This is a genomic window from Acinetobacter sp. YH01022 (assembly GCF_013420235.1).
Lineage (GTDB): Bacteria > Pseudomonadota > Gammaproteobacteria > Pseudomonadales > Moraxellaceae > Acinetobacter.
Genome location: NZ_VOYP01000015.1, coordinates 1 through 57,671, shown reverse-complemented (window position 1 = coordinate 57,671; position 57,671 = coordinate 1). Strand labels below are relative to the sequence as shown.

Genomic DNA, 57,671 nt, shown 5'->3' with positions numbered 1-57,671 from the left:
GCATTACAATACTTTGTACCAAACACGGTTGAAGCCTTTACTTTAGCAAGTTCGCTGTGCGTGATTTTGTTTATCAGTATCTGGAGCATCATCATGGTGTGCTATATCCGTTACCGTAAACTGCGCCCAGAACTGCATGCCCAGTCAGCCTTTAAAATGCCGGGCGGGATATGGATGTCCTATGTGGTACTGGTGTTCTTATTCTTTACTTTGATTATTTTAAGTCTGGAAGCCGATACTTTGCGTGCCCTGATGATCAGTCCGATTTGGCTGCTTATTTTAGCCGTGACTTATCATCTCCTGTATAAACCGCGGATCCGTAAACGTCATCAGGACATGCTGGTGAAACGCAATCAGGAAATGTTGAACTAAGTTTCTCTCAGATATGGTTTTTGTCAGATGTAAAAAAGCCCTCGATTGAGGGCTTTTTTGATGCTTAGAAAATGGGTTTCACTACCACTAGAATTACCACGGCAAATAAAATCAGCGTTGGCATTTCATTAAAGAAGCGCCAGAACTTGTGTGATTTGTAATGTGCATTGCCAATCAGTTTTTTACGGTAATAACCACAAACAAAATGATAAATTACCAATAATCCGACCAATCCGACTTTCAGGTAAAACCACAGTGCGTCGTGGTAATGACGCGTTGCATCACCCCAATCGACCAGAAAGTGCGCGGTGATGAGTGTTGCAACCATTGAGGGCCACATGATGCCACGGTATAGCTTACGTTCCATGACTTCAAAACGCTGATGACTCACTGCATCATCACTCATGGCATGGTAAACGTATAGACGTGGCAGGTAGAACAATGCAGCAAACCAGCAAACCACAGCAATAATATGTAATGCTTTTACCCACAAGAAAGCATCAGAAGGAGCATCCATCCATTCACCCTTTTAAAGGGCAGTGTGGCAGAAGTTGATCATCCATGGCTGAATGATCAACACTTCTTAGCTTAGCCTTCCCATTTTTTGAAAACGAGACAAGCATTTACACCGCCAAAACCGAAACTGTTACTCATCACAGTATTCAATTTTGCGTCACGTTTTTCAAGTACGATATCAAACGGTTTTGCACCTTCATCCAGTTCAGTCACGTTGATGTTTGGCGCAATAAAGTCATTTTGCATCATCAAAACAGAGTAAATGGCTTCATGCACGCCCGCAGCACCCAGGCTGTGACCGGTCATAGACTTGGTTGAGCTGATAGGCGGTACTTGACCTTCACCAAATGCACGTTCCATGGCTTTCAGTTCAGTCACGTCACCAGCTGGAGTTGAAGTACCATGGGTATTCACATAGTCAATCTTGTCAACGCCATGCTGTTTCGCTTCTTCAAGGGCCATCAGAATGCAGCGTGTTGCGCCTTCACCGCTTGGAGCAACCATGTCTGCACCATCACTGTTTGCAGCATAGCCAACTACTTCAGCCAGGATATTTGCACCACGTGCTTGCGCATGTTCCAGTGATTCAAGCACCACAAAACCACCACCACCGGCAATCACGAAACCGTCACGGTCAGCCGAATATGGGCGAGACGCTGTTTCAGGCGTGTCATTGTATTTAGAGCAAAGTGCACCCATCGCATCAAACAGCAAGCTTTGAGACCAGTGATCTTCTTCACCACCACCAGCAAGCATTAAATCCTGTTTGCCGAGTTGAATCAGGTTATAGGCATAACCAATGGCATCTGCAGAAGTAGCACATGCGCTGGTAATGGTATGTGCCACACCTTGTAATTTGAATGCCACACCTACGTTTGCGGTAATGGTGTTGGTCATGTTGCGAGGAACAAAGAAAGGACCTACTTTACGCGCACCCTTGGTTTGCAGTAATTCGTTCATTTCAATGACAGATGCAGTTGAACCACCACCTGAACCACCGGTAATCCCATAACGTGGGTTGCCCGCCAAATCTTCAACGCTTAAACCTGCATGTTCTACCGCAGCAACTGCCGAGTTGTAGGCATACATGGCACAAACACCCATAAAGCGTTTCAATTTACGGTCAATATGGTCAAAATCTTGTTCAGCGGCTGCACTGACATGGCTCTTAAAGTTTAATTCTGCATAAGTCGGGTTAAAACGTGTTCCAGAAATCCCGTTTTGTAAAGAATGAGTGACATCTTCTAAAGAATTACCAATGCATGAGTTGATACCCATACCAGTGATTACAACACGCTTCATCTAAAGATCCCTTATATGGTGATATTTTTGAGTAAACGCAGCTGATTCAGGCAGAAAAGTAAAAACCTCAATCCAGCGCATTACTCATGTCTTTCGGTCGCATTCATGATAGCAGAAAGGGTTTTGAATTCTTATGGCAAATATTATGCCTATTTCGACAGTATGTATCTGTAATGTTTAGGCGGCATAATTAACTAAAAGATACACATTCGTGTTGAGATAAACTTAGACTACACCTAGTATTTATCAATAATTGTAAGAATAGAAGATGAGGGTAAAAGAATGGCAGATACCAATAATAAACATTCAGGTGGATTCCTCTCCAATGCTTTGGGAGTGGCTAAAAAGATCAGTGCAACAGGAATGAGTGCACTGAATTACGCGGCTGCCGAGCGTGCTGGCAAGGCTTCCGGGGCCTTGGCCAACGGTCATGTCATTGAGGGAAGTGCCCGTTCTCAAAGCGTATTTGAACCCAGAAAATATGATAATCCTCAACAAATGATGCGTGAGTATTTACCCAATGTCTCCAGACAATTACTGGGTCGCCAGTACAGCAAAGTGAATCGTGTGGCCAGTTTTGTTGTGCCGGACTTTTCAGACAAGGTTTCGGACTATTTTTTTGACCATTTAAATCAGTTCACTTCAAATCTCAGTTCTGTAGATACTGTACTGGATCAGGCTGGAGCAAAAGATTTACAGGAACTGACTCAGGATGTCGACCGTTCCAAACGGTTGAGCCAGGCTTTGGCTGAACAAAACAAATGGCTGGCTTCTATACAGGGGGCTGTTACCGGTGCCACAGGCGTAGTTGGTTCAGCGATTGACGTGCCTTTATCACTGCTCATGTCCTTGCGCATGATTTATCAGGTCGGGCGTGCCTATGGCTTTGAATTGAACAAAGATACCGAACAGGATATTGTCCAGTTTGTGTTTAAACAAATCGACTTGAGCCAGATTGCTGAAAAGCAGAGTGTATTGATGGCACTGAAAATCGTTTCTAATATGCTGCAAACCAATGACACTGCACAATTGCAAAACATGCTGGGTTCCAGCAATGACAGTGAGCCACTGAAAAAATGGCTGGTCAATGAAAATGGCGACATAAAATGGAACTGGTTAAATCATCTCCCAAACCTTTCATTGATCAGTAAATTAACGCCTGTTGCCGGAGCAGGTATAGGTGCAGCCTATAGCTGGAAACTGGTGGAAGATGTCAACCAGAAAGCCCAGCAAATATTTTCCCATGCCAGAAGCTATTTGCAGCAGCATCAGGGAGTGGAGTTGTCTCCTATTGCGGCTTATGAAAAATCCCTGGAGTTGTTGGCGCAGGCAGCGCCAAGATTGTTAAATCCCTTTACTAAAGACGAGCCAAATTCCGGCGAGCTTAAACTTGATCAGGACATTCCGGTGCAAGGGCATGGCACGATTGCCAAAGTAACTATTAAGAAGAAAGCAGATGATGCCATTGTTGATGATGAACGTAAAAGTGAGCGGGTAGAACAAGGATTAGAGTATTTGGCTGAACACATGGTTGAACCGCATGCTCAGGTTGAACCGCAAAAACCGGCTATCACGGTAGATGAACCGGAAATAGATGAATATATGCAGGCAGATGTTGAAGGAGCTGATGCAGGCACTGAGCAACTTGCTGCTTCGCAATCTGAACAAAATGAAGCCCCTAAGCTCGCCAAGAAAAAAGTTACAAAATAGAGTGCATAAAAGTCTGGAATTGCGTCTTTAAAAAAGCGTCTACTGACCAATATACAGGTAAGTGGTCAATATTTGACATGGTCTCGAATATTGACCATTTTTCTATCTTCGCTTACAATTGTGTGCCCTCAAAAAGTGGTATTTTTTTGAGGCTTTTTATTAACGGGAGAATTGCCAAATGGCAACAACAAATCAGTTGATCCGTAAGGGTCGTACGACTTTGATTGAAAAATCAAAAGTTCCTGCGTTGAAGGCTTGTCCACAACGTCGTGGTGTTTGTACACGTGTTTACACAACTACACCTAAAAAACCTAACTCAGCAATGCGTAAAGTTTGCCGTGTTCGCTTAACTTCTGGTTTTGAAGTATCAAGCTATATCGGTGGTGAAGGCCATAACCTACAAGAGCACAGTGTTGTGCTTATCCGTGGTGGTCGTGTTAAAGACTTACCAGGTGTACGTTACCATACCGTTCGTGGTTCTTTAGACTGCGCTGGTGTTAAAGATCGTAACCAGTCTCGTTCTAAATACGGTACTAAACGTCCTAAGAAATAATCTGTTTAGATTAGCTTTTTAAGAACGTAGAACCGCAATCCTTTATCGTCTCGCTTGTCTGATTTCTGCATTTAATTTTGTGAAATTCAAGCGACGTGTAGTAAGGCCAGCGAATGTACATGACACTTTGTACTCATGCTGGATAAACCTGAAGTGTCATATTTATAGGTGTATTAAAATGCCAAGACGTCGCGTAGTCGCTGCCCGTGAAATCCTTCCGGATCCTAAGTTCGGCAGCCAAACAATCGCTAAATTCATGAACCACGTAATGCAAGATGGTAAAAAATCTATTGCTGAAAGTATCGTTTACGGTGCTTTAGATCGCGTTCAAGAAAAATCTAAAGTAGACCCAGTTGAATTTTTCGAGACTACTCTTGAAAAAGTTCGCCCTATGGTCGAAGTAAAAGCACGCCGTGTTGGTGGTGCTACTTATCAAGTGCCTATGGAAGTACGCCCATCCCGTCGTACTGCCCTAGCTATGCGCTGGTTAGTAGACGCTGCTGCTAAGCGTTCTGAAAAAACAATGGCTTTACGTCTTGCTGGCGAGTTGCTTGATGCAGCTGAAGGTAAGGGTTCAGCGATTAAAAAACGTGAAGATGTGCACCGTATGGCTGAAGCCAACAAAGCCTTCTCTCACTACCGTTTCTAAGCGGATAAAACAGCCCCTATTCAGGAGGGTGGCAATTTTGGTTTTCACCATGTTGTCATCGAATCGCTTTAAGCTGCTTGGCAGCTTAAAGCGTCCTGTTTTAAACAACAAAATTTAGGAATGCAAGAAATCATGGCTCGTCAAACCCCAATTTCTCGTTATCGTAATATTGGTATTTCTGCGCACATCGATGCGGGTAAAACCACGACTTCAGAACGTATCTTGTTCTACACAGGTGTATCTCACAAACTAGGTGAAGTACACGACGGTGCAGCAACTATGGACTGGATGGAGCAAGAGCAGGAACGTGGTATTACCATTACTTCTGCTGCTACTACTTGTTTCTGGTCTGGTATGGGCAATCAGTTCGACCAACACCGTATCAACGTAATTGATACCCCGGGACACGTTGACTTCACAATTGAAGTTGAGCGTTCTATGCGTGTTCTTGACGGTGCATGTATGGTTTACTGTGCTGTAGGTGGTGTACAACCTCAGTCTGAAACTGTATGGCGTCAAGCGAACAAATACCAAGTTCCTCGTTTAGCATTCGTGAACAAGATGGACCGTACCGGTGCCAACTTCTTCCGTGTTGTTGAGCAAATGAAAACTCGTCTAGGTGCTCACCCTGTACCTGTTGTTATCCCAGTTGGTGCTGAAGATAACTTCCAAGGCGTAATCGACCTAATCGAAATGAAAGCAATCATTTGGGATGAAGCATCTCAAGGTATGCAATTCGAATATGGTGATATTCCTGCTGATCTACAAGCAACTGCTGAAGAATGGCGTACTAACATGGTTGAAGCTGCGGCTGAAGCTTCTGAAGAGTTGATGGACGAATATTTGAACAATGGCGACTTGTCGAAAGAACAAATCGTTGCTGGTCTTCGTGCTCAAACTCTGGCTTGTGAAATTCAACCAATGCTTTGTGGTTCTGCATTCAAAAACAAAGGTGTTCAACGTATGTTGGATGCTGTGATTGAATTCTTGCCATCACCGACTGAAGTTAAAGCAATCGAAGGTATTCTTGACGACAAAGCTGAAACTAAAGCTGTTCGTGAAGCATCTGACGAAGCTCCGTTCTCTGCGCTTGCGTTCAAAATCATGAACGACAAATTCGTAGGTAACTTAACTTTCGTACGTGTTTATTCTGGTGTGCTTAAACAAGGCGACCCAGTATATAACCCAGTGAAATCTAAACGTGAACGTATCGGCCGTATCGTGCAAATGCATGCGAACGAACGTCAAGACGTTGAAGAAATCCGCGCGGGTGATATCGCTGCATGTGTAGGTCTTAAAGACGTTACTACTGGTGATACACTTTGTGATGAGAAAAACATCATTACTCTAGAGCGTATGGAATTCCCTGAGCCAGTAATTTCTTTAGCTGTAGAGCCTAAGACTAAAGCTGACCAAGAGAAAATGTCTATCGCACTTGGTCGTTTGGCTAAAGAAGATCCATCGTTCCGTGTTCGCACTGACGAAGAATCAGGTCAAACAATCATCGCAGGTATGGGTGAACTTCACCTTGACATCCTTGTTGACCGTATGAAACGTGAATTTAACGTTGAAGCGAACATTGGTAAACCAATGGTTGCTTACCGCGAAACAATCAAAAAGACTGTTGAGCAAGAAGGTAAATTCGTACGTCAAACTGGTGGTAAAGGTAAATTCGGTCACGTATATGTTCGTTTAGAACCAATTGATGTTGACGAAACTGGTAAAGAATACGAATTCGCTGAAGAAGTTGTAGGTGGTGTAGTACCTAAAGAATTCTTCGGTGCGGTTGATAAAGGTATTCAAGAACGTATGAAGAATGGTGTCTTGGCTGGTTACCCAGTTGTGGGCATTAAAGCGACATTGTTCGACGGTTCTTACCACGATGTCGACTCTGACGAATTATCGTTCAAAATGGCGGGTTCTTATGCCTTCCGTGACGGTTTCATGAAAGCAGATCCTGTTCTTCTTGAACCAATCATGAAAGTTGAAGTAGAAACTCCAGAAGACTACATGGGCGATATCATGGGTGACTTAAACCGTCGTCGTGGTATGGTTCAGGGTATGGACGATTTACCTGGTGGTACTAAAGCAATCCGTGCTGAAGTTCCATTGGCTGAGATGTTTGGTTACGCGACTCAAATGCGTTCTATGTCTCAAGGTCGTGCGACTTACTCTATGGAATTTGCTAAATATGCTGAGACTCCACGTAACGTGGCTGAAGGCATCATTTCTAAGTTCCAGTCTGGCGGTAAAAAAGGTGACGACGAGTAATCTTTCGATTACTATAAGCCCAAACTAATTCATAGTTAAAAACCAAAATCACTTATGGAGCTAACCCTCCATAAGTATTTTAATAAGGAAGATCTCATGGCTAAGGCTAAGTTCGAACGTAACAAACCACACGTAAACGTGGGCACAATTGGTCACGTCGACCATGGTAAAACTACTTTAACTGCTGCAATTGCAACTATCTGTGCAAAAACTTACGGCGGTGAAGCGAAAGATTACGCAGCAATTGACTCTGCACCAGAAGAAAAAGCACGTGGTATTACCATTAATACTTCACACGTAGAATACGATTCTCCAACTCGTCACTACGCTCACGTAGACTGCCCAGGACACGCCGATTATGTTAAAAACATGATCACTGGTGCTGCTCAGATGGACGGTGCGATCCTTGTATGTGCTGCGACTGACGGTCCTATGCCACAAACTCGTGAACACATCCTTTTGTCTCGCCAAGTAGGTGTACCTTACATCCTTGTGTTCCTGAACAAATGTGACCTTGTAGACGACGAAGAGTTGCTTGAACTGGTTGAAATGGAAGTTCGTGAACTTCTTTCTACTTATGACTTCCCTGGTGATGACACTCCTGTTATCCGTGGTTCAGCTTTGGCTGCACTTAACGGTGACGCTGGTCAATACGGCGAGTCTTCAGTTCTTGCTCTTGTTGAAGCGCTTGACTCTTACATTCCAGAACCAGAACGTGCAATCGACAAAGCATTCTTGATGCCAATCGAAGACGTATTCTCAATTTCTGGTCGTGGTACGGTAGTAACTGGCCGTGTTGAATCAGGTATCGTGAAAGTAGGCGAAGAAGTTGAAATCGTAGGTATTAAAGACACAGTTAAAACAACTGTAACTGGCGTTGAAATGTTCCGTAAATTGCTTGACGAAGGTCGTGCAGGCGAGAACTGTGGTGTTCTTCTGCGTGGTACTAAACGTGAAGACGTTCAACGTGGTCAAGTACTTGCTAAACCAGGTACAATCAAGCCGCACACTAAATTCGATGCAGAAGTATACGTACTTTCTAAAGAAGAAGGTGGTCGTCACACTCCATTCCTTAACGGTTACCGTCCACAGTTCTATTTCCGTACAACTGACGTAACTGGCGCGATTTCTTTGAAAGAAGGCGTTGAAATGGTTATGCCTGGTGACAACGTAGAAATGTCAGTAGAATTGATTCACCCAATCGCAATGGACCCAGGTCTACGTTTTGCGATCCGTGAAGGTGGTCGTACAGTTGGTGCTGGTGTTGTTGCTAAAGTAACTGCATAAGTATTGATTGTGTAAAAAAAGCGTCCCTCTGGGACGCTTTTTTTATGGTTTTTATTTTATTAATTCGTTTTTTAAAATTTATCTTGTATAACCTTAGCTTATTTCTTGTATCGAAGAAGTGATTTGACGCATTGTTTTTTCCTGCGTCGAAAAAATAATTTTACTTATCATCAGTTTTTCTCTTGCGTCGGAACAAAGCAGTGCTGTATCCCTTGCGTCGAAAAAATAATTTCACTCATCATTATTTTTCCTCCTCATGTCCTAAACTGATATTTTCCTGACCCTATCTGCACTTATAGCAAGTTTTTAAACACGTAATATAACAATCAAGAAAAACAAAAGTGAATCTAGTTATATCGTTGCTAGATAGGAGTAAAGCATCATGAATGCAAAGGTTAATATGAGCAATCGTGCCGGTGCGAGTTTTCCTGTACGCCGTATGAACTTTGATTTTGAACACGTACCGGAATACTGGATGAATGGTTCAGCCGGGTTGACACACTTTATGACAGCGCTATCAGCGTTGTTTCCTGCAGGCGAAAAATTTTTTATCGACAGTGTTCGTGCCGTACGTCATCATCCTGCCTTAAAAGATAATGTAGAGTTACAAAAGGAAATCTCTGCCTTTATTGGCCAGGAAGCTATGCATACTCAGGAACATGTGGCTTTTAATGTATCAGCACAAAGATATGGGCATGATGTGGAGACCTTAGATCGCTATACTGATAAAGTGATTCAGACCACACGTAAATTGATGGCGAAAATAGCTAAACCTGTGGGTATTACTCAGGAAATGGTGGATTTGACTGCAACCACTGCACTTGAGCATTTTACTGCGACCATAGCATCGCAGCTTTTAAGCAATGCCTATATCCAGGAACTCATGACCGATGAAACCATGAAAACGATGTGGATGTGGCATGCAATTGAAGAAAATGAACATAAAGCAGTGGCATATGATGTATTCGAAGAAGTCTTTGGTAGGGGGGTGAAGTCATATGCTCTGCGCACTTCTTCATTGGTGATTGCAATGGCCACTTTATTTATCGTACAAAGTTATTTCCTTGCACGTCTTTTAAAACAGGATCAACAGTTTAACCTTGATTCACTGCAGGAGATTTATAGCTATGCCTATAGTCCATCTAAAGGCGTGATTACCGGTATGGGCAAGGAAATGTTGTTGTATTTCAAGCCAGGTTTCCATCCGAATGATGTCGATACCCATAGTTTACTGGAAAAATGGAAGGCTAAATTAGCCTTTTAAGCTGAAAAATGAGAGAGCGATAATGATCGCTCTTTTTTTTACTCGATTTTTATCACAAAGTTTTTATAATGCGAGGGTTAATTTTATATAAGATGAACGAAGATGATTCGTTTGATGCAAGCTGCGGATGTGTCGACTGTAGCAAAGATTGAAAGATTGGTCCAAAGCCATCCCTGGAGCGTTAAACAGTTTGAAGAAGCTGTCAGTAGTTATCAGAGCACAGTGATTGAACAAAATGGTCGGGTGGTTGGATTTTGTATTTTACAACCTGTGCTGGATGAAGCGAATTTGCTGTTGATGGCGATTGATCCATCTCAGCAGGGCAAAGGTCTAGGTTTTAAGCTACTGGATGCATCGCTTGCTATGCTGAAAAATAATCCCGTACAAATTTTTCTTGAGGTTCGCGAATCCAATATTGCAGCCATCAAACTGTATGAAAAAGCAGATTTTCATCAAATCGATTTACGTAAAAATTATTATCCAAATCCGGATGGATCAAAAGAGCATGCCATCATTATGGTGAAAGCATGCACAGATGATTTTGCAAGTTTGTTTAAATAGGAATGGTGACATTACTTGATGATGGGGTTGTTCCAGCCCGAAGGTAATGTCGTCATAAGGGAGTTGCCCAATTGCTGAATTTCTTCAGGGTTCAGCAAGCGGTTTAAGCGTCGCCATTGCCCATCAATCAACAGTTCCAAAGGTACATATTGCGATTTATAGTTCATTTTATCGGAATGCGGAACCCAATAGCCTAGATAGACATAAGGCAAACTTAAAGCTCTGACATGTTCAATCTGTTTGAGTACGGCAAAAACCCCTAGAGAACGGCGACTTTCATCAGGATCAAAGAAGGTATAGACCGCAGAAATTCCATCATCTAGCGGATCGCAGCTAGAAACAGCCAGCAGTTTGTCATCTTTCCAGAATTCGATAAAGAAACTGTCCGTACAGCTATGTACTAAAAATTTTTCGAATTGGTCCAGACTTGGTGGGAACATATCACCATCAGCATGACGTTCATTGATGTAGCGTTCATAGAGCTGATAATGAATGTTGGAAGCATCGGCTGTGCGGGTAATTTTGACCGTCAGATCCTGATTGCGTTTCCATGCCTTCTTTTGTGCATTGTTCATTTCAAATTCGGAAACAGGTACGCGGCAAGATAAACATTGACGGCAGAGATGGCATTCAGGACGATAGACAAAATCGCCACTACGACGAAACCCCAGACGTGAAAGTTCAGACAGGCTGACCACATCAATGCGATGGGCAGGATCTAAAAAGACCATCCGTGCCGATTTTTGTTCCAGATAACTACAGTTATGCGGTGGCGTAATGTAATACTGTAAATCATTGAGCAGGGACTTTGGGTGATACGAATTCATGGCAATCCCTCTTTTATTTTCATTCCATTAAACGCGCTTTTTGCGCTATTGTTTTACTTGAAAATACACCCTCTTGATATTTTTTCCAATCGATAGCGGACTGTTTTACAACATCTTGTAACGAATTAAGATATGCTTGCCGAGAAAGTGTACAGGCTCCCAAGCTGAGTAGATGATCATTGACCAATTGACAGTCAATCCAGGGCAAATTATTTTCCTGTCCAATCAGCATTAAAGTATAAAACGCCATTTTTGAGACATCGGTTTGCGTACTGAACATCGACTCACCAAAACAGCCGTGTCCAATGGTGACGCCATACAATCCACCAACGACTTTGCCTTCATCCCATACCTCAATACTATAGCCATAACCAGCTTCAAACAGCTGACAATATCCCTCAATAATGTCTTCCGAAATCCAGGTGTCATCAGCATAGCTGCGCGGCAGGGCACAAGAGCGTATGACCCGTTCAAAGGCCTGATTGACCGTGATTTGATAATCAAACTTTTTCATGTTGCGAATTAATGACTTACTCGGATGATAATCCTGCGGACGGATAATGCATCGTGGTTCCGGACTCCACCAGCAGATCGGTTCACCTTCAGAAAACCAGGGGAATAAGCCATGGGTGTAGGCTTCAAAAAGTGTAGAAGGGGAGAGGTCAGCACCGATGCAGATTAGACCCTTGCCATCGGGATCAGCCTCGATGGGGTCGGGGAAAATGAAGTCTGAGGGAGATAATGGATGCATGGGATTCAGCCTGAACGAGAAGAGTAACTGGCAATAAACATTTATGATTTTTATCATACAAAAAAAAACCGCCCAAAGAGGACGGTTTTTTTGAGTTGAATTGATTTATTTAAATCAGTCAGCCAAAGCATCTAGATATTTCTCGGCATCTAACGCAGCCATACAGCCTGAACCTGCTGAAGTAATCGCCTGGCGGTAAATACTGTCAGCAATGTCACCAGCAGCGAAGACACCCGCAACAGAAGTCGCAGTTGCATTACCTGCCGTACCACTTTGGACCTGGATATAACCGTCACGCAAGTTCAACTGACCTTCGAACATTGCGCTGTTTGGTTTGTGACCAATGGCGACGAACATCCCGGTCACTTCAACGTCTTGTGTTGAATCATCTTGGGTTGATTTTAAACGAACAGAAGTTACGCCAGATTTTGCATCGCCCAGAACTTCTTCGACCTGATGATTCCAGATAATACTGATTTTGCCTTCTTTTTCTTTAGCAAAAATATGATCTTGAAGGATTTTTTCAGAACGCAAGAAATCACGACGGTGAACCAGGGTCACATGCGAGGCAATATTAGAAAGATAAAGTGCTTCTTCTACAGCAGTGTTACCACCACCGACCACCATCACTTTCTGGTTTTTATAGAAGAAACCATCACAGGTTGCACATGCACTTACCCCTTGACCCATAAATGCAGCTTCAGACTCAAGACCTAAATACTGCGCTGTCGCACCAGTGGCAATGATGAGAGCATCACAGGTAAATTCTTCCATATCACCTTTCAGCACAAATGGGCGAACGCTTAAATCAACTTCATTGATATGGTCATAGACAATGTCGGTGCCAAAACGTTCTGCATGTGCCTGCATGCGTTCCATTAGCGCAGGACCGGTCAGACCTTCAGGATCACCCGGCCAGTTATCTACTTCAGTGGTTGTAGTGAGTTGTCCACCCAGTTGCAAGCCTGCAATCAGGGTAGGCTTCAAGTTTGCACGCGCTGCATAGACCGCTGCGCTATAGCCAGCAGGACCCGAACCTAAAATAATCAGTCTTGAGTGACGTGCGCTCATCCGCTGCATCCTTTTTTATTTAGAAATTTGTGGAATTATACGTGAAACTGTATAACAGTGGTGTGCGATTAAAGTCGATATTATTGATCATGCAAATCGATTTGAGCTATATAGAACAACAGTGCTGTGTTAGATACTCAATCTGGTATATTTCTAAGCAGCAGCCACTACATAATATTGCATCTTTTTTTGTGGAACAGGTGCATAATACGCGTTTATTGTGAAACTATTTTGTCTTAGTTTCTTACAAAAAACATGAATGAAAAATTGGTTACAGGACAGTATATGACTGCGGTGTCGAGTGTTTATGCACAGCGCTTAATAAAGACATTATTTTTAGTTTCATTTGGAATTTATTTATTCCTTGCAACAGTGACCTATACGCCTTTTGATCCGGGCTGGATGCACATTTCCAGTGATACCCAGCATGTATCGAATGCCAGCGGAGTTGCCGGGGCGTGGATTGCAGATTTACTGTTCGGTTTCTTAGGCTGGGCGAGTTTGCTCATTCCAATTTTTCTCTTCGTTGAGGCAATTCAGGTCTGGTGGCCGTATAGCTTTTTGAATAAACCTTTTCGCTATGCTGCACAGTTCTTTATTTTACTGGCGACAGCAAGTCTGTTGTATCTGTATTGGCAAGTGCCGGCTGATACGCTGGATAATTCGTCGGGCGGGATCATTGGGTATGAGTTGGGGCAAAGTCTTACCCAGATTTTAACCATTTATGGTGCAACGACTTTTCTGCTGCTGTTTTGGCTGGTTTTATTCACCTTTGCATTTGGGGTGAAGTGGAACAAAACCTGGGTTACGCTCAAGGCGACACCTGCTTATTTACAAGACTTATTTTATAAAAATGTGCCTGAAGCCGAATCTGCATTTGACCGGACAAATCCTGAAGTCAAAAAATCATTGGTAAATAACAAACAAAAAACAGCCACAGAAAAAGTAGCAGTAGTAGCCGAACATAAGGAAGTAGAATTGTCACCAGTCGTTCGTGATCCGGCTGCAGAGCGCCTGTTCGATGACATGGTTGAAAAAGAGCAGTCTGCGCAGCAACAACTGGTGGATGAGGAAGATGAGGCGGAATTTGAACAAATTTTAGAAAAAGCCCATCGTCTGGAACAGAATACACATCGTGTTGTGGCTACAGGTGAAGTGTGGCGTGCATTACATGCAGATGAAAATCAAAATCATAACCAAGATATTGATGCACTGTTAAAAGCGGCTGAAGAATCTGGACCCCATACACCACATGACCATTTTCAGGCATTTGTTGATGAGCAACCTGCAGCAACGACTCCGCAGACCTCGAAGCAAAATCTGGATTGGGATGATGACGAAATTTTTGATGAATTGCTTGCAGCTGTGCCGGGTGGAAAAACTGCAACAGATGTACATACGCCATTTAATTCTGTGAATCCAGAACCAGCAGTAGTCATCCCTGAAGAAAAAATGCTGACAGCATCTGCAAGTATCACGGTATCGCCATCACTGAATCATAGTACGCCTAAAAATAGCGCACTGGATGACGAGTTTGATGAACTGGATGATCTGCTGGTAGATAATTTACCGGTGGATCACTTGGAGCCAGCAGCGCCTGTAGCAGCACGTACTACGAGTAGTTATGCCCAATCTTCAGCCTTTGTGCGTGCAGAAATCAATACTCAATTGCAGCCGCAATCCACCATTTCTGAAGATGAAAAGGCGTTGATTGCTGCCAATAAAGATGCCTTCCGTGAAGTTTGGCAGGAAACGGCTGGAAAACCTGTCGACGAGCTTGAATTGGATGAAGATGATTTTGATCCGGATGCCCCTTTAACCGATGCCATGGGTCGTCCGATGTCTCGTTCCATGCAGGTGGCGCAAAAACGTCGTGATTTGCCGCCATTGCCAGGTCTGGAGCTGCTGGATAAGGTTGACCCTAACAAGAAGGTGAATTTCACTGCCGAGCAATTGGCACGATTATCCGAGTTACTTGAAATTAAACTGCAAGAGTTTAATGTGAAAGCCAAAGTGATAGAAGCACAGCCTGGCCCTGTAGTGACACGTTTTGAGCTGGATTTGGCACCGGGGGTAAAAGCCTCTAAAGTGACCAATATTTCACGTGACTTGGCGCGTTCAATGTCAATGGCATCGGTACGTGTAGTCGAGGTCATTCCGGGTAAACCTTATATCGGGATTGAAGTACCGAACAGTAGCCGTGAAATGGTTCGCTTGATTGAGCTGGTACAGATTCCCAAATTCAATGATTCTGATGGCATTCTTTCCATGGCTATGGGTAAAGATATTTCGGGTAATCCTGTGATTACCGAACTGGGTAAAGCTCCGCATATGCTGGTTGCCGGTACAACCGGTTCTGGTAAATCGGTTGCGGTGAACTCGATGATTCTATCGATGTTGCTGAAGTACACGCCTGATCAACTACGTCTGATCCTGATTGACCCAAAACAGCTGGAACTGGCCAACTATAATGATATTCCGCATTTGCTCACGCCAGTCGTGACCGACATGAAAGATGCGGTCAGCGCCTTGAACTGGTGTGTCAATGAAATGGAACGTCGCTATAAGCTGATGTCTTTCCTGAAAATTCGTAAGCTGAGCGACTATAACCGTAAGGTTGAAGAAGCGATTGCCAATGGTGAAGAACTGTTTGACCCGACCTGGAAAGCCAGCGAATCGGTTGTGGGCGAACGTGCACCGCGTCTGACTCCATTGCCATCTATTGTCATTGTGGCGGATGAATTCGCCGATATGATCATGCAGGTGGGTAAAAAAGCGGAAGAAATGATTACCCGTTTGGCGCAGAAATCGCGTGCGGCAGGAATTCACCTGTTACTTGCGACACAGCGTCCATCAGTGGATGTGATCACCGGTTTGATTAAAGCCAATATTCCAACCCGTGTAGCATTGCGTGTGAACTCGAAAATTGACTCGCGTACCATCCTGGATGCTGGTGGTGCAGAAGACTTGTTAGGTCATGGTGATATGTTGTTCCTTGGCCCAGGCAAGATTGAACCGGAACGTGTGCACGGTGCCTTTATTGCCGATGACGAAGTGAACCGTATCTGTGATGCATGGCGTGAACGTGGCGCACCAAACTATGTCGATGAAATCTTAACGCCATTTGATGAAGAGCCAAGTAGCCGTGGTTTTGAAGATGGCGGAGAAGGTGGTTCGGACCGTGATGCGCTTTATGATCAATGTGTATCTTTTGTGCTGGAAACCCGTAAGGCATCCACATCTTCGCTACAGCGCAAGTTTAGCCTGGGTTATAACCGTGCTGCACGTATCATTGACCAGATGGAAGAAAATGGCATTGTTAGCGGTATGGGTGCCAACGGTAAACGTGATATTTTAATTTAAGTGTAGATATCAATAAAAGGCCTGCAAATGCAGGCCTTTTTCTTGAGCACAATTGGACGATATCAGGTAAATTAAGTGAATATTCATGAAAAACAAAAGTATCATGCAGCTCGGGAAAGACTGAAATATTTCATTAAGGATACAGATAGAGCATGAATATTGTCATGGCGCTATTTCCATTGATCATTTTGATTGCAATGGGATATCTACTTAAACAGACACGTTTTGTCACAGATGAATTTTGGGGAAACTCTGAAAAGCTCAATTATTTTATCTTGTTTCCTAGCTTACTCTTTTTGAATTTATCTCATGTCGAGCTAGAGATGCTTACTGTGTCGAGCATGCTGGGAATCTTGATCCTGATAATTTTGCTGGCAGCTATGGCTCTTTTTGTGGCCAAAAAAATCTATAACATTCCAGTACAGCGTTTTGGCGTGTATATGCAAAGCCAGGTGCGCTTTAATACCTATATCGGCCTGTCGCTCATGGCATCTTTATTTGGACCGAAAGGCATGCAAATGTTTGCCATGCTGATCGCTGTCGCGATCCCTTTGGTGAATATTCTGTCGGTACTGGCATTATCCAGTTTGAGCTGGAACACACTTGGAAAAACAGTTATTTCGATTACAAGAAATCCATTAATTCTCGGCTGTATTGTTGGCGTGGGTTTCAATCTGCTGAATCTGCCCTTAATTGATGGCATAGGGCAACTTGTGAAATTACTTGCTGCAATGAGCTTGCCTTTGGGTTTGCTGTCAGTGGGGGCAGCATTGCAATTTGACCAGTTTAAAATCAATATCTATCGTTTATTGATGAATGTGTTTGGGCGTTTGCTCATCATGCCCATTTTGGCATTTGCAGTATGCCAGGCTTTTGATTTAAGTCATTTAGAACGCATGATTTTAGTGGTATTTTTTAGTTTGCCGACAGCTTCAGCTTCTTATATTCTGACCCGGGTATATCAGGGTGACCATCGATTAATGGCGGCTGTAATTAGTTTGCAGACAATCTGTTTTGCGGTGACTTTTCCCGCATTGATGTTATTGCTGCCTTAAAATAAAAGTTTAAAAGAAAATTATTTTGATAAAAAAGCCTGGCTGTTCTATGCAAACAGCCAGGCTTTTTTATATTTTACTTAAGCAAACTTAGCAAGCACTTCCAGAAAGCCTTCGCTTTGACGCGGGTACTGTGCAATCACATCATGAATGCGTTGACCTTCAGGATTGGTGGCGTTGACATCACGGCCATCGGCAACGAATTGAGTCAGTAAACGCTCATAATCATTTGGACGCATGTGCTTGAATGCATGATAAAGCACATGAAAATCAGCATTAACGCCTGCAGGAGGTAGCTGGGTTAAGTAGGCAAATACACGCTCATCTGACCATTCTTCATTGAACGTTGCTGGCTGAGATAATGCCATCGCAATCTCCTTGGTATACTGATTAAAATAAAAAAGGCAAAATATGAGGCTAGACAAAGCGGTTTTGCTCGACCCTGCCAACTTGAAGCACAGCTTCTCGTCTTGCGGCTGACTAAAGCAGTACCTAAATTGTTCAGGCACTTCGAAGCACAGCTTCTCGTCTTGCGCCTGAACAAAGCAGTGCTTTGTTCAGGCTCATATTTTGCCTTGATTCAATTTGCTTGACTAATCAAAAATCAGATTATCGCTCTTCAGGCAAATTGATATTCATTTCTAACATTTCAATATTGGCTTCAGAACGAACCGACATTTGAATGTGTTGTTCATCTACACCACGGACATAGCGGTTGACCACCTGCATGATTTCTTTCTTCATGAGGTCAATCTTTTCCTGACTTAAGCGTTTGCCTAGACCCTGTTCAGAGGCGACAATGACTTTTAAGCGATCTTTAGCAGTCTGTGCACTTGATGGTTTATCCTCACTACTAAAAAGTTTACTCCAGAATCCTGCCATTTCTTACGCTCCAAATAGTCTTGCTAACCAGCCTTTAGGTTTGACTTCAATATGACGGTAAGGACGTTCTTCACCCAAAAAGCGCGCTACAAGGTCATCATAAGCCTGACCTGCAGCTTCTTCAGTAAACAGAATAACCGGTTTACCTTCGTTAGATGCTTGCAGTACGCTCTTACATTCAGGAATCACACCTAGTGTAGGGACACGTAAGATATCTTTAGAAATATCGTCAATGGTTAACATTTCTTGTTTATCAGCACGTTCAGGGTTGAAACGTGTAATACAAAGATGCTTACGGATGCGACCTTCGTTCTGCTCTACCTTTTTGGTTTTGCTGTCCAGCATACCAATAATACGGTCAGAGTCACGTACAGAGGAAATTTCCGGGTTGGTCACAATGATCGCTTCATCTGCATGATACATGGCCATGATGGCACCACGTTCAATCCCTGCAGGCGAATCACAAATAATATAATCAAACTCTTGAGAAAGTTCATCCATAACGCGTGCAACACCTTCATCGGTCAAGGCATCTTTGTCACGGGTCTGTGATGCAGGCAAAATATATAAATTTTCAATATCTTTGTCACGAATAAGTGCTTGTTGAAGACGCGCTTCGTTATTCAATACATTCACAAAATCATAAACAACGCGACGTTCACAACCCATAATTAAATCAAGGTTACGTAAACCCACGTCAAAATCGATCACAACAGTTTTGTGACCACGAAGGGCTAAACCTGTTGCAAAAGATGCACTTGTAGTAGTTTTACCTACACCACCTTTGCCTGATGTTACGACAACAATTTTCGCCACCGAATCCACTCCTGTTATGGTTCAAACCCCTTTTTAAATATGGGGCTTTTGGTGTTTATTTATACATTAAAACTCGAGAACTTCAAAGACAAGTTCTTGATGATCATTCAAGTAAATATGGACAGATTTTTTCAGGACATGTTGTGGAATGTCATCTGCCACACAATATGTCCCTGCAATCGATACCAGTTCTGCTTCCAGTGAATGACAGAAAATACGCGCTGCACCATTCCCGCCTGCGCCGGCGATGACTCTACCACGTGCGCTACCATAAATATGTATATTTCCTGAAGCAATGACTTCAGAGCCGCTATTGATTCCTGCGTTAAGAATAATATCGCCATGATCCTGAACCAGGCATTGACCGGTGCGCAAAATTTCATCGTGATAAGAGGTCACATGGCTGATGACACGAGCTGGTTTGACTGGCTCTTCTTCAGCACTGTGGGTTGGGGCAGAGTCAACTTCAGGTTTGGCCTCAACCACTTGTTCTTTGGTCGCTTTAATACGCTGTAAAGGTTTGTTGTCTGCGGGCAGAATAGGAAACTGAATGGCCCGGGCTTCATCGGAAAGAATACCGTCAATCACGCCCATCGGCTGTAAGTCCAGACTGATCAATAGCTGAATCAGTGCAATCAGTTCCTGTTCTACCGTGCTGTCAATAATGACCAGCGTGCCATGAGAAGCAGTTTCTTGGAGCATTTGAGTCAATTGCTGGCGGATTGCATTGTGATCATTGGTGTCAAAAGTTAATCGGGTAAAATTAACCATTCTGCCTGTAATCCGTATATCAGCCATAATTATTCCTTAAGACTTCTGACTCATTAATTTTATGTCGAAGTGATGTTGTAAATAGAGCAAATGCTAGAACAAATTGCAGCTTTTCTCTAGCCACGTTTTCAATATTTTTAATTTCATGATCATTCTTTAACTTGATCATGCTGTTCCAGGATTTGTTGCCATTGTTTTACTTTTACCTGTTTGCGAATGGCTTCTAAACTCTCAAAAACAGCCGATTCCACCAGGTTTTCCACATAGGTATTATTTTCAAATTGTATTTGACTGATTTTATTCGAAATTTCTAAATATGCCAGATTTTTTTCATTTTTATGACCGTATGCAAAAGGTTCAATCAGCCCCAGCGTAATATTTTCTCCCAAACGTTGTCCAATGCTCTGGATTTGTTGCTCGATGCGTCCCCCCACAATCGGAATCAGGCGCAATAATTGGGTCAGTTCAGGGGTGTCTTCAATGGCACGATTGACAATGTCGCCGACATTTTCGGCAATCATGATTTTTTGTGCCTGCAGCTCTTTGCCTAAAGACTCTTGCAAAATATCCGCCAGGGCAGCAGCAAACATGTCACGGTGATGGGCAACCAGATCTTCAATCAGTTTTTTATGTGTGGTACTGGTCGAGAGTTCACGTTTTATGCCATCTAAGACCGTAAGTACAATACGGCTGGTGAGTTCTTCAAGCACCATGTGGTAATAGAATTTAGCCCGCCGATACCAAGCGTCCGGAATGACTTTATAACCATGCTGGTGCAGGTTGTAGCCGATGGCCCCGGCACGTAATAAACGTAAGAAACGCAGCTGCGGAATAATGGAGAGAATTTCGTACCAGTGAATAAAGGGAAAGAAAAACCAGCGCTTATGATGTTGCCCAATGACCGCAATTACCCAGCGGGCCAGCAGTTCAATGACCAGAAAACTGGTAAACCAGCTTTCGGTAATGATGACCCAGGGACGCAATGAGTTACGGTAAAAATGTAACAGTTCAGGAAGATGAATAAAGTCAAACAGCCAGCCGCCAAAATCACTCATCAGAATGGCATTGGCACTCAGGCAGAACAGGTTGATGATGATCAGAATCATCATAAAAATGTCATAGCCCAGTGCGACTTTCCATCCCCAAGTACCTTTTTTTACAAAAGAAAAGGTGGGGGATGTGATCTGGTCGTCTTGCTTCATTTTTTTCCTTGCGTGTACTTAAGCTTTCGCAGCCAATTCTTGCTGCATGCGTTCAATCAGTTGGTCTTTCTCAGTCCATAGCGCATGAACCCATTGCTGAAAACGTTCACGATATTCAGCATCATCTTCATAATTACCACCTAATACCCAGTCTGGAATATCGATTTTACGCAAATTCACCGCAATGCGATTGACCTCTCCTAGCCAGAAATCGCCATAACCTGGGACACCATCTGGATAAACAATAGTCATGTCGACCAGCGCATCAATTTTGTCACCTAAAATGTTGAGGGCCAAGGCTAAGCCACCCGCTTTAGGTTTGAGTAAATGTTTATAAGGTGATTGCTGCTGCGTATGCTTCTCTGGCGTAAAGCGCGTACCTTCCAAATAGTTCAATAAGGTAAAAGGTTGACTTAATAGCTGCTCGCAGGCTTTACGCGATTCTTCCATATCACGGGTTTTAAGTTCCGGATTTTTTGCAATCTGTTCCTTGCTATGGCGCTTCATCATCGGGAAGCCCAAAATTTTAAAGGCTTGCCCCACGAAAGGAATAAAGATCAGCTCCCACTTGGTAAAGAAACGGGTAAGTGGCATGCGGGTTAAACCAAAATATTGATTTACCGTAGTATCCACCCAGCTTTGATGGTTACAGGTCATCAGGTAACGGCCTTGCATACTGAGCTCTAAACCTTTCTCAATCGTGATATCCCACTTTAAGTTGGGCAATACATGGTCGATCAGCCAATTATTGACACTGAGCCAGCTGTTGGTAATTTGAATGTTGGTTTCGTCTATTTTACGTGATTTTTTAATGAGTTTGGTTAATCCCAAAGCGAGTACAGGTGGTCCATGAAAAAAAGTACTTCCAGTAATGACCGATCCGACAGTAAGCCCGCGAGATATTTTTTTTAATATCGGTTGCTTGGTATTTTGAGATGACATATAAAAAAAGGCCTTAAAAGAAAATCATCGAAGGTTTTTATTTAGTATTCAATATAATTGTAGAATTTAAAATAAAAAAGTCTATTCATACAAGTATGGAGAAATTGTGCTGAAGTTATTCTTGACACTCAGCTGAAATATTACAAAATGTAACTAATAAATGGGTTATTTACAAAAAATCAATGGTATGCCGATTTTTTTTAATTCATTATTCCACTATACGATAAAACACAAGAAGGAGGCATGCGATGCGTGCACTAGTCATTTCAGCAGCAGTAGCAGGGGCATTGGCACTATCAGGCTGTCAAACAACTGGCAACAACATTGGCGGTATGGAATACGATAAAACAGCAATTGGCGCAATAGTGGGTGCAGCTGCGGGTTATGGTCTTTCTAAAAGTAACGCAAATACAAGCGCTCAAAATAACCGTGCTGCAGCAATCGGTGCTGTATTAGGCGGTGCAACAGGTGTATATCTGGACAATAAAGAGAAAAAATTACGTCAACAAATGGCGGGTACTGGTGTAGATGTTACACGTAATCCGGATGGTTCTGTTGGCCTGATTATGCCGGGTAATATTACTTTTGATACCAACAAATCGAATATCAAACCGAACTTCTACGCAACTTTGAACAAAGTTGCACAAACACTGACTGAAGACAACAAGAGCGGTATTCTTGTAACAGGTTATACAGACAGCACGGGTAATGACTCGATTAACATTCCATTATCTCAAGCGCGTGCTCAATCAGTAGCTAACTATCTTGCCGGTCAGGGCGTGGCACGTACACGTATTAATGCACAAGGTCAAGGTTCAGCGAACCCAATCGCATCAAATGCGACTGCTGAAGGCCGTGAACAAAACCGTCGTGTAGAAATCAGCATTTACGCGGTTCAATAATTCTTCATTTAAGTTCATGATGAATTGAAAAGACCACCTTCGGGTGGTTTTTTTATGAATGTCAAATCTGTATTTTAGGTTATGCAAGTTGGGTGGAGATGACTATAATCGAGCTCCAATTAACACGAGGAAATCCTATGTCATCGGCAAGTCAACTGAATGACAAGCAACTTGAAGCTATGAAATACACTCAAGGGCCCTTGTTAGTACTTGCAGGGGCAGGTTCGGGTAAAACCTCGGTAATTACGCGAAAAGTCGCACATCTAGTCAAGAATTGCGGTATACCGGCACATCGGATCACGGCCATGACCTTTACCAACAAAGCAGCACGCGAAATGAAGGAGCGTGTCGGTAAATTATTGTCTCGTGAAGAAGCCAAAGGTCTGTCTGTTTCAACTTTCCATACCTTTGGTCTGAATTTGCTCCGATTGGAACTCAAACATACCCCATTAAAAAATAATTTTTCTATTCTGGATGCCGATGATTGTAAGCGTATCCTGATGGATTTAATGCACCGTGATAATTTATCCGGCGCGGAAAGTAAAGAACTCATTGCCAAGGCAATGAAGATGATTTCGGACTGGAAAAATGACCTGATTCCACCGGAACAAGCACATACCACCTGTGAAACCACTGAAGATGTCCAGTTTGCGCATTTATATCAGCTTTATGAACGCAACCTGCGTGCCTATAATGCGGTGGATTTTGATGACCTGATCGTGATGCCGACCCGTTTGTTGCAGGAAAATGCTGAAGTCCGGGATAAATGGCAAAATCGGGTGCGTTATCTGCTGGTGGATGAATATCAGGATACCAATACCGCACAGTATATTCTGGTGAAACTGCTGGTCGGTGTGATGGGACAATTTACTGCGGTAGGTGATGATGACCAGTCCATTTATGCCTGGCGTGGGGCAAAGCCTGAAAATATGGCTTTGTTGAAGGAAGATTTTCCGAATTTAAAAGTCATTAAATTAGAACAAAATTACCGTTCCACCAGCCGTATTTTGAAAGCGGCGAATACGGTGATTGGCAATAATCCGCATATTTTTGATAAAAAACTCTGGTCGGATAAAGGCCATGGTGAGGCGATTCGGGTCATTACCTGCCGTAATGATGATGATGAATCTGAACGCGTAGTGAAGGATCTGATCACCCATAAGCTGATGAATGGAAAAAACTGGAAGGATTATGCGATTTTGTATCGCGGTAATTTTCAGGCCCGTATTTTAGAAACACAGCTGCGTCAAATGCAGATTCCATACAAGCTTTCTGGCGGCCAGTCTTTCTTTGCTCGTGCAGAAATTAAAGACATCATGAGTTATTTGCGTCTGATTATTAACCCTGAAGATGACAGTGCATTTTTACGGATTATTAACACGCCGAAACGTGCCATTGGACCTGTAACCTTAGAAAAGTTAGGTCTATTTGCACAGGAGAATCATTTGTCATTGCTGGCAGCGGCAGGTGATCAGCGCCTGACTATGGTAATGCCGAAAAAAGCGACTACACAACTGGCTGAATTTTATGATTTTATTGGTAATTTTACCCGTAACCTGCTGGATGATGACGAGCCTGTGCCAATTATTCGCCAGATGATGCAGGAAGCAGGCTATATCGATTACATCAAGGAATCCGCAGCAACGCCAGCGCAGGAAAAAACCAAGCTGGATAATATTGAAGTGCTGTATAGCAGCATTCAGAGCCTGATTAACCGCGCTGAAGATGTTGATGACAAGAATATTGAAAGTGTGATTCGTAAAATGGTACTGCTGGATATGCTGGAGCAGCAGCAGGAAGAAGAAGATACCGATAAAGTGAATTTATTGACTTTGCATGCATCCAAAGGTCTTGAGTTTCCTTATGTGTATTTGATTGGGCTGGAAGAAGAAATTCTGCCGCATAAAAACTCGATCGCAGCCGAAACAGTGGAAGAAGAACGCCGTTTGATGTATGTGGGTATTACCCGTGCTCGTCAAGGTTTGACGATTACTTTGGCCGAGCAGCGTAAAGCGGGCGGGCAGATGAAACAGATGACCCCAAGCCGATTCCTGGATGAATTGCCGCAAGATGAACTGGAATGGCTAGGTCGCAAGAAAAAACTGGCAGGTAATATTGATCCAAAATTGCAAGCCCAGCATTATCTGGAAAATTTACGCGCGCTAATCAAACGTTAATTCACGATTTAAACCATGCAACATTTAAACTATGCAATTAGGAAAAAACAAATGAAAGTTCAAGTGAAAGTACTCGATACACGTTTAGGCAATGAGTGGCCTATGCCGACCTATGCGACTTCGGGTTCAGCAGGTTTGGACTTGCGAGCTTGTGTCGATGAAGCGACTGTCATTGAACCGGGTCAAACAGTATTGGTGAAAACCGGTTTGGCTATTTATATTGAAGATACAAATTTTGCTGGCTTAATTTTGCCCCGTTCAGGTCTGGGTCATAAACATGGGATTGTTTTAGGCAATCTGGTCGGCCTGATTGATTCGGATTATCAAGGCGAGTTGATGGTATCGGTTTGGAATCGTAGCCAAACAGCATTTACCTTGCAACCGGGTGAACGTTTAGCACAATATGTACTTGTTCCTGTTGTCCAGGCGCAGTTTGATATTGTGAATGAATTTGAAGCGACTGAACGCGGTGCAGGCGGTTTTGGCCATACGGGTAAAGGCTAAGTTTGATTTAGCATAAATATGACAAAACCTGATGCCAAACAATATTATTTGTTTGGCATCAGGTTTTTTTCTTTCTTTAATTTGAACAGGATTTTATTTAAAATAATTAGCTTTTTTATAAAAAAAGTACAAATAAACAATGAATTATATTATTAAAATGCAAAATAATTTTTAATGTATGGATCAGTTAAAAATATTTTTATTGTTTTTGTAAATAATTGTTTTAAATTAAAGTTATTTGAATACTTTTGTTTTCTAATTTCACAAATGATTTATTTTTCAATCAAATAAAGTATTTTTAAAACAAAATTGTAAGAAACTTTTACCGTTGCTTAATAACACGAAATGCTTTTAAATATTAATCTTCTTATTTCATCAGATGATGCACTGGTTGTGAATACTGAGCTAATCCAGCATGCCATGAAATTCTCATTTCATGGGTTATTCTAAAGTAGAAGATGTCATCATGAATTTTAAAAATAAAAAATTTCCTCTACAAATTTTTCGTGCCTATGATATTCGTGGAAAAATATCACTTTTGACGCCTGAAATTGTACAAGCGACTGCCTATGGATTGGTTGAGCAATATCACAAGGCTGGGCAAACACAGCTGGCTATCGGCTATGACGCACGTTTAACCAGTCCTCAATATGCAGAAATTATCAGACGGGTATGTGAAGAAAAAGGACTGCATGCCACAATCATTGGCTGTTGTTCGACACCCCTTTTATATTTTATTGCCCGTCAGTTTGGCGGTAATGGCATTATGATTACAGCCAGCCATAATCCAAAAACTGACAATGGAATTAAATGGATTATTCAGAGCGAACCACCCTGTCCAGACATGATTCAACAGGTCGGTCAGAGCGCGAGCGCAGCTTTTGATCTATTACATAATCTGGTAATTCAACCGGTTCAGCATGAAATTGTGGTGAAATACTGTCTTGAATATCAACAGGCACTCCTAAACGATATCCAGTTAAAGCGACCATTTAAGGTGGTGCTGGATGGCCTGAATGGTTCAGCTGGACGCTGTGCAGCCCTGGTGTTAAAAAAACTGGGCTGTGAGCTGACCGCTATCCGTTGTGAAGCCAATGGCCATTTTCCTGACCATGCACCCGATCCGTCACAAGAGAAAAATCTGGCAGAGTTAAAGCAGACCGTGCTTGAACAGCAGGCTGATATTGGTATTGCTCTGGATGGCGATGGCGACCGGGTCGTGTTGATTGATGAACATGGCACCACGATCTCCGCAGACCGGTTGTTGTCGCTATTTTCAGAAATGTGTCTGAAAACCCATCCTGGTCATGAAGTGGTTTTTGATGTCAAATGTTCCACCATGGTGGCGAATACTGTGCGTCATCTAGGCGGACAGGCCAAAATGATTCGTACCGGAAGCTCTTTTTTACGGACTTACATGTCGCAGTCCAAAGGCAGAGCTGTATTTGGTGGAGAATATGCAGGTCATTATGTGTTTAATGACGGGCGTGGTTTTGGCTATGATGATGGCTTGTATGCGGCATTACGGGTACTGGAATATCTTGGTCAGCAGGCGGATTTAACTCTATCCCAGGCCTTAAAGGCTTATCCGGAACGTTATTGCACTGAAGATACTTATATCAGTACGCATAACATAGAGCCCAAAGCAGTATTGCATGATGTCGAAATGCAAAGTCAGGATTTTGGTGCCCAGTTAAGTAAAATTGATGGGGTACGACTTGATTTTAAAGATGGATTTGGCATTATTCGGGCATCGAATACCGGGGAATATTTTACCGTGCGCTTTGATGCGGATAATCCTGTAAGATTAAACGATATTCGACATACATTTGTTTCCATGTTAAGTGACCGATATCCTCAAATCGCACAAGACATTTTAGATGCTCAATAAGGAGAGGTGAATGCCATATCAACATACCGGCCTCGACAAAGCACAAGTTTTGACTGAAGCTTTGCCGTACATTCAACGTTTTGCAGGTAAAACGCTGGTTGTGAAATATGGTGGCAATGCAATGACCGACCCAGAGCTGGAAAGCTCGTTCGCGCGTGACATTGTATTGTTGAAAACGGTCGGTCTGAATCCGATTGTGGTGCATGGTGGTGGTCCGCAAGTCGATTCATTTTTGAAACAGTTAGGCCGCGAATCTGACCGTATTGATGGCATGCGTGTCACTGACCCTGCAACCATGGAAGTGGTGGAAATGGTTTTAGGCGGTAGCGTGAACAAATCCATCGTGAATCTGATTAACCAGCATGGTGGTCGTGCCATTGGTTTGACTGGTAAAGATGGCAACCTGTTACGTGCCCAGAAGTTATTGATGGAAAAAACCGCTGAAGATGGCACGGTCAAGCATATTGATCTTGGTCTGGTGGGTGAAGTCGTTGGTGTGAAAACCGACGTTCTGGAAATGTTTACCCAAGGGGATTTCATTCCTGTGATTGCACCTCTGGGTGTCGATGAAGAAGGCAATACCTATAACATCAATGCCGATTTGGTGGCAGGTAAAGTCGCTGAAGCTTTAGGCGCAGAAAAACTTATTCTGTTGACCAATATCACCGGTGTGCTGGACGAAAATAAGAACTTGCTGACGGGTTTAACGACCCAGGAAGTGGACCGTTTAATAGAAACCGGTGTGATTTATGGCGGCATGATTCCAAAAGTGGGCTGTGCACTAGATGCAGTCAAAGGTGGTGTGGTCAGCGCACATATTGTTGATGGCCGTGTTCCACATGCCACTTTATTGGAAATTTTTACCGATCATGGGGTAGGAACTTTAATTACCAACCGTGCCAAGCATTAAACCGTGATTTTAAAAAGCCTCCTTGTGAGGCTTTTTTATGGCGTCTATTTTGACCCGCTCAATAGACTGATGATTGAAATCTCAATTTTGTCTTAATACATAAAATCGTGATGACTATCGTGAATTGAGATTTGCAACCCTCTGCCCAGTCATGCAAAATAGAAAAATCATGTATTTGCTGTTTGATCAAGATTATGTGCCAGTTACTCGGAATGAATTGTGCTACGCCAACGGATGTGACTTTCTCATTTCGTGGTTTTTCTCAGCGTGCTGGCATTACATCAGACCATTGTGATGGTTTTGGCATTGCTTTTTTTGAAGATAAAGCCTGCCGACTTTTTGTCGATAATCAATCCGCAGTTGAATCGCCGATTGCTGAACTGATCCGTAATTATCCCATTAAGTCGCGCAATGTGATTGCACATATCCGTAAAGCCACCCAGGGTAAAATCAATCTGGAAAATTCACATCCCTTTAGCCGTGAGCTTTGGGGACGGCAGTGGATTTTTGCCCATAATGGTGATTTACATGACTTTAATCCAACTTTATCGGGGCGTTTTACTCCGGTTGGCAATACCGACAGTGAGCGTGCATTCTGTTATTTGTTAGATCAACTGGTACTTAAGTTTGGTTACCATGAACCCAAACTCGATCAGGTGTTCGATTTATTGGCTGAAGTTTCTCCAAAAATAGCCGAACATGGCACCTTTAATTTCTGCCTGTCGAACGGTCAGGCACTCTTTACGTATGCGATTACCAAATTGCACTGGCTGGTACGTGAATATCCTTTTAAACCTGCACAATTGATTGATCTGGACGTTGAAGTTGATTTCAGTCAGGTTACGACTCCAGAAGATCGTGTCGCCGTCATTACCACAGAACCTTTAACCCAAAATGAAACCTGGAACGCTTTTGTACCAGGAGAGATGATTTTATTTCAGGATGGCCGACCGGTTCGGAAACAGCAGACTCATGTTGAGCGTTTAGAACGTGAACGCTTGAATCCGGCATTGAAACGAATCACTAAAGCCGATCAATATTGATTGCAATTTCAGATAAAACTTTAGTGTCAGATATTTATTAGATAAATATCTGACTTTATTATTTATAATCGGTTGAAATATTTTAAAATTTTATTGCCAGATTTTAATCTTACTGGCTTCGGGATATTTTTATATAATCGTACTATATTTATCTAATATAATTAAAAAATGACTTCTAAAAAATATAGTTTATAAAATAATGTTAACTCCTGAATAAAGCATTTTTTTAATGAAGCTGGTTAAAAAATACTTTATCCTTTTAGTAGGTATTCTATCATAATTAAATATATATCAATGGGTTATGTTTGTTTTATAAAAAAAACTAAAAGTCGACTGTTTTGGTGCATTTTTATTTGTTTAATATCAATATATTATGAATTTATGTGATTAATCGTTTATATCTGATAGGTGGTCGTAATGAAAATGAAATGGGTTCCAGAATATAATACTGGCATCGATGTGATTGACGATCAACATAAACGAATTCTGGATTACATCAATGAAATTGATGATATCGTTGAAAATACCGACCGTGCGCGTATTAAACAGATTCTTGAAAATATTATTGATTACACTCAGTCGCATTTTACTTTTGAAGAATCTTTGCAGGAAGAGGCGGGTTATAAATACCGCGTACCGCATAAACGTGTTCATGATTTATTCATTAAAAAGATTGAATCTTATCGTGATCGCTTTGAAATGGGACAGGCGATTGAAGGTGAATTGCATGAAGTACTGGCGAAATGGCTGATTAACCATATTCAGCACGATGATGCTGATTATGTTGGTGCTGTAAAACAAAACATGATGGGCATTATTAAAGAAAAAGAACAGAAAAAAGGTAAAAACTGGTTTGCTCGGTTTTTCTCATAAAAGATAAATGAGATAACTACAATTAAAAAAAGATAATAATCTTGCGCTGCAAATCATTAGGCATAATGGTTTGCTTTTTCTTTTTGATTTTCACTTATGAGAAAGGCAAAATAGCAAAAGACTTTTTTTAGGAACGCATCATGCAGGACAATGCTATGACACGATGGCTATCACCGCTGATGGCATTTTGTTTATCTTTTATCATCATTGCCACTTTAGCACCGATTGTAGGGATTCAGCTTGATCGCCAGCTTGATTTTTGGCTGTTATGGTTAGGTACCATGCTTATTTTGGCTTTACCGATCTGCTATTTAGAAATTGCCTTGGCAAAGCGTTCTAAAACCACAGCTTTAAATGCCTTGTCCAGCTTGACCCGTGATGCGGATGCCTCGCAAAAATGGCGTATCGTTGGCTGGCTGGCCGTGGTCTTTATTCCTTTCCTGGCAGGCGGCATATTGTCGAATGCGGGCCAATTGCTGGGGCATTTTGCCGCTAATGGAATTGCAGCTAATCTTTTATTTATTGCTCTTGCGATAGTTGCAGTTTTACTTTCATTTGCACCACGAAAAATTATTCTGCTTTTAACGGTGATTGGTGTTTTTGCTGCTTTAATTCTGTCCAATGTTATGGGAACCCCTTTACCAGCTTGGCATGTTACAGCGGTTGAATTTAGCGAGTGGGGCAGTGCTACCGTCTTGGCACTGGTAGCAAGTGGTTTAGGTATGGGCTTGTACTGGCAGAGTAGTCTGCCTGCGGTTCAGCAGCAAGATACTGCAAGTAAAACAGTATTGCCGATCTGGATTGCACAGTTACTTGCGGTAATTGCTTTTGGTTTCTTTGCTGCCAATGCTCAAATCCCGAGTTTGGCTTTTGTGGTTGCCGTGGTGACTACTGCGGCCTTGTTATTGCAAATGGCGCGTGAACAGCTGTTACACCGTCAGTTGAATATCGTGATTCAATGGTTGCTTATTTTAGCTGCCGTATTTGTCTGGGCAATTCCAGCCATCACTCCAGTTTTCAATAGCCTGCTGATGCTTTGGGGTTTAGCAATTTGCCTGATCTATGCCATTTTTGCCGGATGGATCATGAAAATTAGTCATCTGCGTAAAGCGATGAATTTCAGCAATGAGTTATTTTATAACCTGTGGCGTATTGCTGTTCGTGTGGTGTTACCTGTTTCGATTATTTTGGCCATAATCGCAATTATTGGGCAATTGTTCTGATGAGTGAGACACAACAGGTTTGGGTCGCCTATGCAGCACCCGAGCAACAGTTTCATATTGCGGTGCCCTTTCAGCAAGGGATGACCGCTTTAGAGGCGATTGAACAAAGTGGTATTCGGGTACAGGTTGATTTGGCGGAACCGCTTGCTCTGGGAATTTTTGGTGTGCGCCTGAAAGATCTACACCATATTTTACAAGCAGGTGACCGTGTCGAGATTTATCGACCGCTAACTATCAATCCGAAGGATATTCGACGCAAACGTGCAGCAGCCAACCCGGTTGGGCGATATTGTCGTGGAAATCGCTTTAAACAATTGAAGTGATAAGAAAAACCCCTCAATGAGGGGTTTATTTTTATTTTAAAGCGTCTATAGTGGTGGCGCAGTTAAAATCGCTTCTTTTGAACCTGGTAAGCCGGGTTGAGATTCTGGAATAGTTTCTAGACCTTCAATCTTTTGCACCGTACCGGTTTGATCGAAGTAAATTTTTAAATGTTGACCATGTGCTGCAGGAATCTTGGCTTTTTTAGCATAAGTTCCTGGGATGTAGTTGTAGATATAGTCCCAACGTAAAGGATTCATTGGATCTGTGACCGTTGGACTGCCTAGCAAAAAGCGAACTTGTTGGTGGCTCATACCGACTTGAATTTTTGATGCTTGTGCTTGAGTTAATGGTGTTCCTTGAGGAATATCAACTTTATAAACGCCCAAGGTCGAACAGCCTGCGAGCAGTGAAGTGACGAATAACGTCAACATGATTTTTTGCATTTTGCTACACTATCCCAAATTAATTATGATGCATTTGATCCACGGATAGATCATACTGCATCTTAACTTTGTTGCATATTCCAACTTTAAATTTGTTGAGAGACCCTTTTACATGCCTATTTCAAATCAAGATTTACGCAAAGCTGGACTTAAAGTTACGCTTCCACGAATAAAAATATTAGAATTATTAGAAAATTCAAGACAACATCATTTAAGCGCAGAAGATATTTATAAGACTTTACTTGAACAGGGTGAAGATGTCGGTTTAGCAACTGTGTATCGAGTGTTAACACAGTTTGAAGCTGCAGGTATTATCCAGCGTCATCATTTTGAAAATAATCATTCAGTTTTTGAAATTATGCAAGAAGATCATCATGATCATATTGTTTGCCAAAATTGTAATAAAGTGGTCGAATTCACCAATGACGTGATTGAACATGAACAACATGAAGTAGCTGAAAAATTTGGCTTTACTTTAACTGGTCACTCTCTAAATCTGTATGGTTATTGTGATGCAGCGGAATGCCAGGACGCATTACGTAAAAAATAATACTGACTTGGAATCAGTTAAAAAACAGGCTTTATTTGAAGCCTGTTTTTTTTGCATCTTAATCTGGGCCTTAAGCCTGACCATCGAAAGTAATATTCGAACTGGCGCGCATTAAGCGATCGCCACCTTCTTCCGACAACTTGATTTGCAAGCGCAGATCGTTTGGTGAGTCGGCATGCTTAAGCGCATCTTTATAGCTAATTTGCTTGGCTTTGTACAAGTCAAACAGGGCCTGGTCAAAGGTTTGCATACCCAGTTCACGTGAACGTTTCATCAGGTCTTTAATTTCATGCACATCACCTTTACGGATCAGGTCTGAAATTAAAGGCGAGTTGATCAGAATTTCAATTGCAGCACGGCGTCCAGTGCCATCCAGCGTTGGAATCAGTTGCTGGGCCACAATCGCTTTCATGTTTAAAGACAAATCCATAAACAACTGGTTATGCCGGTCTGCTTCAAAGAAGTGAATAATCCGGTCTAGTGCCTGGTTGGCGTTGTTAGCATGCAGGGTGGCAAAGACCAGATGGCCGGTTTCGGCAAAGGCAATCGCATAATCCATAGTTTCGCGTGAACGGATCTCACCAATCAGGATCACGTCTGGTGCCTGACGCAGTGTGTTTTTCAAGGCTACTTCAAAAGAGTCAGTATCGATGCCCACTTCACGCTGGGTAATGATACAGCCTGCATGTTCATGGATAAATTCAATCGGGTCTTCAATGGTAATGATATGACCTTTGGAATTCTGGTTACGATAACCAATAATGGAAGCCAAAGAGGTCGATTTACCTGTACCTGTCGCACCGACAAAAATGATGATGCCACGTTTGTTCATCGCCAGTTCTTTTAAAATGGGCGGTAACTTGAGGTCATCTATGGTTGGAATTACAGTTTCAATACGACGTAAAACCATACCCGGCTGATCGCGCTGTTGAAATGCGCTGACACGGAAACGGGCAGTTTTGTCGCGGTTGTTGATCGCGAAGTTACATTCGCGTGTTTCGGCAAATTCTTTACGTTGCTTATCACTCATAATCGAGTTTAAAAGCTGTCCCACAATTTCACCAGTCAGCTTGGTTTTGGCGATGGGCACAATCTGACCATTAATTTTCATGGATGGTTCAACATCGGCCGTAATAAACAAGTCCGATGCCTTCTGTTGAATCATCAAATTCAGTAAGTCATTAAAATCCATAATAAGAACCCCAATCCGTTTTCAAATTATAAGAATGATTCTGGCTGTTTTGCCATGGTGCGGGCAGTTTGCGCACTGATCACACCTTTTGCAACTAGGGTTTTTAAACTTTGATCAAGCGTGGTCATGCCGTAGTTGGCACCGGTTTGAATGGCAGAATACATTTGCGCCACTTTGTTTTCACGGATCAGGTTACGGATGGCTGGAATACCGATCATGATTTCATGTGCAGCGACACGACCACCACCATTTTTCTTCAGCAGGGTTTGCGAGATCACGGCTTGTAAGGATTCAGACAACATGGCACGTACCATGTCTTTTTCTTCGGCCGGGAATACGTCAATCACACGGTCAATGGTTTTTGCTGCAGAGGTGGTATGTAGCGTACCGAAGACCAAGTGACCAGTTTCAGCGGCAGTCAATGCCAAACGGATGGTTTCAAGGTCACGCATCTCACCAACCAGAATAATATCCGGGTCTTCACGCAGTGCTGAACGAAGAGCTTCATTAAAGCCGTGGGTATCGCGATGTACTTCACGCTGGTTGACCAGGCATTTTTTAGATTCGTGTACAAATTCGATCGGGTCTTCTACAGTCAGGATATGGTCATAACGCTGATCATTAATATAGTCGATCATGGCCGCCAGCGTAGTAGATTTACCTGAACCTGTAGGTCCGGTCACCAGTACGATACCGCGCGGGTAATTACAGATATCTTTAAAGATCTGACCCATACCCAGATCTTCAATGGTCAGTACTTTTGAAGGAATGGTACGGAACACGGCACCTGCACCACGGTTCTGGTTAAATGCATTCACACGGAAACGGGCTACACCTGGAACTTCAAAGGAAAAGTCTGTTTCTAGCTTTTCTTCAAAATCACGACGCTGTTTATCATTCATAATGTCATACACAAGTTTGTGTACTTCTTTATGTTCTAAAGCAGGCAGATTAATACGGCGAACTTCACCATCGACACGGATCAGTGGCGGCATCCCCGCAGACAAGTGTAAATCTGATGCCCCGTTTTTAGCTGAAAACGCTAAAAGTTCAGTGATATCCATAATTTCCCCGAGTTCATTTAAATGTTATTTATTTTGATAGAATAATAAGGCTTTCCCAAAACTTAACCAACAGTTAGTTGTAAGGGAAGCCCAAAAAAGATGAATGAAATGAGAACCTCGTCAATGAATAGTCTTCAACAGTCACGAAATCAAGTTATACAGCAAATAGAAGATGCCTGTAAACACGCCCGGCGCAATGTAGAAAGTGTGCAGTTGCTGGCTGTTTCAAAGACCCATCCAGGTGAGTCTTTGCGCGAGATGTACCAAACTGGACAACGTGCATTTGGAGAAAATTATTTACAGGAAGCTTTAGATAAAATTGAGGCTTTAAGTGATCTGGATATTGAATGGCATTTTATTGGTCATGTGCAGCGCAACAAGACCAAGCATCTGGCAGAAAAGTTTGCCTGGGTGCATGGAGTAGACCGTTTGATTATTGCAGAGCGCTTGTCGAGTCAGCGTGAGGCGAATCAGGTGCCACTGAATATTTGTTTGCAGGTCAATATTGATGCACAAGACACCAAAGATGGCTGCCAACCGGGTGCAGTGGCTGAGCTGGTGAAGCAGATCAGCCAGTTACCGCATTTAAAATTGCGTGGTCTGATGGTGATTCCTGCCCCGAATAATCCGCAGGCATTTAGTGATGCCAAAGCTTTGTTTGAAAGTGTAAAAACTGAACATGCCCATCCTGAAGATTGGGATACCTTAAGCATGGGAATGTCGGGGGATATGCAGGAAGCTATTGCCGCAGGTTCAACCATGGTCCGTGTCGGCACTGCATTGTTTGGAGCACGGGATTATTCGAAATAAATCGCAGAACCACCCATTTTGCTGATTTTGAAAACTGAACCTTAGGGTTCAGTTTTTGTTTTTAAAGTTGAATTTTCCACTAAAGTTGAGTACAAAAAACAATCTAAACAACTACTTTAGATAAGAAATTATTTATTAAACCAGGGAAATAGGGACGTGTATGGCGGCATATTATCAACTGATCGGGCGCAATACAGATGCGACAGGTATCGTTACGGCACATTATCAATCTACATTGCTGGCACAGGGTGCATGGAATGAGCACGAGCAACACATGGCACCCGCAACAGGCATTATCTGTGCAGAGTTAGACCGTTTTATGCCACGTCAGGGTATGCGGATTGGCCGGATCAGTTTAGATATTTTAGGTCTGATTCCTGCTGGAGAGTTTAGCATCATCACCAAAGTCATTCGTCCAGGCAAAACCATTGAGCTGATTGAGTCCGAAATGCAGGCTCAGGGCAAAAGCTGTATCGTGGCACGGACCTGGCGCATGATGACGCAAAATAGCCATGAAATTAAAGGCTTGGAAGATGCCCATGGAAATGCACCTGAAAATGCGCCAGTGTGGGAAGGAATTCGTCAGTGGCCGGGTGGGTATATCCAGTCGATAGAAGCAAGAAGCCATGAGCGCCGTGCTGGAAAGGGCATTGTTTGGTTGCGAACGCCACATGACATGGTTGAGGGTGAACCTACCACTGATTTTGTCCGCTTAATGGGCATGGTAGATACGGCCAATGGCGTTGTACCACGTCAAGAAGTACCTTTTAGTTGGGGCTTTCCGAATCTAGATTTACAGATCCATCTGCACCGCTTGCCGCAAGGTCAGTGGCTGGGCTTGGAAACCGTGCAGCAGTATGGCGAAGATGGCATTGGCCTGACCAGTTCTGTGTTGCATGATCTTTCTGGGCCATTCGGGCGCAGTGAACAGATTCTGACCTTGCGACCGATGGCATAGATATCTTATTGATAAAAGCCTGGAGCATCCTCCAGGTTTTTTATGCTTTATTGGATGAGCTTTTAAATTAACCGACCACTTCAATGGTACTTGCACCAGCACCCAAGGGCTTGACCTGAATCTGTACAGGAATGCGTTCGTGCATTTCCTGAATATGCGAGATCAACACCACTTTACGACCCTGATTCTGTAATTGATCCAGCGCATTCATCACCATATATAAAGATGAGGCATCCAGCGTGCCAAAGCCTTCATCAATAAACAAAGATTCAATTTTCATGGAACCTGATGCCATATTGGCAATCGCCAGAGATAAGGCCAGTGCAGTCAGGAAGGATTCTCCACCTGAAAGCGAAGCGACCGAACGGGTTTCACCGTCCATATCGTGGTCAATAATCGCCAGACTCAAGGAGTTGTCCAGACGTTTTAAGGTATAGCGCTGCGAGAGCATGGCCAGTTGCTGGTTGGCATGCTCAATCAAGATATCCAGATTATATTGCTGTGCATAATCGCGGAATTTTTTGCCGTTTGCATCGCCCATTAGTCCTGAAATTTTACTCCAACGGTGTTCTTCACTTTGAATGGCTTGAATTTGATCTGCAAATTGCTTTTGCTTTTCAAGATTACGTTGATGCATTTCAATTTTGAGTTTCACTTGATCCCGCTGTTCAATCAATTGCTTGAGCTGTTCAGTAACGGTCGTCAGTTGTGAAGATAGGGTTTCAGCATCAATTTCAGGTTGATGTTCCATATGTTGTAGAAGCTGTTCCTGAATGGCTTTAATACTTGCTAGAGCATCCGAGTGCGCTCGTTCAACATCGACCACATGCTGTTTAAGTTGCTGTTCTTGTTCATGTGAAACTTCGCTCAGTTGTTGCAATAACAGCGCATTGAAATCTGTATGCTGACTTAACCACTGTTGAATATTGTGTTCAACATTTTGCTTTTGGGTTTGAAATTGAGTTTGCTGAGTTTGATATTCTTTTAGCGTGCTTTGAGCAATTTCAAAAGCTTGACGTACTTGGTCAAACTGCTGACGAGCTTGATTAAATTGAATGTGCAATTGTTGTCTATTTTGATCGAACTGCGCTAACCATTCATGTGGTTTTTCAACATTGCTTTGTGTCATGTCAAAAATGGCTTGAATGGCTAAATCGCTATTTTGTTTGCCTTCTTGTGTAAGGTTTTCTATGCGAGTTTCTGTCGTCTTAATTTTTTCCTGACTAAATTTTAGATTTTGAACAGCTTGATCGCGCTGTTGCGATTTTTGATTAAGCTGAGCATTTAAATCGTTCAGTTGTTTTAAGGTGTTTTGACGCTGTAGTAACATGACTTGAACTTGTTCAGCCGTACTCAGCGTATTGTTACTCCATGCTTGACCTTGGGTGTCATTCAATAAACCTACAACATCTTGAATATTTTCTTCAGCCTGTTTTAGGACAGAAAGTTGCTGGCTGGTTTGTTGCATTATTTGAAGAAGTGCATGACGCTGTTTTTGTAATTGCTCATGCGTACTGAGTGTAGCTTCAAGTTGTTTTTGCGTATGTTGAAATTCAATAACCTTTGTCGCCAGGGCTTGATCTAATACCAGATGATCTTGCGAGAAATCAAAGGGGATATTCAGCGTATTAAGTTGTTGTTCAAGCTGAGTTTGAGCAGGCTGCAGTCGTGATGACAGTGTTGCTAGTTGGCGAGCATTTGCTTCCGATGATGCTATTTGTTGAGCATACATTTTTTGCAAATGTTGCCATGCTTCGAAAGCCGTTTTTTCTTTTTCAAGTTCTTGTTGTTCTTGTTGCTGTTGCAGTTTGAACAATTCGTTTGAAAGTGCATCCTGATTTTGTATATATGGATGATGTGTGCTACCACAAACTAAACATGCTTCGCCATCGACCAGGCTCGCTCTTAAATGTTCAATATTTTCAGTATGGAGTAAACGTTGCTTTTGCAACATCTGTTGTAATTGTTCACGTGCAATTTTTTGATCCTGATAGGCTTTTTCAGCAGATTGAAGTTGTACATGATTCTGTTCAATTTGTTGTTGCAGCTTATTTTGTGCCGAAACTAGCTTGCAGTTTTCAGCACTAATATTTTTGAAGTTTTGCCAATGCGTGTGTATGACATCAAGTAGATTCAGCTGTTGTAAATGATGTTCACGCTCAGTGCGTATAGCAGCAATTTTTTGATTCAGTTCATCATCTTGCCCATATTGCTGCGTCAGTTGTTCAAGCTGTTGCTGTTGTTGCATTACATTTTGATGCGCTTGACTCACATTGCCATGGTTTTTTTCAAATTGAGCATAGTTTTGAATAAAGCGTTGTAACTGGCTCAAATGTGCCGAAAGCCCATCATCCAAAGGATTGAAATGTGCAGATTCAGCCAAAAGTGCAGTGTGTTGTGTAATATCATGTTGTAATTGTTGAAGCTCATTTTTGACTTGCTGTTCAGTATTTACAAGAGGAGAGTGTTGCTCTCGTAAACTTTTTAGTTCATCTTTAATTTTAAGCAACTGATCACCCAAAACACGTCGATCGGCAATGCGAGCACGAACCATCTCAATGTTTTGCTGATGTTGAATTTCAAATTGATGTTGCTGTTTTTGCGCGTTATCTATTTTTTCAAAGGTCAATTTTTCAGTATTGAATTGTTGTTCAATCACCGTGAATTGCTTCTGAACGTGTTCTAATTTGGGTTGAAGTATTGCAAGGTCAGCATTTAAATTTTTCTGCAGAATGACGCTAGGCCGAATAGAGGAAAAACGTTCAAGTTGTTGCAATTGTGCTTTTTGCGGAGCAAGTGCATCTAGATATTGTTGCTGAGCCTCCAAATATTGTTGACGTGTTTGTATATCAGTTTGAAGTTTATGTTTTTGTTCAAACCATTGTTGTTGCTTTTGTAGATTTTGCTTTTCAATATCCAGTTTTTGATGATCTTGGTTCAGTTGTTGAAGTTTTGAGGAGTAGGCAGTGAAATCCTTTTCAGACAGCAACTCAATATGACCTAAAACGTTTTCGAGCTCTTTGCGCTGATTGGCAATCTGTTTGGTTTTTTCATAAGCCAGCTGGCCAATTTTTCCGAAAATACTCGAATTGGTCAGATATTCCAGCAGTTCACCACGTTCATTATCGCGGGCTTTTAAAAATGCCGTCACTTCCGACTGTGCCAATAACACTGCGCGGGTAAATTGCTCAAAACTGAGCTGGCAGATTTGATGAATATGGGTATCGACCGCTTTGGCTTTATCGGCAATCACCACGCCGTCGGTCAGGCAGGTTAAATAACGCTGCACACTTTGCAGTTTGCCATCGGCTTTTTCACGTGAACGTTTCAGTTCCCAGCGCGCAAGATAGCGTTTCTGATCCTGAGCGACAAAGCAGACTTCGGCAAAGCCATGCGCGGTGCCCCGGCGCAAAACTGTCAAAGGTGAGTTGGTCAATAACTCTGAACCATCGACATCCTGCAATTTTCCGTCGCTGTCTTTTAAACGTGGAATCTTGTTGAACAGTGCCAGGCACATGGCATCCAAAATGGTCGATTTCCCGGCACCGGTTTTGCCGACGATGGAAATCAAACCCGCACTGGCCAAAGGTTCAGTTTCAAAATCAATAAAATGTTCACCTGCAAGCGAAGCTAAATTTTTTATACGAATGGATAGAATTTTCATGGACAGTTCTTAACGTATCTGTTGTTCTTCAAGTGATTTTTGGGCTTCGTGTATTAGACTGATAAAATCTTTTAAAACATTTTCATCATTGCTATAGCCCTGTTTTTCCCAGATCTGCTGAAACAGTTTTTCCGGTGTTGGTGGTTCCAGACAAATTTTTGTAATTGTTGTACTGTCATTTTCCACAGATAAATATTGCCGTGAAATTCGTACCAGACGATAGCGATTTTTAGGCAGCGCTTCTTCAAATTGTTGTCTTAAATTGGGCAAGGGCGGCGTCAGGGTGTGATATTCAATATCGACATATTCACGCTGATCAATCTGTTCAATTTCACCTTCGGGCAAGGTTTTGAGTTTTTGCATTACCTCATTCAGCTCGCCACGAATTTTATGCAACTGAATACAGCGCGGAATGGCAATCGCTTCAAACTGAAAGCATGATTCATCCTGCTTTAGCGGATCAATTTGTACCTCTACAATCTGATGCTTATAGTGAATCTCACTAAAAGACAATGGGATAGGGGAGCCACTATAACGGATGTGTGGATGCTGAACTTTTTGTGGTTTATGCAAATGCCCCAGTGCGACATAATCGATGCAGTCATCAAATAATGCAGTCGATAAGGTTTCTTCATTGCCAATAATAATCGGGCGTTCCGAATCGGACGTTTCACAGCCTTGCATATGCGCATGTGACATCAGAATAAGCGCCTGATTATCCGTTTTACGTTTTTTAGCTTCTGCAATCAGTTGCTGGTGCAAGTAGGCAATCGCATTTTGGCTATTACTGGTGTGTTCATTCACACCGGTAATTTCTGCTGGACGTAAAAACGGTAGTGCCAGACACCAGGCCACAATCTGTTTTTGCTGATCGTAAATAGGCAGCAGCAAACGGTCTAAATCAATCTGGCCTGCCGCATTTTTATGAATCACTCCCACCGTTTTAGCATTATATTTTTCCAGTAAAGGTTCGACCTGTTCAATGCGATATCCTGAGTCATGATTACCGGCAATCATTAGCGTTTGCATATGCGGGGCAAGTTCATGTGCATCGGCTAGGAATTGATAAAGCTGTTTTTGTGCGCTAGATGCAGGGTTGATGACATCAAAAATATCACCGGCGATCAGTAAGGCATGGGGCTGTTTCTGCTGGATTTGTTGAAGTAACCAGTTTAAAAACTGTTCATGTTCATACTGGCGGGAGTGGTTATAAAAGAATTGTCCTAAGTGCCAGTCTGATGTATGAAAAAAATGAACAGCCATGTAACGCCCCAAATCACAATGTATGATGAGGCTATAAATTACCATAAATGATGTAGTTGATTCTGTCATTGATTATAGAAAGAACCATTGAAATTAAAGTAAGTCTTTAGAATTAAAATATTTAAATTTTTGTTTCAGCAAAATATTTTACTTTACCAAATTTCCGGTCAAAACAATTTGTTGAATATGAAGGTCGCTAGGTAGGTGCAAGGTTTGGACTGCAATCTAGACAATCTTATTCGCTCTTTGATCTAAACATAATGAATTCTGCATATTTTAGAAAATTTATAGGAGATATTTCGGATAAGAAATTTTTGACTACTTTTTAAAATATATTAAACGATCTGAAGGATATACTTTTTTTGGAGAGAAATTGTAGAATAAATAATCATTTTGAAATGTAAAAATGTTTAGTGGTGAAAAGCAGCTTTTATTGGGGAACCTGCTTCAAGCGGGTTAATTATCAAGAGCGTATTGAAATGTCCTGTATGCTAAAACCAGAACATGCGAAGATATTTTTTTGCCCATTCAAATTAGAGTAGTCCTATGCCGAAAAATCCGTTTGATGAGCAGCAATTGTCGAATGACATGTTTTATAAAACATTATTAGAGTCGACTTTGGCCATACCCTGGAGCATAGACTGGGCCACCAAACAGTTTAGTTATATTGGCCCTCAAATTGAAAAGTTACTGGGCTGGGAACAGGATTCCTGGAAATCGGTGCAGGACTGGGCAGACCGTATGCACCGGGATGATCGTGATCATGTCCTTAATTATTGTGTGTCGCAATCTATTGCCGGCATAGATCATGAAGCGGATTATCGTGCCTTAAAGGCAAGCGGTGGATATTGCTGGATTCGTGATGTAGTTCATGTGGTACGCAAGGAAAATGGTGAAGTTGAACGTTTAGTCGGTTTTATGTTTGATATTTCTGAACGTAAGAAAAAGGAAGAGGAACTAAAAGCATTGCACCGCAAGCTGGAAGAATTTTCCTATAAAGATGGTTTAACTGAAATTGCCAACCGACGCTTATTTGATGATTTTTATTCACGTGAATGGAACAACGCAATACGTGAACAAAAGCCACTGTCGGTCATTTTGATCGATATCGATTTCTTTAAACAATACAATGATTTTAATGGGCATATTATTGGCGATGCCTGTATCAAGCAGATTGCACAGATGTTGGAAAGTTGCTGTGTACGTCCACGCGACCTGGTGGCACGTTATGGTGGTGAGGAATTTGCGATTGTATTGCCAGAAACGGATTTAGAGGGTGCGATTCAAATTGCAAACAATATACTTCGTATGATCGATCAGGCAAATCTACCCCATCGGGCATCTCCTATTTCAGAAAATGTCAGTTTAAGTCTGGGGGTGAAATGTATTTGTCCGACAGAGAAAGATGACAAAATACACTTTTTAAATATGGTCGATAAAAACCTGTTTAAAGCCAAACAGACTGGACGTAAACGTTTTGTTGCCGATGAAATATCAAATTCAATTTTAAGTTCAGCGAACAATTGAAACGCAGATAAACTCAAAAATCCCCTCAAGCGAGGGGATTATTTTTATTCATCTTTTATCAATCTTTAAAATATACTGGAATCCACTGATAACTCTTACCGTCTTTAGAGTAAATATGACCTAAACCCGGGAAAGGTAAATGCGGTGCTGCAATGAGCTGACCTTCTTTGGCATATTCTACAAAGTGTTTCAGACGTGTCTGTACCGCTGCTTTGGGATCAACATCAAATTCAATGGCGGTTTCAGGACGGTCAAACTGAAGGGTATGCGAATGCACGATGTCGCCAATAAATACGACTTCCTGACCATCGGCTTTGAGTTTAAAGCTGTAATGTCCCGGGGTATGACCAAAGGAGGGTTTGAATTCGATACTGCCAAAAGCCAATGATTTATCAGAAAAGACTTTAACCTTTTTTGCTTTTTCATATGGAGCCAAGGCCGCTTTAATTTTCTCCACTGTACCCAGAAAGCCTGCTTGTTTTTCTTTTGACAGTTTCTTCAAAGTATTTGGATTCAGCCAGTAGTCATATTCGGTTTTGGCAATATGCAAGGTTGCATTTGGATAATTCGCCACGCCATTGTTGGAAATGCCGCACACGTGGTCAGGGTGTAAGTGGGTGAGGAAAATCTCGTTCACTTGTTCAGGCTTATAGCCTGATGCTTTGAGGTTGTTATAGATAGAACCAAGATGTGTACCAAAGCAGCTAGCTGCACCGCTATCGACCATCAGCAGTTGCTTGCCTGTATTGATGAGAAAGGCATTGACTGAGGTTTGAATACCTTTGGCTTGGTCAGCATAGTATTTTTTTAAAATTTCAGTTTTTTCGCTGTCGCTTAAGCCTGTAAACATGGATGGGCTTAAGTAGTTTGTACCATCAAGTAGGGCGATGATTTGGGTATTACCGATTTGGTGATGGTAGTAGCCAGCGACTTGTTTTGGTGCTGAGAGGGTGGTTGATTCAGCCGCTTGGGTGGTGATGGCTGTAGTGCTGAGAGCCAATGCTAGGAGTAGGGGTTTTAAAGTTTTCATAGAGTTTTATAAGTTTTAAGTTGATGGATATTTTTTATCATAATAACTATAAATTTTGAACGACAAATTAAGACGCATATTTGATCAAAATATATTTAAATTATTGCTTCTATCTTCATACTAAGCAAAAAAATATGAAGGTATTTAAGAATGCTTACTCAAGTACAACAAAAAATTGGGGTTGTTTATCAGCAATTAAATAGAAGTCAAAAATTCTATTTGATTGGCTGTGTATTGGCTTTAAATACTTTATTTTGGTATTTAACACCCTTCCAAGATTTGTTCAATAGTAGCTTATTTCTTTTATGTATATGCTGGGCTGGAGGCATAACATCTGATTTTTTATACTTTTATCATAAAGCTTGGGGAACAATATTAGGTAAAGTTGTTCTTGTTGCTATATATGCATTATTAACAAACATTACATATGGTTTTGCAGATCAACTTGTTAATCACATTGTTGGATATGAATCAAATGGATTAAATAGAGTCACAAATTTTGTGGCCATAATGATAATTCCAATAGTATTTGTTTTAGTCACCTTTATTGTATTTCTACTACTTATATTTCTAAGTCAATTTTATTTCGCATATGTAATTTTGGCTAAAGAAAGAGGTGATTTAAAGGAAAACTATTCTGGATGGAGCTGTGCTGCTAGATTTTTAATATATCCTTTTATCTTTATGCTTTTATTTACCTTTGGAGATAAATATAAAGATATATATTCAAACTTCATATCTGAAAAGGCTCAATCGTATATTTATGACTTTGAAGCAAAGAAGTTTTCAAGATGTATTACTCCAACCGATAGTAAGGTAATAACAGTTTCAAGTGATGAAATTATACTTGTAACTAAAAAAGATGATAAATACAGTTTTATACCTATGATTTGTGATCCTATCTTAAAGAAATAATATTTTGACGAAAAAAAGCCCCTACAACGTAGAGGCTTTTTCTATCTTAGATTTAAAATCTTAAGACACTTTATCACCCGGTTTAGCACCAGTTTCAGGTGAAATCACCCAAACGCCGTCGCCATTACCCGCAGCAAGTACCATACCGTTAGAAATACCAAAACGCATCTTACGTGGTGCAAGGTTCGCAACCATCACCACCAATTTGCCTTTAAGGTCTTCTGGTTTATAGAACTCACGAATACCGCTGAATACGTTACGTGGCTCAGCTTCACCTACATTTAAAGTCAATTGAAGCAGCTTGTCAGAACCTTCAACCGTTGCAGCCTCTAAAACTTCAGCCACACGTAGGTCAACTTTCATAAAGTCTTCAATGCCAATCATTTCAGCTTCGCCCACTTTAGCTTCAGCTTTCTTCTCTTTAGCTTTCTCTTTTTTCTTTTCCGCTTTTGGTGCTTCAGCAGGAGCAGCTAAAGAATCTTTAGATGCATCAACCATTGCAGCCACAGCTTTCGGATCTACACGTTGCATCAATGGCTGGAACAGCGCAATTTCATGAGCCACTAATACAGTTTTACGTGATTCAAAGTTGAAGCTGTCTAACTGTAAGAAAGCTTGAACTTGTTCAGCCAAAGTTGGAAGTACAGGTGCTAGGTAAACCGCCAATTGACGGAACAGGTTAATACCGACAGAACATACATCGTGAACTTGCTGTTCTTCACCTTCAATCTTCGCAAGCGCCCAAGGCTTTTTCTCATCAATGTATTGGTTGGCTTTATCAGCCAATGCCATGATTTCACGGATTGCTGCTGAAAACTCACGGTCTTCATAAGCTTTGGCAATTGAATCACCGGCATCAATAAAGCTTTGTACCAATTCAGGTTCTGCACATGTTGCAGACAATTTATTGTCAAACTTGGTGTTAATGAATTTCGCACAGCGACTGGCAATATTCACCACTTTACCGACCAAGTCAGAGTTGACTTTCTGAACGAAATCTTCAAGATTCAAGTCGGAATCTTCAACTTTGTCCGAAAGTTTAGATGCGAAGTAGTAACGTAAATATTCAGGGTTCAAATGCTCTAAATACGTTTCAGCTTTAATGAATGTCCCACGAGATTTCGACATCTTCTGACCATTCACTGTCAAGAAACCGTTGACGAATAAGCTTGTTGGCGTGCGGTAGTTTGCGCCTTCCAGCATCGCAGGCCAGAACAATGCGTGGAAGTAAACGATGTCTTTACCAATGAAGTGATACACCTCATTTTCAGAATCTTTTTTCCAGTAATCGTCAAAGCTTAGGTCAGGACGTTTGGTCTTGATGTAATTTTCAAAGCTCGACATATAGCCGATCGGTGCGTCTACCCAAACGTAGAAGTATTTGTTTGGTGCATCTGGAATTTCAAAACCGAAGTAAGGCGCATCACGGGAAATATCCCAATCTGACAAACCTGCTTCAAACCATTCATCTAACTTGTTGGCAATCGACACAGGTAAACGACCTTCGTCACGGGTCCATTTTTGCAGGTATTCACCAAAATTTGGCAGTTTAAAGAAGTAGTGATCTGAAGATTTTTCGACAGGCGTCGCACCGCTCAATGTCGATTTTGGATTGAGCAGTTCAGTCGCATTGTAGGTTGTACCACACACTTCGCATGAGTCACCGTATTGATCTTCCGCTTTACATTTCGGGCAGGTGCCTTTAATAAAACGGTCAGACAGGAACATGCCTTTTTCAGGGTCAAACAATTGTGTAACAGGGCGAACGGCAATGTTGCCGGCTTCACGGTTCTTGATATAAATCTCAGATGCACGAGCCTGGTTTTCAGTGCTGTTGGTTGAGTCGTAGTGGTCGAAGTCCACTTTAAAACCGGCAAAGTCACGCTCATGTTCTTTTTGTACATTGGCAATTTGCTGTTCCGGAGTAATGCCATTCGCTTCAGCACGCAGCATGATCGCTGTGCCGTGAGCATCGTCCGCGCAGACATAAGTCACGTTATGACCCATTGCACGCATGGCACGAACCCAGATATCTGCCTGGATATAACCGAGTAAGTGACCCATATGGATCGGACCATTGGCGTATGGAAGGGCGTTAGTGACTAGGATATTACGCACGGATATGACTCTCTCATTCGTATTTTATGCAATGGGTCATAATTTTACATGATGCAGAGGGGATTACAAAGAAATGCTTTAGCTGAAGCGCAATGAATAAAACAACTTGAATATTCAAATATAAAATTCGATATCATCCGATGAGCGAATATTAAATAATTGATCGAGCTAGGTTGACGCTACTTTCTCTAATCAATAGCAACAACATGTACAGGCTTTGTTGCAGTTTGCTTAATTCGTCCGCTGGATTGCATGCTTTGTGCTAAAAAATTGTCTGATCATTTTATGACACCTCAGGAGGGTAATCATGACTCAGAATAACCAGACAAGTACTTCTACTTCAAAGCAAAACCAGGATAAAGAACCACATACACAACAACTGAATGAGCAATTGGAAAAAGAGCAAAAGCAGAATGAAATTGATAAACAGCACAAGCAGGAACATCAGGACGTTTTAGAAGCCCACAACAACAATACTGATGAAAAGTCTGCACTGAAGCAAGGTGCTCAGCCCAATGGCGAACATGCAGAGCAAGAAGATAATTCTAAAGAAGCTCAGTCTGGCAAGTCGGATAATAAAACTGAAACTATTAAGATGGATGACTTAAAAGCCAAGGCAATCGCCATTGGTGAGGATCTACTGAAAAAAGCCGAAAAGATTCTGAATGAGCTAAAAAATGGCAAGTCAGACAGTCAGCAAACTGGTGAACAGGGTTCTGGTGACACGAAAAAGGCGAAAGCGGATTATACATCGAAAGATAAATCGGCAAATCAGTCAGATCAGCAGGACCGTATGGCACATTTCAAAGATGAGGCCTTGCATAAGTTTGAAGACACCAAACAGAAGATTACGGAGTTGGTCAATGAAGCCTCTGTCAAACTGGGAGAACTGAGACAGATGGCGACAGACACAATGAGTAAAATGAAAGGTGAAGATCAATCTCAGTCAGGTGAGCCGAAAAAGCAGGATCAAGATAAAACCGATCAATCTGAGCAAAACAAGCCTGACCAAAATAAAAATCATCAATAATGGTTTGAGCTTTAAAGATACTTCAGTCAGGCCAGGGTTGAAGGGGGGAGAGCGGCCGAAAAATTTAAGATTGTTCAGATGCCATTAAAACAAGCTGCATCTGCATATTGGGCAATGTCTAAATCAGGCAAACTGTTATTGAGCGTGTATGACCTTGATTGAATCTCAATGGGGATTCAATCAAGATCAGTATTTATTTTATAGCGCTATCTGCTGTATTGAATACCTGTGATAATGGGCACTTAAAGCAATGTGCCCAGAGTAAAGATCATGATTGACGAAGATGATTTCGATTTCGACCAACCCGTTACCCGTATTAAACAAAATACTGCGAGTCAAAAACAATTGGGCAGTCAGATTTTAAAAGAGGCTGAGCAATATCTTGAAGAGATCTCGGCAGATGAGCATGCACTTTTAATCAACACCCTATTGGGCTTGGCAGAGCAAGATGCCTACTTCCAAGTCTTGGCAGATGAACTTGATCAACCGATTGGGGCGAAAGTTGCCAATGATGCCTTAAACCTGATGCACTTTTGGCCTGCTATTCACCAGTTTGAAGATTTAGAACAATTTAATTTACTCGACATTATTAACAGCGAACATTTCCAAACCGAAATACTTAAAGCTTTTGACGCTTTAGAGATTGATGAAAATATCAAAGCGAAGCGCCGTCTTGTGTTGCTTGAAAGTTTTAAAATGTACAAACTCGGCTTCTATAGTGGTTGCATTCCAAATGTTTACGCACAACTAGAAGGCATCTTGACCGATGTCCTGATTGAGGCGGGTTTTTTAAAACAAAATGCAACCAGGTTTGTGGATGTTTATAAAATTGTTCCAGGCTTAAAGGGCAATGAAATAAAAAGCTTGTGGCACAAATCTAAAATTGCGACTGAAATGAATCCGTACTTTGCTGAACTTGCCGCTTATAAAAAGGATAGCAGTTCAACCGTGAGCATGACCCGGCATAACATTCTGCATGGTACCGATCTGAATCATTTTAATCAGGGACGCAGTTTTGTTTTGTTTATCTGGCTGTTTTCTGCGCTGAGTTTTATGGGAACGCTTAAGTATTGAACAAGCTGATCTAAACCATATTCGGCTTAAAGCCGCTAGGTTTGGGGGAGCTTATATACTTAATGGGCTGGAGATAGAGGGAACTTTTAATGTTCACAACAGATAAAGTATGTATCTCTTTTCTATGGTTTTGATCAGCAGGGGTGCTGTTCAGCCAAATTTTATTGTTGTTTATGGCACATCGAAATTCTCGAACTTGAGTTTAGGGGAGTTATAGCAAAGTTGAGGATTCCGTAGCCAAATTTTCTAAATCACTATTATAGTTCACGCCAGACTTTATTTTCATCTTGCAAAGAAACCGTGAAGTTAAAGTCGGTATCGTCTGATACCAGCAGGCTGGTCGGTGTTTGCATAACGACTTTTAAGATGGTGCCTTGTTCAAAAACCAGAGGACTGCAGTTCTCTTTTTCTAAGGTCACAGGTTTTAATAATTCGATCGCTAATCTTTCCATAGCACTTCCCCCTTTATGTTATAAATTAGGTTAATAGTATCATAAATTGGTAAATATTTAATCAATCCTATCAGTTTAGAGAACTAAATCCAAAAACAAACGGATGAAAAATACGATATAGTTCACATATTGTATATTAAATTGAGATAAAATTAAAACTTATATTTTGATTTAGCTCCGGTTTTTCAAATATTTCCATAAAGTTTATAGGGATTTAATGGTTGGATTATTTTTAAGCAAATTTTAATTTGTCCCGGCTATGCTGGGGAAAAATCTAACTAAAAGTCACCTCTGCTGCATTGGATGCGATATGCAGCAGATTTTAGGCTGAACTGGCGTGATAAAAACCTCATCACAGGGCGAATGAAGCATACAACTTGATTATAAGAGGCATCATTCAAAGAAAATGAATTCACCTGAAAAAACATTTCACAAACAGTCTATAAGTTGCTACAAAGATGGAAAGACGAGAATAATAGCCGCTTCATCCATCCAGCCTAAATGGTTCGGGTGGTTGATTGGCAAGTTTGAAACTAAAAATAAAGGAATAACCCTAACTGATGTTTAAATCTTTTTTTCCTAATCCAAAGTGGTTCTTTTCATCGTTGGTACTCTGGTTTGTCATCAATATTGCATTGTGGTATTCCGGTGGAAGTGGCTGGGGAACATTTTTAGGCTTTGCACCGGGTTATGCCACTGCAGAATTACCTGTTGGCGTAAGCCGTTTTTGGGCACCTTCATTTTTATGGTTCTATCTGTGGTTCATCGTTTCTACCGTTATTTTTGCGCTGTTCTGGCGCTTTAAATCCAGCAATCCATGGCAGGGCTGGTCGGTCTGGGGCTCGGCTTTTATCCTGTTCAATATCTGGTTTGCGGTGCAGGTCAATGTCGTGGTGAATGCCTGGTACAGCCCATTTTATGACCTGATTCAGAAAATGCTGAGCAGTGGTGGCGGAGATGTCAATTTACTTTATAGTGAAACCCTGACCTTCCTGTATGTCGCCATGGTCTATGTGACGATTGCTGTGTTTAACCTGTTCTTTGTCAGCCATTATATCTTCCGGTGGCGTACGGCGATGAATGACTATTACACCGCGCATTGGGAACAGTTACGTTATATTGAAGGGGCTTCGCAGCGTATTCAGGAAGATACCATGCGTTTTGCCAAAACCACCGAAAGTTTAGGGGTGAGTTTCATTCAGGCCCTGATGACGCTCATGGCATTTTTACCGGTGTTGTTACAGTTATCATCGCATGTGAAACAGCTCCCGGTGATTGGTGAAATTCCTTATGCACTGGTCTGGGCTGCCATCAGCTGGGCGGTGCTGGGTACTGTGGTGTTGATGCTGGTAGGTTATAAATTGCCGGGTCTGGAATTTAACAACCAGAAAGTTGAAGCTGCTTACCGCAAAGAGCTGGTTTATGGTGAAGATTATGCCGATCGTGCCGATCCGCTCACCTTAAAAGAACTGTTCAGCCGCGTGCGTTTTAATTATTTCCGCCTGTATTTCCATTATGCCTATTTCAACATGGTACGCATCTGGTACATGCAACTGGACAATCTGTATGGCTTGTTTGTGCTGTTTCCAAGTATTGCCGCAGGGGCGATTACTTTAGGTCTCATGATGCAGATTGCCAATGTCTTCGGCAAGGTGCGCGAGTCATTCCAGTACTTAATTGAGTCTTGGCCGACCATTATTGAACTGCTCTCGATTTATAAGCGTTTACGGGCATTTGAATCGACTTTGCATAAATAAGGTATACTCAAATTGAGCAACAGAACCCGCATAATGCGGGTTTTTTTATAATGCTTTATATTTAACAATCATGAAAATGCTGAAGTATAGTAATTAAAAAGGGAAAGGGTCAGAAAAAAATGAAAAGGTTTTATGCATGGACTTCGCTTTGCTGTCTGGCCGTGACCAGTCCTCTAACATTTGCCAAAGAAATTCAAGGCATGTCTTTTTCTCATCAGGATTGGGAAGTGTATTGCAGTAATACCGGCACCTGTCGGGCAGCAGGCTATCAGGATGATTATCTGCAAAGCATGCCCGCCACAATCTTGTTGACCCGTAAAGCTGGAGCAAAACAAACCGTACAAGGGACATTTGCCTTATCCAGTTTTGATCAAGCTTTAGATAACAAGAAACTGAATAATTTAAACTTTTTTATCAATCATCAGGATTATGGCCGAGTCAGGATTAACATTTCAGAGCAACTGCTCACAGGAGCGCTAAATAGCAAACAGCTCAATGCACTGTTACAACAGACCCGGAAAAAAGCCAATATCGTATTTAAAAATGCCTATTACACCTGGCAGGTTTCTGATGCAGGCATGACGGCTTCATTATTGAAAATGGATGATTTTCAACAACGTATGGGTACGGTAGGTGCTTTGGTCAAACCCGGCACTGCAGATGAGTCGAAAGTATTAGCAGCACAGCCCAAATTAGTGGTCAATAAAGTAAAAACCGCAGCAAAACCTTATTTAACACTACAGCCCAATAGCAGACAGTACCAAAACCTGCATAAGTTACTCATGGCTGCCCGGCCGACACAGTCAGATGTAGCTGAATTTTGTGAAGGCATTTATGATGGAGAGGGTGCCAAACCACAAGCGATTGAACTCTATAAGCTTAACAATAACAAAATTCTAGCTACCACTCTATGCTGGCGCGGAGCCTACAATGAAGGCTATGGGGCTTGGGTAATGAATCAATCTTTAACAGGCAAAGCCAGCTTTGTGACCGAATCTGCATCGGATTTTGCAGCAGGCGAAATCAGCAGTGCGCAAAAGGGTCGTGGTATTGGTGATTGCTGGAAGATCAGCGAATGGATCTGGCAGGGACAAGCTTTCGTTCAAACTGTAGATCGCTGGTCTGGTATGTGTAAAGGTTTTGCCGGTGGTGCCTGGGATCTTGATTTAATTGAAGCTGTGGTGAAATAACCTATTTCATTTTTGCTTTTGAGTAAGCCAGCTAGCTATTTATATAAAAGATTAAATTTTCATCAGTTTATGATGGAAATTGCCGAATAGTTTCAGGGATAACTAAAGCTTCACCAATCATAAAAAATTTTAAACTGGCTAAAAAGTGTTATCCCATTCGGATTTTCGTACTAAAACTTTTAAAAGATTGGCAGTTATTTTGCATTTTTAGGTAAAAATCTATCATTTAACTTGAAGGGAATTAATAATAAAATCAAAGTGCTATATTTGTGATTTTCCCAATTTTCATATATTTTTGAGTTACAGCATCAGTGAGCATTAATACGTGAATTTCAAAACATTCATCTTGATTGGCGGAGTGGGCATCACTTTACATGGCTGTACCAGTTTTAATGCTTTGAGTTCAGATGATTCTGTTAAAAATTATGCTTCAGCACAGGAAATGATCGTTCAAAAAAATATCAACCAACCCAATGGACAGGCCAAAGAATATGTCTATTCATGGGGAGCAAAACAGAATGACAAAGAAACGCAATCTTTATATCCCAGAAAATATTTAAACAATTACTGTTCTGCCAAGCAGGGTAAATTCACGCTGCTGTATAAGAGTTCCATGGCTCTGGTGAAGGATGCATCGGATAAAAAACGCTTGTCTGCTTCCGGTAATGTCAAACAGGGCATAGGCGCCTATAAGTGTGTACAAAATAATGGACAGAGCTGGATTGCCTCTATTGAACCGGTGGCTGAACGTAAACTCAATGATGGTTCGGATGCACGGGCAGTCAGCTTGCAGACCAGACTTATGTCGGCGGATGAAGCTAAAAAGTTTTATAAAAATATTAGTATGACCACAAATGCTGCGGATAAAAAAATCAGTTCCAATGATCTGGGCAATAAAAAAGCATTAAATAAATCTGCCCTTCAAAAAGAGGCTGAAGCCAAAAAAGAAGCAGATCTGAAAAAAGAAACCAAACTAACTCCGGAGTTGCCAGCAGCACAGCCGCTAAAAGTCGTGGAAAGTCCGCAACAGCAACAGATGAAATTTTACGTCGCTGCACGTCGTGATTTAAATAGTGGTAAAAATCAGATCTCTGCCTGTAATAATGCCCAGCGGGCTTATAACTATGGCAAGCTGCAAGGAACTGAGGGAACCCGGGTCTATACTGAATCGGGGATGCTGGTTGCACGTTGCTTAACCAGTGTACCCAGTTATAGCAACCGTTTTTCTAATTCCAAAGCCCAAGCAACGCGAGTCTTGCAAAATTTAGCTGTGAACTATAATCACAGTGGGGCAAAAAATATGTTGAGGCAGATGAAATAAAAGCGATTTTGTTCATCTTCATCCATTCATGTTCCATCCATGATGATAGAACATGAATGTTGAAATCTTCAAATCTGAATGTGGCAGGATTACAGGCTAATCGTTGCACCTAATGCTTTCACAAATTGTGCCATCCAAGCAGGGTGGGCAGGCCAAGCCGGTGCAGTCACCAGATGTCCGTCGGTGACTGCTTCAGTGACTGCGATATCGGCATATAAACCACCTGCAAGTTCTACTTCGGCTGCACATGCAGGGTAAGCAGAACAGGTTTTACCTTTAAGCACATCGGCAGCCGCTAAAAGCTGTGCGCCGTGACAGACGGCTGCAATCGGTTTTTGAACAGCATCAAATTCACGTACAATTTCCACCACGCGTGCATTCATGCGTAAGTATTCAGGTGCACGTCCGCCCGGAATCACCAGTCCGACATAATCTTCGGTATTGACCGAGTCGAAGTTATAATTAATAGCAAAGTTATGACCACGCTTTTCACTATAGGTTTGTTCGCCCTCAAAGTCATGAATGGCTGTGGCGATGCTATCACCAGCTTTTTTATCCGGGCAAACCGCATGTACGGTATAGCCCAGACCTGTTAAAAACTGGAACGGCACCATAGTTTCGTAGTCTTCGGCGTAGTCGCCCACCAGCATCAAGATTTGTTTAGCCATGATTTTCCCTCTGTTTGGATATGATTTATATAAAGTTTTATTTTCATTCACCATAGCATAAGCAGATGTCATTTTTAAGAAGGAGCTTGCTTTCTTTAGTCGAAGCCATAAACCGTACAAAATTATCAGGAGGAGATAGGCTGAAAAGAAGTTTGATTTTACAGAGTCATAACAGGCTGTACCCGGTAATTTATGATAAAAAGGCAGCAGTTCAGAATGGAAGTTTGCTTTATGTTTTACTCTATTTTTACCATCTTGGGTCATCGCTTTGCTCGAATCGGTTGTTCGGTTTTGATGGCAACTACGATTATGGTAACCACACAAATTGCAATGGCCGGGCCAACGGTGGATCAGCTGAGTAACTGTCTGGTGAAATCCACCACGGCAGCAGATAAAACAACAGTGTTGCAATGGACCTTTATTGCATTATCTGCACATCCAGAATTGAAGAAATTCAGCAATGTAAATGAAGAACAGAGAACCCAGCTGGATAAAAATTTAGCTCAAGTCTTGCAGCGTATATTGGTGGAGCAATGCTCGAGCCAGACCAAAGCCGTAATTGCTGCGGAGGGTGTACAAGCGGTGGGCGATAGTTTTCAGGAACTTGGACAAATTACGGGTGACGAAATTTTAGAAAATCCTGAAGTGAAAAGTCAGCTGAAAGGTGTACTGCGTTATGTCGATTTAAATAAACTGGTGATGACATTTTTGACGCCGGATGTATGGAATAGGTTGGGTGAGTTAAGAGGGAAATAACTGATTTAATGCATACATGTGATGGTTCAATTATGCTATTTATTTATCATGAATAATATTAATGAAAAGATAAGGATCTTTATGTTCAAACGCACTACTTTATTGGGTTTCAGTATGTTGATATTTTCCCCTGTGCTGTATGCAGGAGACAATGATTTGAGTCGGCAATACTCAAATTGTATGGATCGATCAGGTGGCGTTACTGTAAATATGCTGGATTGTATTGCGGCTGAAACAGATCGCCAAGATACACGTTTAAATAATGCCTATAAGCGGACAATGGCATCGCTGAATGCAACTCGTAAAAAACAGCTTCAAGAGGTTCAGCGTATCTGGATTCGCTATCGAGATGCCAATTGCGATTTTTATGCCGACCCGAATGGCGGGACGATAGCAACTGTGAATAGCAATAGTTGCTATATGGAAGCGACCGCGGAACGTACGACTGAACTAGAAAATTTAAGAGAAGAGTATTAACTTTTAAAAATCCTCTCCCTAGCCCTCATCCTTTCTTGTGCTTCGTTCTAAAGCAGTGCTTTAAAACTTGCTCAGGAGAGGGAACTACGCGTATCCAATTGATGACGTGGCAAGTCCCCCTTTGAAAAAGGGGGATTTAGGGGGATTAATGATTATAATAAATCAGGATAAAACTTCTCAAATTCCGTATTCACAGCTTCACCACGCAGCAAATAGCCTTTGGGTTGGATATAGCTATAAATTTCCCGAGCAGGCTGTTCATGCCAACCAATGTTAAATGCACAGAGTTTTGGGAAAAATTGTAGGTGGCTATAGTTCAAATGGTTATGAATCCAATACGCTAATTGTTGCCAATTAGTTTGGTCTTTTTCATATAGTTCTAAAAATGAGGGAATAACAATACATGCCGTGGCACCATAGCCTTTTGCATCGGGATAGTCCCAAATGTGACTGGCAAAGTTTTTCTCATTGCTGGCGCAGTTATGTCCTTTTTCATTGCCGAGTTGGTTCACGCTTTGAGAGCGGTAAGCGGAACGAATGGCAATGCGACCAAACTTGTCTTGCAGAGGTTCAAGCAATTGTTGGCAAAGTTCTGTGCCTGTTCGAATGGCGATGTCAGGATAGTCGGGGAAATTGGGTACACCGTACCAATTGGCAATTTCGCTATACAGGAAATCACGCATAAAAAGGGACTTAGAGAGTTGAATGCGTCCTAAGTCTTCGAGTTTAGTGATAGAGGAAACTTTTTTGATGGTCATATATTTTATTTCTTTAACTTCATATAAGAATGTTTATGACCATTTTCTAAAGTTCTTTCATCATATTCAAAAAGTTGAGGTGTATTTTTTACTAAATCACCAAGTTTTTTGAATCCATAATTTCGTGGATCAAAATCAGTTTGTAATAACTTCCATTGAGACCCAAAGGATGCAACAGTAATCCATTCAGAATCCTGATTATCAAAAATTTGTTTAATAGTATGTAAGGGGAGAGTCGTATTTATATTCTGTATTGGGTCGATTTTTGGGATAACTTCACTTTCTTTCGAAGTAGTCTTTAAAGTAATTTTAGGAATAATTATTTCTTCTTCAGATTCATCTGTTCGTAAGTTCTCTACGTAAATAAATTGGGAGCATGCGTTCTTGAAAGCTTCAGGAGTTTGTTTTTTCCCAAAACCATAAACAGTAGCTCCTTGTTCTTTGATGCGAATAGCTAGAGCGGTAAAATCACTATCGCTAGAAACTATAGCAAAACCATCAAATCGATTTGTATATAACCCGAATTACGGATAAGAAAACCGCTTGAAAAAAAGATGGTTAGAGCCATTTAGAAAGTTACTACACAAACCAAAGACTCTAACCACCATGTTTGATTTTACAGAAATCTTCTGTGTTATTGAT

52 protein-coding genes and 1 pseudogene (1 of these 53 running past the window's edge) are annotated in these 57,671 nt (G+C 41.8%); 31 read left to right on the top strand and 22 right to left on the bottom strand.

Features of this window, described 5'->3' with window-relative positions:
* A protein-coding gene (locus FTT87_RS07390) for an amino acid permease (RefSeq protein ID WP_180174609.1) crosses the window boundary here: on the top strand, positions 1 to 372 show its end. The gene continues 1,089 nt to the left of window position 1, outside the view; the window shows 372 of its 1,461 coding nt (coding positions 1,090-1,461); its start codon lies beyond the left edge, outside the window; the stop codon is at positions 370 to 372.
* Positions 373 to 436: 64 nt separating this feature from the next.
* Here FTT87_RS07390 and hemJ read toward each other — a convergent pair whose 3' ends face one another.
* Both hemJ and FTT87_RS07380 read right to left on the bottom strand, forming a co-directional pair.
* Positions 437 to 889 (bottom strand): protoporphyrinogen oxidase HemJ, encoded by a 453-nt coding sequence (gene hemJ / locus FTT87_RS07385; protein WP_180043014.1) that lies wholly within the window; start codon positions 887 to 889, stop codon positions 437 to 439.
* 71 nt (positions 890 to 960) lie between these two features.
* Complete coding sequence (locus tag FTT87_RS07380; RefSeq protein ID WP_166170798.1) at positions 961 to 2,190, bottom strand: beta-ketoacyl synthase N-terminal-like domain-containing protein; 1,230 nt, start codon at positions 2,188 to 2,190, stop codon at positions 961 to 963.
* A 282-nt stretch (positions 2,191 to 2,472) separates the two neighbouring features.
* Between FTT87_RS07380 and FTT87_RS07375 the strand changes: the two genes are divergently transcribed.
* The 7 genes from FTT87_RS07375 (at position 2,473) to rimI (ending at position 10,485) form a co-directional block, all read left to right on the top strand.
* A complete protein-coding gene (locus FTT87_RS07375) occupies positions 2,473 to 3,900 on the top strand; it encodes an EcsC family protein (RefSeq protein ID WP_180174608.1) in 1,428 nt (475 codons plus the stop codon).
* Between the two features lie 178 nt (positions 3,901 to 4,078).
* The gene (gene rpsL / locus FTT87_RS07370) at positions 4,079 to 4,453 is read left to right on the top strand and encodes a 30S ribosomal protein S12 (RefSeq protein ID WP_004648013.1); all 375 of its coding nucleotides are present in this window, start codon (positions 4,079 to 4,081) and stop codon (positions 4,451 to 4,453) included.
* A 178-nt stretch (positions 4,454 to 4,631) separates the two neighbouring features.
* Positions 4,632 to 5,102 (top strand): 30S ribosomal protein S7, encoded by a 471-nt coding sequence (rpsG, locus tag FTT87_RS07365; protein ID WP_004648014.1) that lies wholly within the window; start codon positions 4,632 to 4,634, stop codon positions 5,100 to 5,102.
* A gap of 132 nt (positions 5,103 to 5,234) precedes the next feature.
* Positions 5,235 to 7,373 (top strand): elongation factor G, encoded by a 2,139-nt coding sequence (fusA, locus tag FTT87_RS07360; RefSeq protein WP_180043012.1) that lies wholly within the window; start codon positions 5,235 to 5,237, stop codon positions 7,371 to 7,373.
* A 96-nt stretch (positions 7,374 to 7,469) separates the two neighbouring features.
* A complete protein-coding gene (gene tuf / locus FTT87_RS07355) occupies positions 7,470 to 8,660 on the top strand; it encodes an elongation factor Tu (protein WP_180043011.1) in 1,191 nt (396 codons plus the stop codon).
* 382 nt (positions 8,661 to 9,042) lie between these two features.
* A complete protein-coding gene (locus FTT87_RS07350; protein WP_180043010.1) occupies positions 9,043 to 9,924 on the top strand; it encodes a metal-dependent hydrolase in 882 nt (293 codons plus the stop codon).
* 102 nt (positions 9,925 to 10,026) lie between these two features.
* A complete protein-coding gene (gene rimI, locus FTT87_RS07345) occupies positions 10,027 to 10,485 on the top strand; it encodes a ribosomal protein S18-alanine N-acetyltransferase (RefSeq protein WP_180043009.1) in 459 nt (152 codons plus the stop codon).
* Between the two features lie 11 nt (positions 10,486 to 10,496).
* Here the strand turns inward: rimI and FTT87_RS07340 are convergent, their stop codons facing one another.
* From FTT87_RS07340 to trxB, 3 genes are all read right to left on the bottom strand, one after another.
* Entirely contained in the window at positions 10,497 to 11,312 is an 816-nt protein-coding gene (locus FTT87_RS07340; protein ID WP_180043008.1) for an arginyltransferase, read from the bottom strand.
* A 19-nt stretch (positions 11,313 to 11,331) separates the two neighbouring features.
* Complete coding sequence (gene aat / locus FTT87_RS07335; protein ID WP_180043007.1) at positions 11,332 to 12,063, bottom strand: leucyl/phenylalanyl-tRNA--protein transferase; 732 nt, start codon at positions 12,061 to 12,063, stop codon at positions 11,332 to 11,334.
* A gap of 114 nt (positions 12,064 to 12,177) precedes the next feature.
* On the bottom strand, positions 12,178 to 13,134 hold the full coding sequence (gene trxB / locus FTT87_RS07330) for a thioredoxin-disulfide reductase (RefSeq protein ID WP_180043006.1): 957 nt from the start codon (positions 13,132 to 13,134) through the stop codon (positions 12,178 to 12,180).
* A 285-nt stretch (positions 13,135 to 13,419) separates the two neighbouring features.
* On the opposite strand from trxB, the gene FTT87_RS07325 reads away from it, so the two are divergent.
* A complete protein-coding gene (locus FTT87_RS07325) occupies positions 13,420 to 16,497 on the top strand; it encodes a DNA translocase FtsK (protein WP_180043005.1) in 3,078 nt (1,025 codons plus the stop codon).
* Positions 16,498 to 16,649: 152 nt separating this feature from the next.
* On the top strand, positions 16,650 to 17,552 hold the full coding sequence (locus FTT87_RS07320; protein ID WP_086196433.1) for an AEC family transporter: 903 nt from the start codon (positions 16,650 to 16,652) through the stop codon (positions 17,550 to 17,552).
* A gap of 80 nt (positions 17,553 to 17,632) precedes the next feature.
* Here FTT87_RS07320 and FTT87_RS07315 read toward each other — a convergent pair whose 3' ends face one another.
* The 6 genes from FTT87_RS07315 to FTT87_RS07290 form a co-directional block, all read right to left on the bottom strand.
* Positions 17,633 to 17,920: a PA4642 family protein gene (locus FTT87_RS07315; protein ID WP_086196432.1), complete on the bottom strand. Its 288-nt coding sequence runs from the start codon at positions 17,918 to 17,920 to the stop codon at positions 17,633 to 17,635.
* 241 nt (positions 17,921 to 18,161) lie between these two features.
* Complete coding sequence (minE, locus tag FTT87_RS07310; RefSeq protein ID WP_086196431.1) at positions 18,162 to 18,434, bottom strand: cell division topological specificity factor MinE; 273 nt, start codon at positions 18,432 to 18,434, stop codon at positions 18,162 to 18,164.
* A 3-nt stretch (positions 18,435 to 18,437) separates the two neighbouring features.
* Positions 18,438 to 19,250, bottom strand: a complete 813-nt coding sequence (gene minD / locus FTT87_RS07305; protein WP_086196430.1) for a septum site-determining protein MinD — start codon at positions 19,248 to 19,250, stop codon at positions 18,438 to 18,440.
* Positions 19,251 to 19,316: 66 nt separating this feature from the next.
* Positions 19,317 to 20,048, bottom strand: a complete 732-nt coding sequence (gene minC, locus FTT87_RS07300; RefSeq protein WP_086196429.1) for a septum site-determining protein MinC — start codon at positions 20,046 to 20,048, stop codon at positions 19,317 to 19,319.
* Positions 20,049 to 20,170: 122 nt separating this feature from the next.
* Positions 20,171 to 21,223, bottom strand: a complete 1,053-nt coding sequence (locus tag FTT87_RS07295; RefSeq protein ID WP_086196428.1) for a hypothetical protein — start codon at positions 21,221 to 21,223, stop codon at positions 20,171 to 20,173.
* Positions 21,224 to 21,241: 18 nt separating this feature from the next.
* Complete coding sequence (locus FTT87_RS07290; RefSeq protein WP_180043004.1) at positions 21,242 to 22,165, bottom strand: acyltransferase; 924 nt, start codon at positions 22,163 to 22,165, stop codon at positions 21,242 to 21,244.
* A gap of 248 nt (positions 22,166 to 22,413) precedes the next feature.
* Between FTT87_RS07290 and FTT87_RS07285 the strand changes: the two genes are divergently transcribed.
* From FTT87_RS07285 to FTT87_RS07245, 9 genes are all read left to right on the top strand, one after another.
* Positions 22,414 to 23,067 (top strand): OmpA family protein, encoded by a 654-nt coding sequence (locus tag FTT87_RS07285; protein ID WP_086196426.1) that lies wholly within the window; start codon positions 22,414 to 22,416, stop codon positions 23,065 to 23,067.
* 137 nt (positions 23,068 to 23,204) lie between these two features.
* Positions 23,205 to 25,244 carry a UvrD-helicase domain-containing protein gene (locus FTT87_RS07280; RefSeq protein ID WP_180043003.1) on the top strand — a complete coding sequence of 680 codons (2,040 nt, stop codon included), beginning with the start codon at positions 23,205 to 23,207 and terminating at the stop codon, positions 25,242 to 25,244.
* Between the two features lie 51 nt (positions 25,245 to 25,295).
* Positions 25,296 to 25,748, top strand: coding sequence for a dUTP diphosphatase (gene dut, locus FTT87_RS07275; protein WP_166171142.1), 453 nt, complete (start codon positions 25,296 to 25,298; stop codon positions 25,746 to 25,748).
* Positions 25,749 to 26,214: 466 nt separating this feature from the next.
* Positions 26,215 to 27,639, top strand: coding sequence for a phosphomannomutase/phosphoglucomutase (locus FTT87_RS07270; protein ID WP_180043027.1), 1,425 nt, complete (start codon positions 26,215 to 26,217; stop codon positions 27,637 to 27,639).
* Positions 27,640 to 27,649: 10 nt separating this feature from the next.
* Positions 27,650 to 28,549, top strand: a complete 900-nt coding sequence (argB, locus tag FTT87_RS07265; RefSeq protein ID WP_180174607.1) for an acetylglutamate kinase — start codon at positions 27,650 to 27,652, stop codon at positions 28,547 to 28,549.
* A 194-nt stretch (positions 28,550 to 28,743) separates the two neighbouring features.
* A complete protein-coding gene (locus tag FTT87_RS07260; RefSeq protein ID WP_086196422.1) occupies positions 28,744 to 29,592 on the top strand; it encodes a class II glutamine amidotransferase in 849 nt (282 codons plus the stop codon).
* Between the two features lie 417 nt (positions 29,593 to 30,009).
* Entirely contained in the window at positions 30,010 to 30,465 is a 456-nt protein-coding gene (locus tag FTT87_RS07255; protein ID WP_086196421.1) for a bacteriohemerythrin, read from the top strand.
* Positions 30,466 to 30,605: 140 nt separating this feature from the next.
* Entirely contained in the window at positions 30,606 to 31,688 is a 1,083-nt protein-coding gene (locus tag FTT87_RS07250) for a hypothetical protein (protein WP_180043001.1), read from the top strand.
* Positions 31,688 to 32,011 (top strand): RnfH family protein, encoded by a 324-nt coding sequence (locus FTT87_RS07245; RefSeq protein ID WP_180043000.1) that lies wholly within the window; start codon positions 31,688 to 31,690, stop codon positions 32,009 to 32,011. The genes FTT87_RS07250 and FTT87_RS07245 overlap by 1 nt, the downstream gene beginning before the upstream one ends.
* Before the next feature lie 45 nt (positions 32,012 to 32,056).
* On the opposite strand, the gene FTT87_RS07240 is transcribed toward FTT87_RS07245, so the two are convergent.
* Positions 32,057 to 32,455, bottom strand: a complete 399-nt coding sequence (locus tag FTT87_RS07240; RefSeq protein ID WP_166171149.1) for an outer membrane protein assembly factor BamE — start codon at positions 32,453 to 32,455, stop codon at positions 32,057 to 32,059.
* Between the two features lie 112 nt (positions 32,456 to 32,567).
* Between FTT87_RS07240 and fur the strand changes: the two genes are divergently transcribed.
* On the top strand, positions 32,568 to 33,005 hold the full coding sequence (gene fur, locus FTT87_RS07235) for a ferric iron uptake transcriptional regulator (protein ID WP_086175193.1): 438 nt from the start codon (positions 32,568 to 32,570) through the stop codon (positions 33,003 to 33,005).
* Between the two features lie 70 nt (positions 33,006 to 33,075).
* Here the strand turns inward: fur and FTT87_RS07230 are convergent, their stop codons facing one another.
* The gene (locus tag FTT87_RS07230; RefSeq protein WP_180042999.1) at positions 33,076 to 34,197 is read right to left on the bottom strand and encodes a PilT/PilU family type 4a pilus ATPase; all 1,122 of its coding nucleotides are present in this window, start codon (positions 34,195 to 34,197) and stop codon (positions 33,076 to 33,078) included.
* Positions 34,198 to 34,223: 26 nt separating this feature from the next.
* Positions 34,224 to 35,261, bottom strand: coding sequence for a type IV pilus twitching motility protein PilT (locus FTT87_RS07225; RefSeq protein WP_086196416.1), 1,038 nt, complete (start codon positions 35,259 to 35,261; stop codon positions 34,224 to 34,226).
* A 123-nt stretch (positions 35,262 to 35,384) separates the two neighbouring features.
* Here FTT87_RS07225 and FTT87_RS07220 point away from each other — a divergent pair, with 123 nt between their 5' ends.
* Positions 35,385 to 36,071: a YggS family pyridoxal phosphate-dependent enzyme gene (locus FTT87_RS07220; RefSeq protein WP_180042998.1), complete on the top strand. Its 687-nt coding sequence runs from the start codon at positions 35,385 to 35,387 to the stop codon at positions 36,069 to 36,071.
* Positions 36,072 to 36,231: 160 nt separating this feature from the next.
* Entirely contained in the window at positions 36,232 to 37,029 is a 798-nt protein-coding gene (locus tag FTT87_RS07215; protein ID WP_180042997.1) for a thioesterase family protein, read from the top strand.
* 67 nt (positions 37,030 to 37,096) lie between these two features.
* Here the strand turns inward: FTT87_RS07215 and FTT87_RS07210 are convergent, their stop codons facing one another.
* A complete protein-coding gene (locus FTT87_RS07210) occupies positions 37,097 to 40,693 on the bottom strand; it encodes an SbcC/MukB-like Walker B domain-containing protein (RefSeq protein WP_180174606.1) in 3,597 nt (1,198 codons plus the stop codon).
* Positions 40,694 to 40,702: 9 nt separating this feature from the next.
* Positions 40,703 to 41,956, bottom strand: coding sequence for an exonuclease SbcCD subunit D C-terminal domain-containing protein (locus FTT87_RS07205; RefSeq protein WP_373423503.1), 1,254 nt, complete (start codon positions 41,954 to 41,956; stop codon positions 40,703 to 40,705).
* Between the two features lie 546 nt (positions 41,957 to 42,502).
* On the opposite strand from FTT87_RS07205, the gene FTT87_RS07200 reads away from it, so the two are divergent.
* A complete protein-coding gene (locus FTT87_RS07200; RefSeq protein WP_180042995.1) occupies positions 42,503 to 43,483 on the top strand; it encodes a diguanylate cyclase in 981 nt (326 codons plus the stop codon).
* A 58-nt stretch (positions 43,484 to 43,541) separates the two neighbouring features.
* On the opposite strand, the gene FTT87_RS07195 is transcribed toward FTT87_RS07200, so the two are convergent.
* Positions 43,542 to 44,513, bottom strand: coding sequence for an MBL fold metallo-hydrolase (locus FTT87_RS07195; protein WP_180042994.1), 972 nt, complete (start codon positions 44,511 to 44,513; stop codon positions 43,542 to 43,544).
* A 150-nt stretch (positions 44,514 to 44,663) separates the two neighbouring features.
* Between FTT87_RS07195 and FTT87_RS07190 the strand changes: the two genes are divergently transcribed.
* Entirely contained in the window at positions 44,664 to 45,428 is a 765-nt protein-coding gene (locus FTT87_RS07190; RefSeq protein WP_180174605.1) for a hypothetical protein, read from the top strand.
* Between the two features lie 60 nt (positions 45,429 to 45,488).
* Here FTT87_RS07190 and metG read toward each other — a convergent pair whose 3' ends face one another.
* Complete coding sequence (gene metG / locus FTT87_RS07185; protein WP_180043915.1) at positions 45,489 to 47,546, bottom strand: methionine--tRNA ligase; 2,058 nt, start codon at positions 47,544 to 47,546, stop codon at positions 45,489 to 45,491.
* Positions 47,547 to 47,853: 307 nt separating this feature from the next.
* On the opposite strand from metG, the gene FTT87_RS07180 reads away from it, so the two are divergent.
* Both FTT87_RS07180 and FTT87_RS07175 read left to right on the top strand, forming a co-directional pair.
* Positions 47,854 to 48,576: a hypothetical protein gene (locus tag FTT87_RS07180; protein WP_166171191.1), complete on the top strand. Its 723-nt coding sequence runs from the start codon at positions 47,854 to 47,856 to the stop codon at positions 48,574 to 48,576.
* A 270-nt stretch (positions 48,577 to 48,846) separates the two neighbouring features.
* The gene (locus FTT87_RS07175; protein ID WP_180043917.1) at positions 48,847 to 49,650 is read left to right on the top strand and encodes a hypothetical protein; all 804 of its coding nucleotides are present in this window, start codon (positions 48,847 to 48,849) and stop codon (positions 49,648 to 49,650) included.
* A gap of 257 nt (positions 49,651 to 49,907) precedes the next feature.
* Here the strand turns inward: FTT87_RS07175 and FTT87_RS07170 are convergent, their stop codons facing one another.
* The gene (locus tag FTT87_RS07170) at positions 49,908 to 50,102 is read right to left on the bottom strand and encodes a hypothetical protein (protein ID WP_166171195.1); all 195 of its coding nucleotides are present in this window, start codon (positions 50,100 to 50,102) and stop codon (positions 49,908 to 49,910) included.
* A gap of 560 nt (positions 50,103 to 50,662) precedes the next feature.
* Between FTT87_RS07170 and sbmA the strand changes: the two genes are divergently transcribed.
* The 3 genes from sbmA to FTT87_RS07155 all read left to right on the top strand — a co-directional run bounded on the left by sbmA (position 50,663) and on the right by FTT87_RS07155 (position 54,370).
* Positions 50,663 to 51,859, top strand: coding sequence for a peptide antibiotic transporter SbmA (gene sbmA, locus FTT87_RS07165; RefSeq protein WP_180043922.1), 1,197 nt, complete (start codon positions 50,663 to 50,665; stop codon positions 51,857 to 51,859).
* A 119-nt stretch (positions 51,860 to 51,978) separates the two neighbouring features.
* A complete protein-coding gene (locus FTT87_RS07160; protein ID WP_180043924.1) occupies positions 51,979 to 53,049 on the top strand; it encodes a DUF1176 domain-containing protein in 1,071 nt (356 codons plus the stop codon).
* 325 nt (positions 53,050 to 53,374) lie between these two features.
* Positions 53,375 to 54,370, top strand: a complete 996-nt coding sequence (locus tag FTT87_RS07155; protein WP_180043926.1) for a hypothetical protein — start codon at positions 53,375 to 53,377, stop codon at positions 54,368 to 54,370.
* A gap of 89 nt (positions 54,371 to 54,459) precedes the next feature.
* On the opposite strand, the gene FTT87_RS07150 is transcribed toward FTT87_RS07155, so the two are convergent.
* Complete coding sequence (locus FTT87_RS07150; RefSeq protein WP_180043928.1) at positions 54,460 to 55,038, bottom strand: DJ-1/PfpI family protein; 579 nt, start codon at positions 55,036 to 55,038, stop codon at positions 54,460 to 54,462.
* A gap of 231 nt (positions 55,039 to 55,269) precedes the next feature.
* Here FTT87_RS07150 and FTT87_RS07145 point away from each other — a divergent pair, with 231 nt between their 5' ends.
* Positions 55,270 to 55,794 carry a hypothetical protein gene (locus tag FTT87_RS07145; protein WP_180043930.1) on the top strand — a complete coding sequence of 175 codons (525 nt, stop codon included), beginning with the start codon at positions 55,270 to 55,272 and terminating at the stop codon, positions 55,792 to 55,794.
* 81 nt (positions 55,795 to 55,875) lie between these two features.
* Positions 55,876 to 56,271 carry a lysozyme inhibitor LprI family protein gene (locus FTT87_RS07140; protein WP_180043932.1) on the top strand — a complete coding sequence of 132 codons (396 nt, stop codon included), beginning with the start codon at positions 55,876 to 55,878 and terminating at the stop codon, positions 56,269 to 56,271.
* 152 nt (positions 56,272 to 56,423) lie between these two features.
* Here the strand turns inward: FTT87_RS07140 and FTT87_RS07135 are convergent, their stop codons facing one another.
* Both FTT87_RS07135 and FTT87_RS07130 read right to left on the bottom strand, forming a co-directional pair.
* Positions 56,424 to 57,029 carry a hypothetical protein gene (locus FTT87_RS07135; protein WP_180043934.1) on the bottom strand — a complete coding sequence of 202 codons (606 nt, stop codon included), beginning with the start codon at positions 57,027 to 57,029 and terminating at the stop codon, positions 56,424 to 56,426.
* A 5-nt stretch (positions 57,030 to 57,034) separates the two neighbouring features.
* A pseudogene (locus FTT87_RS07130) lies at positions 57,035 to 57,547 on the bottom strand (NYN domain-containing protein); the annotation flags it as partial.
* Positions 57,548 to 57,671 lie beyond the last annotated feature (124 nt).

Bases quoted from the DNA above. Each gene is read 5' to 3' on its own strand.
- hemJ (WP_180043014.1), bottom strand. From the start codon at position 889: ATGGATGCTCCTTCTGATGCTTTCTTGTGGGTAAAAGCATTACATATT.
- FTT87_RS07380 (WP_166170798.1), bottom strand. From the start codon at position 2,190: ATGAAGCGTGTTGTAATCACTGGTATGGGTATCAACTCATGCATTGGT.
- FTT87_RS07375 (WP_180174608.1), top strand. From the start codon at position 2,473: ATGGCAGATACCAATAATAAACATTCAGGTGGATTCCTCTCCAATGCT.
- rpsL (WP_004648013.1), top strand. From the start codon at position 4,079: ATGGCAACAACAAATCAGTTGATCCGTAAGGGTCGTACGACTTTGATT.
- rpsG (WP_004648014.1), top strand. From the start codon at position 4,632: ATGCCAAGACGTCGCGTAGTCGCTGCCCGTGAAATCCTTCCGGATCCT.
- fusA (WP_180043012.1), top strand. From the start codon at position 5,235: ATGGCTCGTCAAACCCCAATTTCTCGTTATCGTAATATTGGTATTTCT.
- tuf (WP_180043011.1), top strand. From the start codon at position 7,470: ATGGCTAAGGCTAAGTTCGAACGTAACAAACCACACGTAAACGTGGGC.
- FTT87_RS07350 (WP_180043010.1), top strand. From the start codon at position 9,043: ATGAATGCAAAGGTTAATATGAGCAATCGTGCCGGTGCGAGTTTTCCT.
- rimI (WP_180043009.1), top strand. From the start codon at position 10,027: ATGATTCGTTTGATGCAAGCTGCGGATGTGTCGACTGTAGCAAAGATT.
- FTT87_RS07340 (WP_180043008.1), bottom strand. From the start codon at position 11,312: ATGAATTCGTATCACCCAAAGTCCCTGCTCAATGATTTACAGTATTAC.
- aat (WP_180043007.1), bottom strand. From the start codon at position 12,063: ATGCATCCATTATCTCCCTCAGACTTCATTTTCCCCGACCCCATCGAG.
- trxB (WP_180043006.1), bottom strand. From the start codon at position 13,134: ATGAGCGCACGTCACTCAAGACTGATTATTTTAGGTTCGGGTCCTGCT.
- FTT87_RS07325 (WP_180043005.1), top strand. From the start codon at position 13,420: ATGACTGCGGTGTCGAGTGTTTATGCACAGCGCTTAATAAAGACATTA.
- FTT87_RS07320 (WP_086196433.1), top strand. From the start codon at position 16,650: ATGAATATTGTCATGGCGCTATTTCCATTGATCATTTTGATTGCAATG.
- FTT87_RS07315 (WP_086196432.1), bottom strand. From the start codon at position 17,920: ATGGCATTATCTCAGCCAGCAACGTTCAATGAAGAATGGTCAGATGAG.
- minE (WP_086196431.1), bottom strand. From the start codon at position 18,434: ATGGCAGGATTCTGGAGTAAACTTTTTAGTAGTGAGGATAAACCATCA.
- minC (WP_086196429.1), bottom strand. From the start codon at position 20,048: ATGGCTGATATACGGATTACAGGCAGAATGGTTAATTTTACCCGATTA.
- FTT87_RS07295 (WP_086196428.1), bottom strand. From the start codon at position 21,223: ATGAAGCAAGACGACCAGATCACATCCCCCACCTTTTCTTTTGTAAAA.
- FTT87_RS07290 (WP_180043004.1), bottom strand. From the start codon at position 22,165: ATGTCATCTCAAAATACCAAGCAACCGATATTAAAAAAAATATCTCGC.
- FTT87_RS07285 (WP_086196426.1), top strand. From the start codon at position 22,414: ATGCGTGCACTAGTCATTTCAGCAGCAGTAGCAGGGGCATTGGCACTA.
- FTT87_RS07280 (WP_180043003.1), top strand. From the start codon at position 23,205: ATGTCATCGGCAAGTCAACTGAATGACAAGCAACTTGAAGCTATGAAA.
- dut (WP_166171142.1), top strand. From the start codon at position 25,296: ATGAAAGTTCAAGTGAAAGTACTCGATACACGTTTAGGCAATGAGTGG.
- FTT87_RS07270 (WP_180043027.1), top strand. From the start codon at position 26,215: ATGAATTTTAAAAATAAAAAATTTCCTCTACAAATTTTTCGTGCCTAT.
- argB (WP_180174607.1), top strand. From the start codon at position 27,650: ATGCCATATCAACATACCGGCCTCGACAAAGCACAAGTTTTGACTGAA.
- FTT87_RS07260 (WP_086196422.1), top strand. From the start codon at position 28,744: ATGTGCCAGTTACTCGGAATGAATTGTGCTACGCCAACGGATGTGACT.
- FTT87_RS07255 (WP_086196421.1), top strand. From the start codon at position 30,010: ATGAAAATGAAATGGGTTCCAGAATATAATACTGGCATCGATGTGATT.
- FTT87_RS07250 (WP_180043001.1), top strand. From the start codon at position 30,606: ATGCAGGACAATGCTATGACACGATGGCTATCACCGCTGATGGCATTT.
- FTT87_RS07245 (WP_180043000.1), top strand. From the start codon at position 31,688: ATGAGTGAGACACAACAGGTTTGGGTCGCCTATGCAGCACCCGAGCAA.
- FTT87_RS07240 (WP_166171149.1), bottom strand. From the start codon at position 32,455: ATGCAAAAAATCATGTTGACGTTATTCGTCACTTCACTGCTCGCAGGC.
- fur (WP_086175193.1), top strand. From the start codon at position 32,568: ATGCCTATTTCAAATCAAGATTTACGCAAAGCTGGACTTAAAGTTACG.
- FTT87_RS07230 (WP_180042999.1), bottom strand. From the start codon at position 34,197: ATGGATTTTAATGACTTACTGAATTTGATGATTCAACAGAAGGCATCG.
- FTT87_RS07225 (WP_086196416.1), bottom strand. From the start codon at position 35,261: ATGGATATCACTGAACTTTTAGCGTTTTCAGCTAAAAACGGGGCATCA.
- FTT87_RS07220 (WP_180042998.1), top strand. From the start codon at position 35,385: ATGAATAGTCTTCAACAGTCACGAAATCAAGTTATACAGCAAATAGAA.
- FTT87_RS07215 (WP_180042997.1), top strand. From the start codon at position 36,232: ATGGCGGCATATTATCAACTGATCGGGCGCAATACAGATGCGACAGGT.
- FTT87_RS07210 (WP_180174606.1), bottom strand. From the start codon at position 40,693: ATGAAAATTCTATCCATTCGTATAAAAAATTTAGCTTCGCTTGCAGGT.
- FTT87_RS07205 (WP_373423503.1), bottom strand. From the start codon at position 41,956: ATGGCTGTTCATTTTTTTCATACATCAGACTGGCACTTAGGACAATTC.
- FTT87_RS07200 (WP_180042995.1), top strand. From the start codon at position 42,503: ATGCCGAAAAATCCGTTTGATGAGCAGCAATTGTCGAATGACATGTTT.
- FTT87_RS07195 (WP_180042994.1), bottom strand. From the start codon at position 44,513: ATGAAAACTTTAAAACCCCTACTCCTAGCATTGGCTCTCAGCACTACA.
- FTT87_RS07190 (WP_180174605.1), top strand. From the start codon at position 44,664: ATGCTTACTCAAGTACAACAAAAAATTGGGGTTGTTTATCAGCAATTA.
- FTT87_RS07180 (WP_166171191.1), top strand. From the start codon at position 47,854: ATGACTCAGAATAACCAGACAAGTACTTCTACTTCAAAGCAAAACCAG.
- FTT87_RS07175 (WP_180043917.1), top strand. From the start codon at position 48,847: ATGATTGACGAAGATGATTTCGATTTCGACCAACCCGTTACCCGTATT.
- FTT87_RS07170 (WP_166171195.1), bottom strand. From the start codon at position 50,102: ATGGAAAGATTAGCGATCGAATTATTAAAACCTGTGACCTTAGAAAAA.
- sbmA (WP_180043922.1), top strand. From the start codon at position 50,663: ATGTTTAAATCTTTTTTTCCTAATCCAAAGTGGTTCTTTTCATCGTTG.
- FTT87_RS07160 (WP_180043924.1), top strand. From the start codon at position 51,979: ATGAAAAGGTTTTATGCATGGACTTCGCTTTGCTGTCTGGCCGTGACC.
- FTT87_RS07150 (WP_180043928.1), bottom strand. From the start codon at position 55,038: ATGGCTAAACAAATCTTGATGCTGGTGGGCGACTACGCCGAAGACTAC.
- FTT87_RS07145 (WP_180043930.1), top strand. From the start codon at position 55,270: ATGTTTTACTCTATTTTTACCATCTTGGGTCATCGCTTTGCTCGAATC.
- FTT87_RS07140 (WP_180043932.1), top strand. From the start codon at position 55,876: ATGTTCAAACGCACTACTTTATTGGGTTTCAGTATGTTGATATTTTCC.
- FTT87_RS07135 (WP_180043934.1), bottom strand. From the start codon at position 57,029: ATGACCATCAAAAAAGTTTCCTCTATCACTAAACTCGAAGACTTAGGA.